The sequence below is a fragment of the Kitasatospora mediocidica KCTC 9733 genome (assembly GCF_000744225.1).
Classification (GTDB): Bacteria; Actinomycetota; Actinomycetes; order Streptomycetales; family Streptomycetaceae; genus Kitasatospora; species Kitasatospora mediocidica.
The window spans coordinates 1,749,904-1,805,463 of sequence record NZ_JQLN01000005.1 but is presented as its reverse complement, the minus strand read 5'-3'; the positions used below and the strand labels follow the sequence as shown (position 1 = coordinate 1,805,463).

The following is a 55,560-nucleotide window of genomic DNA, read 5'->3' as shown; positions in this document are numbered from 1 at the left end:
ACCGCCATGGGCCTGCTCAACCTCGCCGGCACCATCCCGGTGACGTGGACCCAGGCCACCCCCGCGCTCGGCGGCGCCGGCGGGCTCTACTCCAAAGTGGCCAACGCCATTCAGTTGATCAACACGAGCCGGTTCCAGACCCCGACCGCGATCGTCATGCACCCGCGGCGCTGGTGGTGGGCGGTGGCCCAGTCCGACGCCCAGGGCCGCCCGCTGGTCGTGCCCAACGCCGGCCACCCGATGAACAACCTCGGCACGATGGACAGCATCGACGCCGAGGGCCCGGTCGGCTCCATGCTCGGCCTGCCCGTCTACGTGGACGCCAACATGCCCACCAACCTGGGCACCGGCACCAACCAGGACGCGATCCTGATCGGCCGCTTCCGCGACTTCTACCTGTGGGAGGGCGACATCAAGGCCGAGGCGTTCCAGCAGACATACGCCCAGAACCTGAGCCTGTTCGTCCGGCTCTACAACTACGTCGCGTTCCAGGGCGCCCGCTACCTGTCCTCGACCGCGATCATCACCGGCACCGGCGCCGTCACCCCCGCGTTCTGACCCACCCCAACCCCCACCCCGCTAGCGGGCCCGGCCGACTACTCCACGGTCGGGCCCGCTCACAACTCCCGGAAGGTGTAACCCCGTTGAACCCGATCAACTACGCCAAGGGCCTGCTCGACGAGCTTGAGGGCGCGCTGCGCACCGGCTCGACGAAGCTCGCCGGCGAGATCAAGGCCGAGCTGGAGAAGATCGCCCCGCACGCCCGCCGGGCCATCGTCGATCTGCACGGCGTCGTCGAGGACAAGACCGTCAAGCTCGGCGACGGTACCGAGGTCGAGAACAAGCTCGTGACCGACATCAAGGCCGTCGGTGCCCGCCTCGACGAGGCGCTCGCCCCGAAGACCACGAAGACCGCAGCGAAGAACCCGACCGGGTTCACCACCCCGCCGGCCGGCCCGGCCGACACCCCGTCGGCGAAGTAGCCGCCGTGCCCGGCACGGACCCGCTTCGCCATCACCTGCGCCGGGTCCGCTCCCAGCACCGGGCCCGGCGCCCCCACTCCGGGCACCGCTCCCACGTCGGCAGCACCCACCGCCGCCGCGCCAGCGCCCACGGCCACCATCACAAGGCCGCCCATCACGCCAAGCACCACCATCCGCGCGGCCCGCGCGCCCGCCATCTCAAGCACCACGCCAAGGGCAAGCACCTGCGCCACGCGCGCCATGTCCGGCACACCGGCCGCCACCGGCACCACGCCGCCCCGCGGCACCGCACCCATGTGCAGCACCGGCGCCACGTGCGGCACACGAAGCGCCACGCCGCCCACCTACACCGCAAGCGCGGCAAGGCCCGGCACCGCCGCACCCTTCACCACCACCGGCTACAGGCCGCCCACCACCGCCACCAGCGCCGCCGGCACCTGGCCCACCACCACGCCGCCCACCACCGGCACGCCGCCGCCCACCACCGCGGCGCGCACCACCAGCACCGAAGCGGAGCACACCACCGCGCCCACCGCCGCTACCGCTGAAAGGGGTTGAGCCAGGTTGGCGCCGTTGATCTACTTCACCGGGCAGGACGTTGCGCTGTCGGTCACCGTCCTCGACGACACCGGCACCCCGGCCTACGGGTCGCCGACCGTCCTGACCGTCACCGCCCCCGACGGCACCGTGACCACGCCGCCCACCATCTCAACCGGCGTCGGCACCTACACCGCGATCGTGCCGGCCGTCGCCCACGCCGGCGTCTACGTCTACCGGTGGACCGCCACCAACGTGGGCGTGGCGTTCGCCAGCGAAGGTCAGTTCCAGGTCCGCCCGATGTCCATCGAGCAGATCGTCGATATCGCCTCCGTCCGCGCACACCTCAACATCCCCCAGAACACGAACAGTTCGGATGACGAGCTGCAAGGATTCATCCTCGCCGCGGGCGAGTTGGCGAGGGACGTGTGCGGGCCCTTCCTACCCGAGCAGCACGTGCAGTGGCTCGACGGCGGCGGCACCACCCTCGAACTCGACTGGCTTCCGCTCGCCTCGGTCCAGTCGGTCACCGAGTACTACGGCCTGTCGGCCTTCCCGATCACCGAGCAGGCTCTCGGCAGCCAAACGAACGCGTTCGCGTTCACCGCCGACTACAACGTCGGCACGCTAACGCGCCGCACCTTCGGCGGGCAGGCCGCGCTCTGGGCCATCGGCACGAAGAACGTCAAGGTGGTGTACACCGCCGGCCGCGCCGGGCAGGTCCCCTACACCGTCCGGCTCGGCGCGCTCGAACTGATCCGCCACCTGTGGCAGCTGAGCCAACAGGGCGGCCGGCCCCGCTTCGGCGGCGCCGGCGACGGCGGCGACACGCACGTGCCGATCGGCTTCGCGATGCCCGACCGGGTTCTCGAACTCTGGGGCCCCTACCGCCGGCCGCCGGGGATCGCATGACGACCCCGATCGGCGCCGTCCCCGCAAGCTCGATCACCGCCGCCCGCGCGTGGATCTTCACCCACCTGCAGACCACGCTCACCCCCGACCCGACCTCGCCCACGAGCGAGCTACTGGTCGCCGACGGCGACCCGGGCCCCTACCAGCCCGACGACATCGTGAGCGTTGGCGAGGTCCACCAGACCTACGCCCCCGAATCCGGCGTCGGCAGCGGCGGGCCCGGATGGCTGCGCGAGGAATACCAGCTGCACATCACGGTCGATGTGTACCGCGGCGGCGACAACCCCGCCGGCACCTTCGCCCGCGCCCGCGCCCTGGCCGACCTGGTCGTCGCCGTCGTCCGCTCCGACCCCTCCCTCGGCGGCGCCGTGGACCGCGCCCGCCCCGCCGGCGCCGCGCACACGACCGGTTGGGACGACGAGCACCGCGGGCGGCACGTCTCGATCGACCTCACCATCGACTGTCTCAAGATCATCTAGGACCGCCCTTGCCTGCCTTCCTCTACACCGGCCCGGACGACGGCCGGTACTACCCCACGCTCGGCATCACTCCGACCCCGGGCCAGAACTACGAACTCGCCGACGACCCCGGCGGCGGCGCATGGACACCCGCCCCGCCGGCGACCCGCGCGCGCACCGCTCCCAAGACCACCACCGCCGACCCGGCGGTCGAGCCCGAGGGGGTGATCGCCGGTGCCTAAGCCGACTCATCTCGCGGCGCTCGGCGTGGCCACCGAAGTGGCCGCCACCCCCGGCATCCCGGCCGCGCCGACGATGTGGGTGCCGTGGAAGACCTGCACCCCGAAGGACATCGTCAACAACAGCGAGGACAAGGGGATTCGGGGCGCCCCGGTCGAGGTGTACGGCATCGTGCAGGGGCAGAAGGGCAGCACCCTCGACCTGGGCGGCGACGTCTTCGCCGACAGCATCGGGCACGTGCTGGCCGGCATCCTCGGTGACATCGTCGTGACCGGCGCCGCCGCGCCGTACGCGACCGCGTTCTCGGTGCTGTGCACCGGCGACACCCAGGCCGTCAGCAAGACGTGGACGATCGTTGACCCCAACTTGGGGGCGTGGCAGTACCCGGGTGTGCGGCTCAACGAAGTCACGTTCAAGTGGAACGCCGATGGCTTGCTCGAATGGAGCGGCAAGGGCGACGGCTGGGCGTTCGTCACCCTCGCCTCACCGCCCGCACCGGCACAGGGCAGCCTGCGGCCGTTCGCCAACTGGTCGATCCTTACCAAGCTCGCCGGTGTGCAAATCGGCGTTCTGGACGGCGAGTTGAACATCAAGCGGAAGGTCGATGTCATCCGGGCGGCCAACGGCAGCCAGAACCCGGTGTCGGTGTGGGGCGGCGACATCAGCGTCGAGGGCAAGCTGACCACGATCATGGAGGACTCGACCCAGCGTGCTGCCTACCAGGCCAGCACTGTGCAGAGCCTCGACGTGTCGTGCACCCAGGGCGCCGGCGCCACCGCCAACGGGCTGGCGCTGCACTGCTCGCAGATCTACTACCCGGAGGCGACGCCGTCGCCGTCAAAGGAGTACTGGGAGTTGCCCATCACCTTTAAGGCCATCGCCAACGCGGCCGATGCCGGCGCGTCCGGCGGTTACTCCCCCATCAAGGCGACGCTCACCAACGCGCTGCCGAGCGGAACCTACAAGTAGGAGACACAGTGAAGCGCGTGAACCTCACCACCAGCCCCGGCGCGTGGGTCGATCTGCGGGAGCCGTCGGAGGTTCCGGAGCGGCTTCGCCGGCCCGCCCGGCGCCTGCAGATGAGCCTCGCCGCCAACCCGGCGTTCGCCGCCGTGATCAAGGAAGCATCGGCCACCGGCCCGCGGTCGGTCGAGGACATCGACGAGGCCGAAGCCCTGGCCATGGCCCAGCAGATGGGCGCCGACGCCTACGACGCCATCGACCAGCTCAACGACCTTGCCGTCGTCGGCCGGGTCATGGGCTGGTCGTTCGAGGGGCCGATCACCACCGACGCCCTACAGGACCTGCCCGGCGCGATCTACGACGAGCTTCGGGCGCTGTGCGCCGACGGCGCCCTCGACGCCGGGCTCGACCTACGCCCGACGATGGACGACGCGTCCCCTACCGTGCCCTCTACCGCCTCCGCGTAGCGCTAGAGGGGAAGTTCACGTACACCGCCGACCAGTTGCCGATGGAGCAATACCGGTTCTGGCGCCTGTGTCAGGTGGTCGGACCGCCCCACACCTGGGAAGACCTGCCGGCCGAGCAACTCGACTGGGTGCTCGCCATCGACGACGCGGTCGCCCAGGCCCGGCGCAACGCGCAACAGGACGGGGGCGGCGGTGAGTGACGACAGCGACGTCGGCGGCCGGGTGAGCGGCGTCCGCGAGATCGGCGAGGCGCTGACCCGGATGGAACGCCGGGTAGACGCCGCCACCATCAAGGCACTCAAGGCGTCCCAGCGCGTGACCCGGACCGCGATCCGGGGCCGGATGGGCGGGCGGCCCCGGTGGGGCCACCGCGGCGCGTCCTCGCGCACCGGCGAGAACATCACCGTCGATCGCACCCAGGGCCGCATCACCCGCGCCGGCGGCCCCGGCAAGCTCTCGGGCTCGCTGCGCGCCTCGATCAAGTCCTCGAAGCAGCCCCGCCGCAAGGGCCAATCCCTATCGGCGGCCGTGATGTCCGGCGGCGCCGGCGGCCCGCAGAACCTCTACAAGCGCCACGTCGAGGCCAAGTACCCGTACTTCAAGACCGGCGCCGAAGCCGCAGAGAAGAAGCTCCCGAAGATCTGGGAGGACCTCTGGCGCGACGCCGTGCACGGCCCCGACAGCAGCTAGACCGCGGACGGGGGGTGAGCCGCTGTGGGCGCCCTCCCTCCGGTGTTCATCGAGTTTCTCGGCAAGTCCACCGGCCTGATGGCCACCACAGCGGCGGTCAAGACCGAACTCGCCGAGGTCGAGGCCGAGGGCGGCGGGAAGCTCGCCGGCCTGGGGGCGGTCGGCACGGCCGCGCTCGCCGGGATCGGTGCCGCGGCGGCGGGTGCCGCTGTGCACGCCGTCCACATGGCGGCCGACTTCCAGACCGCCATGACCCGGGTGCGCACCGGGGCGGGCGAGAGCGCCGCCAACATGTCGTTGGTCTCCAACGGCGTGCTCGCTATGGCCGGCCAGGTCGGCCAGACCACCGAGCAGCTGACCTCGGGCCTGTACACCGTCGAGTCCGCGTCGTTCCACGGCGCGGACGCGCTGACGGTGCTTCGGGATTCCGCGATGGGCGCCAAGGTCGGGGCCGCGGACCTCTCGACCGTGACGGACGCGGTCACGACCGCGCTCAACGCCTACAAGATGGGCGCCGGGGACGCCGCGGCGGTCACGAACAGCTTGATCGCGACCGAAGCCGAGGGAAAGACCAACCTCGAAGACCTGGCCGGGTCGATGGCCAACGTGCTGCCGGCCGCGTCGGCCGCACACGTCGGCCTGCAGGAAGTCCTCGGCGCCATGGCGACGATGACGGCGCAGGGCACCCCGGCGGCCGTCGCGGCGACCTACCTGCGGCAGACGATCGGCGCGCTGTCCAATCCCAGCGGTAAAGCGGCGCAGGAAATGCAGTCGCTCGGACTCAAGGCCATTGACGTTTCCCAGAATCTTGGGAAAAACGGCTTGGCGTCCACGCTGGAAATGCTCACGAATGCCATTCAGTCCAAAATGGGGCCGTCCGGTACGGTCCTGGTCGAGCATCTCCAGAAAGCGGCGAAGAGCAGCACCGATTTTCAGAAGGTGCTCGCCCAGTTGCCGCCCGCGCAGCAGACCTATATCGGTGCGCTCGCCGACATGGTCGGCGGCACTAAATCCATGCAGGCCGCCCTCGAATTGACGGGCAGCCATATGGCCGACTTCAAGGCGAATACCGCCGGAATCGCCGAGCACGTCAAGGCGGGCGGGAATTCGATCGAGGGTTGGGCGGACGTACAGAAGACGTTCAACCAGCGGCTCGCCGAAGCAAAGGCGACCGCCGAGGCGCTCGGAATTCGGATCGGCCAGGTTCTCATGCCGGCGATATCCGCCGTGCTGGGCGGGGTCATGTCCACGGTGACGTGGTTCCAGAAGCACCACGACGCCGCGATCATGGTCGGCGGCGCGCTGGCCGGCGTGCTGGCGGTCGGCCTCTACATGGCCGCGGCTGCCGCGTGGACGTTCACGGCCGCGCTGCTCGCCAACCCGCTGACCTGGATCGTTGTCGCGGTCATGGCCGTCGGTGCCGCGATCGCGTGGCTGGTCGTCCACTGGTCGAGCGTCTGGGCCGAGGTCAAGAAAGTCGCCGAGCTGGTCGCCGCCGTCGTGGTCGGCGCGTTCGTTTTCTTGGCCGCAGAAACGTTTCGCCTCTGGCGGATGATCACCGGCGGAGTATCGGCAGCTTGGCGCTCGATCGCCGCGTTCTTCTCGGCGGCCTGGCATTTTGTGGCAGATCCGGCCGTCGCTGCCTGGCGCTGGATCGAGAACACTACGAAAGAGATCTTCGGCCGGGTGACCGCTTTTTTTCGCAAATGGTGGCCGCTTCTGCTGGTGATCTTTGCCCCGCCGATCGCGCTTTTGCTTGCAATCTGGAATCACTGGCACAAGCAGATCATCGGCACAGCGCTGGCGATCTGGGGCGCCGTGTCCGGGTTCTTTGTGAAAACCTGGCAGGAAATCTGCGCGGTCGCGTCGTTTTCCTGGCGAATTTTCAAGCAGGCCGTAATCACGCCGTCGCTCGAACTCTGGCAATGGCTGTCGGGACTGTGGACGGACGCGATCGGCTGGCTGTCCGCGAAGTGGCGGATCATCGAGCTGACGGCACAGATGATTTGGCGTCAGATCCGCTCGGCCGTGATCGAACCGCTTCTCGATGCCTGGCGGTCCGTGACCAGCACGGCCGACAAGATCGGCTCGGCGATCTCGGGTGCGTTCGACGACGCGAAGCGCGAAGTCATGGGCGTGGTACGGGACTTCGAGGATGTCGGCTCGAACATCGTCAACGGGATCGTGCGCGGGGTCACGGGTGCCGCCCACTTCCTGACGGACAAGATCAAGGGGCTGGCGAACGACGCGTTGAAGTCGGCGAAGTCGTTCCTTGGGATCGCCTCACCGTCGCGGGTCATGGCCGACGAGGTCGGGCAGTGGATTCCGCACGGCATCGCGGCCGGTGTCGCCGAGCACGCCCACGTGGCCGCCGGAGCCGTCGCCCAGCTGACCGCCGGCCTCTCCGCGCAGACCGTCACCCCGAACTTGGCGCTCGCCGCTCCCAACGGCGCCGACGGCATGGGGAGTTACGGCAGCTCGGGCTCGGTGGTCGAAGTGACGACGATCGTGCAGCTCGACGGCAATGAGCTTTTCCGCGCGGTGCAGCCGCACGCGCTGCGCAACGACCGCAGGAACCCCCGGGCCGGACTCGTCTACGTGCGGGCCGCCCACTGACGAGAGGAGGGATCGACCGATGCCCGCTGCCGGGATGCTGCCGGGCTGGCCCCGGATCAACCTGCAGATCGCGTTCAACACGGGCGGGACGCAGGGCGGTTCGCCGCTGTGGAACGACGTCACGGGCCGAATCCGGGGCAGTTGGACGGCGACCGGCTCGGGCCGGCAGTACGAACTCGACTCGGTGCAGTCCGGCACCGCCTCGTTCACCCTCGACAACACCGACGGGGCGTTCGACCCGGGCAACGCGGCAAGCCCGTTCCACGGCAGCATCAAGCCGTACCGGCTGCTGCGGGTCACCGCCACGTGGCCGCCGAGCGCCAACCAACTGCCGCGCGACTTCGCCACCGGCGCCGGGACCGGCAACGCGGTGGCGACGGTGGGCACCCTGTCCACCGCGACGGTGGCGGCGGCCCCGAGCGGCCAGACCCAGGCCATTGCCTGGGCGCTGCCGCCCTCGACCGCCGCCGCCGTCGGCCAGGGCCACAACGGCGCGTTCAGCCAGTGCGACCCGACCGGCATCCCGGTGATCGGCCAGCCCGGCCAGTCACCGGGACAGCCGTGGTCGCTGAGCGTCTACGTGTCCATGGCCACCGGCGGACAGGCCGGCCTGCAGATGTGGGCCCGCATCTCCTGGTACGGCCAGAACGGAACGCGGATCGCCACCACCGACGGCGCGCCGACCGCCATCCCGACGCAGCCCGGGTGGGTGCGGGTGCAGTCGAGCGGCACCGCCCCGGCCGGCGCGGTCTGGGCCCGCGCCGAGCTGACCACCTCCCAGACCACCACCGTGGCGAGCACCCTGTTCATGACCGGGTGGCAGTTCGAGCAGGCCACCGCGCCGAGCGCATGGGTGGACCCGGGCACCACCTACCCGGTGTGGTCCGGCTACGTCGAGCGGATGCGGCAGCAGTGGCCCAAGGGCGTGGCCTACGGCACGGTCGAAGTCGGGTGCGTGGACGCCCTCGCGGGTATCGCCCGGCTCACCCTTCAACCCAGCCTGCAGCAGCGGCTCGCCGCGCTCGGCCCCGACGCGATGTTCGCCTTCAACGAGCCCTCCGGAGCAACGCAGTTCGCCGACGCCACCGGCCGGCGCGCCGCCCGGCTGCCGCAGGTCGCCCCGTCCGGGGCGGGCAGCGCCACCATCACGAGCGGCAACTCGGTGCAGGGCGGCGGCTCGGTCGGGAACGCGGGTCCCGTCGTCACCCTCACCAACCCCGGCGCCGGGCAGTCCACCAACCAGCCCGGCATGTTCATCGGCCCCCCGCCGAGCGGGCCCTTCGGGCCGCCCGAAACCGGCGGATGGACGAGGATCGTGTGCTTCCGCACCACCACCACGCCCGCCGTCCGCCAGGCGCTGTGGACCTCGTTCGCCCCCGGCGCGGTCGGGGGCACCGGCTCGAAGTCGTACGTCGAGATGTTCATCGACAGCTCGGGCCACTTCGGCGCCGGGATCTCCAACGCCGACGGCAGCGCCGCCTCGACCGTCGGCGTGGCCGACATCGCATGCTGCGACGGGTCATGGCACATCGGGATCGTCCAACTGAGCGCCGACGGAACCGTGTTCACAGTCGCCTGCGACAACCACGGCTACATCGGCACCACCACGGGCGACTACCACACCACCGGGTGCACGACGGACTCGATCGGCGGACTGGTCATCGGCAGCTCGGCGTACCTGCTGTTCTCCGGTGACATCGCGTACGCGACCGAGATCCCGTACGAGATCGGCAACGACGACGCGTACGACATCGGCGTCGGCTTCTCGCTGGGCTGGTCCGGCGACACCTCGACCCAGCGAGCGCAGCGAATCCTCTCCATGGGCGGGTACCCCGGCCAACTCGCCTCCCTCAACGCCGCCGAGGTGATGGGCCCGGCCGACTTGGCAGGCCAGAACGCGGGCGCGACGCTGCAGGTGGTCGCCGACTCGGAAGCGGGGCAACTGTACGCGGACGCCTCCGGCGTCGTCACGCTGGCCGGCCGCCGCTGGCGCTACCTGCAGACCGCCCCGGCCGTCCTCCTGGGCGACGGCCCCGGGGAGGTGCCCTACCTGGGCGACCTGTCGGTCGATCTCGATCCCGATCACGTCTACAACACGATCCAGATCACCAACCAGACCGCCGCCGGTCAACCGCAGCAGCCCGACACGTTCGCCTCGAACGCCGTCTCGGCCGGCGAGTACTTCCCTTCCAGCCTGGCCCGCACGATCAACGTCCAGGACCAGACCGAACCCCTGTACGCCGCCAACTACCTGGCCGGCCAGTACGCCGAGCCGCAGCCGCGGGTGTCCCGTGTGACGCTCGACCCGTCGAGCAACCCGGCGCTCTGGCCCGCCCTGCTGGGCCTCGGCTTCGGGACCCGGGCACGCCTCATGCGCCGCCCCAACGCCTCGCCCTCGACGATCCAACTCGACACCTATGTCGAACAGTTGGAGTGGCGCGGCGACGATCAGGGGCAGTTGCAGCTGTCTTTGCAGCAGTCCGCCGCCGCCCCGTACAGCGGGTGGCTGATCGCCGCCGCACTGCACACCACCCTCGCCACCCCGGCCGCCGCCGGCGCCTCCACCGTCACGCTGTCCGCTCTGAACGGCTCGGCCGCCAACCCGGCTGCCTCCGTCCTGCCGGGCGGCACCACGCTGACGATCGGCTACGGCACGCCGGTGGCCGAGACGGTGACCGTCGCCCCCGGCGGCGTCGCCACGACCAGCCCCGGCTACACCAGCGTCGCCGTCACGCTCACCGCCCCGCTGGCCAACGCCCACGTCTCGAACGAAGTCGTCTGCCAGCCCCTGCCGGCGGGCGTAACGCTGCCCACCCCGGCCGCCTACCCGGCGAGCCTCGACGCCGCCGCCACCCTGACCGCCACCGGCGGCCCCCGCGCCGCCTACTGAACGGAGGTCCCGTTCCTTGGCCGGACTCCCGGTCCCCGTCCCCTACTCCTGGTCCGTGGCGGATGTGTTCACCGCCACCATCGGCAACAACACCCGCGACAGTCTGAACTTCCTTCTCGGGCCGCCGGTTTGCATCGCCACACAGGCAACCGTCCAATCCATCCCCTACCAGGTATGGACACCCCTTTCCCTCGACACCACCCAGCTCGACCCGTACGGAACCCACAGCAACACCGTCAACAACAGCCGCTTCACCGCGCCGGTGCGCGGCTGGTACACCGCGTGCGGCGTCGCGTCCATCAACGCCAACGGCACCGGGGCCCGCGGGGCCCGCCTACAGGTCAACGGCCAACCGGTCGCGGGCGGGTGCAGCTTCGGCCTACCGCCCTCGTCGAACGCCTCGGGGATCGCCACGCCGACCCGCGACATCCTCATGAACCCGGGCGACTACCTCGAAGTCGCGTCCTGGCAGTCGTCCAGCGGCGGCGCCGCCCCGACCGGCATCTACACCGACATCTGCACCGCTCTGTGGGTGCGCTGGTCCCACTCCTGAGCCCCGCCAACGACGAAGGGAGCGCCCTTGAGCGGGCTGCCGCTCACCACCCCGTACAGCTGGAACGTCGCCGACTCCTTCACCGCCAGCATCGGCAACGGCATCCGCGACCAACTGACCTTTCTCCAAAAGCCTCCGGTGTTCGTCGGCTACCAGGGCACCTCTCAGAGCCTCGGCAACCAGACGTGGACCCCGCTCGGGATCGACGTCGCCGCGATCGACTCCTACGGCGGCCACTCCACCACCACGAACCCGAGCCGCTACACCTGCCAGCCCGGGGCCGGCGGGTGGTACACCGTGTGCGGCGTCTACGCCCCTACCGCCAACTCCACCGGTTTCCGGGCGGTCAAGATCCAGGTCAACGGCGTGGCCGTCTACGGCGCGAGCATCTACGCGCCATCCATGGGGCCTGAGGTCGGCCTCGCCACCCCGACCCGCGACTTCCTGCTCAACCCCGGCGACTACGTCGAGGTCTGCGGCTGGCAGTCGTCCGGCGGCAGCCTCGGCACCGTGCTCGACAGCGACATGCGGTCCGGTCTGTGGGTCCGGTGGTCACATGCCTGAGAAGCTCAACTTCGCTTCGGTGTGCGCGAGTTGTGGCGCACCGCCGGTGGTGCAGTGGCAACGCCGCTCCGCCGACAACCCCGGGCACACGGTAGCCGTGTTCGCTTGTGCCGCCCACGGCATCACCCGGGACCTGGCCGCGCACATCCACGCCGCCACCTGCACCGCCCCCGCCGCCGCGCACCTTCCCGGGTGCGACTGCACCCCCGAGCCGCTCGCGGCCGGCCCGGCGTTCGCCACCCCGACACCCACCGCTCTGCCACCGGGCTGGTGAACAGCACCCGCCCCTCGATCACTCGCCCCCGCGCCGTCCGGCCGGGGGCTTCCTCATGTCCGGAGGTTCCTTGACCACCCGCCCGCACCGCTACGTCGCCGCCCACGAGCAGCACGTCGCCCACCGCTATACCGTCCACTACCCGCCGCATCCGCCGCGCGAGGGCGATCCGCACTACCGCGACTTCGAGCACTTCCGCCGCCGGACCCGCGACAACGCGGTGTGTCACTTCGCCGAGCGCCGGCACGGCGACACCAGCGAATGCGACGGCACCCTCGAACTCCACCATGCGCACGTTGAGTTCGCGCTGACGAACGCCGTCGATCTCGCGCTGCTCGAAGCCGACTACCCGGGCATCGGCGACCCCGAGACGGTCGGCGCCTGGGTCGAGTCCGCTGACAACCTCGTCTGGTACTGCGCCCGCCACCACCGCGGCCCCGGCGGCGTCCACACCGCCACCGCCTCCGACTTCGAGGCCGAGGTGTACGTGCGGGGGCTGATCACGTGAGCCGGCTGTCCGTCCTCGACGACACGCTCGCCGCCCGCGCCACCCGCGCGTTCGGCAGCATGCCCGCCTTCTACCTGCTGACCCTCTACGGCCTGCTCCCGCTCGCTCTGCCGAGCGCACAGACCACGCTTCTGTACTGGTCCAACTGCGTGCAGCTGATCGCGCTCCCGTTGCTGATGGTTGGTCAGAACGTGCTCGGCCGCGCCGCCGAGCAGCGCGCCAACGAGACCCACGACGCCGTGCTCGACGAACTCGCGCTGCTGCGCGCCCTCGTCGCCGGCCAGACCGCCCCGCCGCCGGCGGCACCATCCCCACGCCCCGGGAGGAACCCACCATGCCTAGCCGTCCCACCGACCCCAACCTCGACCAGGCCGCACAGGCCGCCCTCCTGACCGAGAGCCACAACGGCCCCACCGAGCCCGACGAGCAGCAGCTGCTCGCCGCCCAGTTCGGCGCCCCGAACGCTGCTGGCGTCTACGGCGCCCCGACCCCCGAGGGGACCCCCGCATGAGCATCGACACCATGATCGCCGCCGCCGAGCGCACCCTCGGGCTGACCGGCCGGCCGAACTACATCACCCAGGACTACGCCGCCCGCGACGGCGCCGAGTTCCTGTCCGCCGCGTGGTGCGACGAGGGCGTGACCTACTGGGCCCGCCAGTCCGGCGAGTTCACCGCGGCCTGCTTCGGCGCCGACTACGCGTACACCGTCGCCCATGCCCAGCGGTTCGCCGACGCCGGCCAGTGGCACGCCGGCGCCGGCGGCATCGCGCGCGGCGACGTCGTGTTCTTCTCCTGGTCCGGCGGCACCACCATCGACACCATCGAGCACGTCGGGATCGTCACCGGCACCTCGGGCAGCTACGTCTACACCGTCGAGGCCAACACCGGCGACCAGGTCGCCCGACGCGTGCGCACCGCCGGCGTGATCGTCGGCTACGGCCGCCCGGCCTACAGCGGCGCCCAGCCCAGCCCGGCCGCCCCGGCGTGGCCCGGCCGCACCTTCAAGCTGACCAGCCCCATGATCCACGGCGACGACGTGCGCACCTGGCAGCAGCGCATGCACGACCGCGGTTGGAACATCGTCGCCGACGGCTGGTACGGCTCCGCCTCCGCCAGCATCTGCACCCAGTTCCAGCGCGAAAAGGGCTTGACCGCCGACTCGGAGGTCGGGCCGATCACGTGGGCCGCCGCCTGGACTACCCCCATCACCTGAGCCGAGAGGACAAACCCGTGACCGACTCCACCCGCCGCACCGTCCGAACCGCCCTGCAGACCCTGCTCGGCCTGCTCGCCGCGCTGCCGCTGCTCGTCTCCACCAGCGGTCTGCCCGCCACCCTGCCCGGCCTCGGCGTCGCCCTCGCGGTCGCCGCCGCGGTCACCCGGGTCATGGCGCTCCCGACCGTCGAGCAGCTGCTGCCCGCATGGCTGCGCACCCCGGCCCCGGCGCCGACCACTGCGGGGGTCACCGCCGAGTGAGTGCCCCGACAGACGGCGGTCAGCTCGACACGCTCGCGCTCTGGTGCGGCGCCCTCGTCGCCGTCGCCAGCGCCGCCGGCCTGCTCTGGCGGATCACCCGCTCGATTCACCGTCTGGTGCGCCACGTCGAGGACGCCGTCGCCGACTGGGCCGGGACCGACGAACACCCCGGCGTCATGGCCAGGCTCGACCGGATCGAGCACCGTATCGGCGCCATCGTGCACGAGCTGCACCCCAACTCGGGCACGTCGCTGCGCGACGCCGTAGACCGCGTGGACCAGCGAACCGCTCGCCACCTCGACCCACCGTAGACAGCACTGCGCCCCCGTACCGGCTGCCTGCCGGTACGGGGGCGCCTTTGTCGTTGCTGGTCAGATGAGAGGCCGAACGAGCGAGTCGTACCGGGGCGCGTCCGGGTAGGGCTGCATCGTCCCCATCCACCGGTACCCCCACCGCTCGTACACTGCCCGGACCTTCGGGTGTTCCTCCTCGACCAGGAGGTGCGAGCGCTCTTCGATCCGGTGAGACATCAACTCTTCGTGCAGAGTGTGGGCGATCCCGGTGCCGCGCCAGGGCTCGCGCACCATCACCTCGCACAAGGCGAACGTCCGGGTGTCCGTCTCCGTCAGTTCCGCGTCAGGAACCGGTGTCAGCAACCCCGACCAGCGGTAGGCAGCGGTCCGGGCGAAGCCGTACGCGTAGCCCACCGGCTCGCCGCCGATCTCGCCGAACGCACAACCCCAACGGGATCCACGAGCGTGGGCGTGCAACCGCTCGGTAAACCTCTCGATCGAAAAGAACGGATCCGTGGCAGCCTCATCGCGGTACACCTCGGCGTAGACCGCGAGCAGCTGGTGCTCGACCGCGGCGAAGTCCTCGGCGGCGTAGTACGTGACTGTCAGCGTTGCGGCGTCCAACGGTCCGACACCCCTCTCAGGCGGTGGTGGTAGTCACGTCGTACCGTTCCACGAACTCGTTCGTCTCGGGAAGTGCCCTCTTGGCCACATCGTCCCGAAACGTGTGCAGCTTGGCAGCCCATCGCGGGCAGTTCACTGAGCCGTACAGGTCGAGTGCCTGCCCAGCGGTCGCAACGGCCTTCTCCGGTTCCTGGGCTGCTAGGTGGCACTCCGACAGATGAACCAGCTTGGCGAAGCGGTTGCGCTGGAAGGCGGACCCGAGCAGGCGCATCCCCTCCTCCTCCTGCCGCACCGCTTCCTCCGGCTGGCCGAGTCCCATGTGCGCCATCGCAGCCGCGCCGAGCAGTTCCCCAGGGCCGACGAACCTCAACCACGCCGGTGCACTGTCACTGGCCTGGTCCAGAAGTGCGTCAGCGCGGGCGAGCGACGCCCCGCACCGGGCGCTCTCCCCTGCTGCGCCGTACCCCAACGCCAGGCGGCCATGGAGCAGGGCGCCGAGACGGGGGTCGCGCCCGCCGCGGGTGGCGTCGAGCGCGGCCCGCGCGATCGTCACTGTTTCCGTCGCTCGACCGAGTTCCCAGGACTGGCGTGCCATGTAGGCCCAGATCCGTGCCTGCAACAGGCGGTCGCCGGCCAGCAGGGCGCCACGTAGTCCGGCGTCGAAGTTGCGGGCGGCGCGGGTGTGGTCACCGCTGTCGAATGCGAACCATCCGGCCGAAGCGCTCAGCTCGCCCTGGACCTGGTACAAAGCCTTCTCGACATTCGGTCCGTACAGACAACGTCCCATGGCGTTGGCGATCTGTCCGGCGTAGTTCTCGGCGACCTCGGCGAGTTGCTCACCACCGTAGGCGTCATCGACGGCGTGTAGCTGGTCGATGCTCTCGCGAATCCGGGCAACATCGCTCATCCCTATGCGCCCGGCGGCAGGCAGCGGGGCAAAGGCGAAGCTCAGCAGGTTGCCGGTCGCGGCGATCATGAACTCGCGGCGGAGCACGGGGGCGTTCTCCTGACGGTCGATCGGATGTCCTGTCAGCAGCGTAGACGGATCATCCAATCGGGCAAGTTGGTGCACTCGGGTGCCGGTGAGAGCGAAGCCGAGCCTGTCCGCCGGCACTTTGAACACGCTCATCAGTGCCGCGATGTAGTGCAGGTGAGGCGTCCTCGCCTCGCCCGAGAGCCACCGGCGCACCTGTCGGTCGGTGGCGTTTCCGGGAGCGCCGAACAACTTCTGTTCAGCGGAGTTGACCGCGGCGGCAAGCTCGCTCGCCTTGAGGCCGTGCTCCGTCATCAGAGCGCGTAACGGAAGGTTCGGGGTTGGGTCCGCCATCGTCAGCTCCCTCCATACCGGTACCGGAGGTTACCCCCTGACGCCGGGTCATCACAGCGTGAAAACGTCCGGGTCGCTGAATCGGGCGAGCCTGAAACGTCCTATCCCGCTTGGCACCCAGAGTCGTTGACTAGGTATCAGCAGATCGGCACGGGAATCACAAAGCCCGCTACCTGCGGGAATGAGCCGAACCTGCCCAGCTCGAACACGTCGTCGGCAGCCGCTGGCGACCAGCCACCATTCATCCCTCGCGGGTCTCACCAGCGGGGCGCAACGGAAGGATCGGCACATGATCATCACCATCGCGGCCACGGGCGACGAGGACGAGAAGACCGGCGGCAACCAGGACCACGCCGACGGCAACGAGAGCCACGGCCAGTAGTACGAGAGTTCGCTTCCCGGGCCCTGCGAGCGCGCCGGGCCCGGGGGGCGGATTCCCAGGCCAGTGACCACCACCACCGAGCTCGCCCCGGCCGAAGCCCCGCCAGCCGTCGTCGCTCACCTCCCCTACGACCTCCGGTCCGCAGGAAGTGCGCGACGAATGGTCCGCCAAGCGCTCACCGAGTGGCGAATTCCTGAGCTGGTCGAGGACGCTGTGCTGATCACAACCGAGTTGGTCAGCAACGCGGCCAAGACCGGGTGCAAGCGCCACATGACCGTCAGCATCACGCGGATCACCCAGCAGACTGTGCGCATCTCGGTCCGCGACGGCTCCCGCGCGCTGCCATGCCTGATCCTCGACGCCGGCAAAAGCGAGGGTGGTCGAGGGCTCGCCCTAGTTCACAGGCTCACAGGTGGTCAGTGGGGCGCCCAACTCGAACCGCTCGGCAAGATCGTGCATGCCGACCTGCGGACCCACCGCAAGATCAGCTGACACCCCCCATTCTCCGCCCGCTGCCGTGTGCAACCACCACGGCCGAGCGGACCGGTGCCGGTTGCGCACGCCCCCCGTCGTCGCAGCCGGCACCACCCCAACTGCCGCCGCCCGACCCCCCATGCCGGACGGCGGCCGTCAACCCTCCAGGAGGAGCAGATGAGCACCACCACAGCGACCGGCGTCGAGCTGGCCGAGCTCGGGAAGTTCTTCAAGATCACCGCCCGCCGGTTCGACGCCGGCGAGGCCGCGCCGGAGATGTTCAGCACCGCGATCGACGCGGCGTGGCACCAACTCGCCGAGGACGCCGAGGCGCACAGCGCGTTCACCGCGGAGCACGCCGGCCGCGCGATCGTTCACGCCGAGACGGGGGGCCGCGGGTTCATCGCGTGGGTCGCCGCCTACGAGGAGGCGTACGGTCCGCTCCCGGAGATCTGGTTCACCGACGCCAGCGGCGTCGTGGACACGACGGCGCTCGCCGCCTACCGGAAGACCGGCCAGGTGGTCGCCGAGTGGAACTGTTCGCCGGCCCCCGGCGACGGCGACGGCCACACCCCGGCCGAGATCGCCCGGTGACGGGTTGATCGCCATGCACTACGACGGAGCGTCCCGGCCCACGGCCGGGGCGCTCCGCCTCGTTTCTCCCCGGGCGACGAGCCCGGCCATCGTGGACGTGACCGGCTACGCCACCGCCATGTTCGAGCACTGCCCGTTCCTCGAACGGTCCGTCCTGCACGAGATGACCGGGTGGACGGTGTACGAGATCGCGCCCGGTGCCCACCGGTACGCCGTCGAGGCTGAGTTGTTCCACGCCGCCGTTCAGGCGGCGGAGTGGATCCGACCGCTGATGGGCCGGACGGACGGCGCGTTCGTCTGCGAGAACATCGTCATCACGGGTACCGTCCCTGACACCGACCACCATGAGTTGATGGCCTGGCCGCACTGGGCGTTGAAGCACCTCTATGGGCCCGTGGGTGTGATGTTCGGCAAGTTCACTCAAGGCGCGCACGAGCTGGACAAGTTCGGCCGGAGCATACCGACACCACCGTTCTCGTTCATGCCGGTTCGCGCGGCCGTGCGCCCCCGCGATCCCCAGTTCTTGAAGGACACGCCCGATCTTGCGCGGGCCGTGGCCGTGGCGAACGACGATGGCCGAGACGTGTTCGAACACATCCCTTGCGATTGGAAGGCGGTGCGGGCATGGGCGACTTCACTCCCTGTCCCCCCGAGGCAGTGACGGCGGCAGAAATCATTTGTGGGCCCGTGGAGTTGAGAGCGATCACGGATCGGCGAGGGTCGGCCGTGTGGAAGGCGACCGGGCCGCTCGGTGCGGTGGCGGTCAAGCTGGGGTACAGCGCCGACGGCGTGACCGCAGAGATCACCACGCGGGAGGCCGCCGTACTCGACGCCCTGCCGGACTACACCGTGATCGCCGGGCGTTCTGGTCCCGACGTTTGGTACGTCACCACCTGGCTCGACGGCCCGTCCACCTGGGACCTGTTCGAGCCGGTTCGCAAGGGCCCCGACGGTCGTGTGACTGCCCTTGCCGGTGCGGTGGCGCTGTGCCGGGCTGTCGCTGAGTTCCATGCCGCTGGCTGGGCTCACGGCGACCTGCAACCGGCCCATGGGATCCACACTCCGGCTGGCGCGAAGTTGATCGACTTTGCGCTGTCGTTGCGTCAAGGAACTTTGCCGTGGCGGAAGTTCGAGGGAGGCATGACCCACCTGGTGTCACCGGAACTCGCCGCGTGGATCAACAGCGGTCTACAGCCGGTGGAACCGTCGCCCACCGCCGACGTGTACGCACTCGCCGGGACGTTGTGGACCTGCGCAACCGGCCGGTGGCCGTTGGACTACGACGCCGCCAGCATCGACGTGCAGCTCACCAGCCCGGCCGACCTCCGGAAGGCCATCGCCGCCGGCATCCCACTGACCACAGAGCGCCCGTGGCCGCAGCTGCAATCGGCACTCGGCACCGTCCTTACCGTCCCCGCCGCTGACCGGCCCACCGCTGCGGAACTCGGAGACCTCCTCATGGATGTGCAGCTGTGAATGTGCGCCCGGCATCCCCCGACGACGCCGCCGAGCTCGCCCGGATCCACGCCGCGATGGTGGGCGTTGATCTCACCGGGCCGTGGCGCGACCGACTCGCCCAGTACCTGCGCGGGCAGCTGGGCGGCGACCGACTCGGCGCCTTCGTGATCGACGCCCCGGCCGGCGGGCTCGCGGCGTGCGCGATCGGTGTCGTACACCAGGGGCTGCCGGGCCCCGACCACGCTGGCGTCTTCGGACAGGTGCAGACCGTCGTCACCGAGCAGCCGTTCCGCCGACGCGGCTACGGTCGAGCGGTCACCCGGGCGCTGGTCGAGTGGCTGACTCGCCAGGGCTGCACCCTGGTGACGCTCAGTGCCAGCGACGACGGCGCACCGCTATACGCGTCGCTGGGCTTCACCCCGAACCGGCGCGCCATGCGTCTGGTCGGCACGCCCTACCACCGGGCGTGACTGTGGCGGCAGGGCTGGGGCTACTGCTCTCCTCGCTCGCTCGGGTCCGTCACGAACGAGCCCATCCCGAACTCGGTCCGAACCAGTTTCAGACGGCGCAACTCGGCGAACACCTTCCCCGCGGTCACCTTCGCCACCGAGAACTCGTCCTCGATCATCCGACTGGAGATGAGACAACCAGGCGTGTAGCCGTCGGCCCCTTGCCCGATTCTGGCGCCGAGCACGGCAACAATCTGCGGCCACTTCGGGCGGGTGGGGTCAAGGTCGGTCACGGGGGCAACCGTATCCGGCTGCACGCCACCACGCCTGGCTACTGCCAACAGTAGGGAGCTATGGACAGGTATAGGGAGGTCCGTTATTTTCATGAGAAAGCAGAACCCCCGGAAGCCGATTAGGGCCGGCGACCGGGGGTGACACATCGACAGCTTTAGGGAGCTGCCAACATGTCCGACCTTACATTCTGGGTTTGGCTCTACACATGCCTCGGGGCCTTGGTGCTCGCGTTCGCCTCGGCGCTGTACCTCAGCAGCACAACGGAGACCCCGACCGGCCGCCACCGCGCCGGGGCGCCTCGCCCGGTGCGGGTCGAGCTGGAGGGACTCCGCGCACCCGCCTACTACCGCCGCACCCCCGAGCCATTCCCGGTGACCACGCCCAAGCCGAGCCCGGCACCCGTCCACCTGCCCGCGCCCGAGCCCGAGCCCGAGCGAATCGCACCCGCCGACCCGACCCGGCAGCAGATCGAGGCCGAGTACCGTCCGATCACCGGCCGCGTGGTGCCGTTGTGGGACAAGACGGAGGAACGGCGGCGTCAGGTCCGACTCCGGGCCCTCGCGGCAGTGGCCGAAGGACTGCCCGACCTTGAGTACACCTTCGAGGGTGCACACAGCCTCGGGGCGGTGGCGTGATGACTCTCGCCGCCACCAGGATGCCCACATGCGGCGCCCCGCGCCCCGGACAGTCCACCGGCGCCCCGTGCAGCCGTGAGCCGTTCCACCGAGACGACCACGCGAACACCGCCGGCGAGACGTGGCCCCGCCTCGCTCCGGTGCGCTGCGCCCGGTGCGGCGGTCCGGCCCCCAAGCCGGTCCCGATAGGGCACCGGGAAGCCCCGAGCGGCCCCGGGGTCACCCTCTGGGCGTGTTCGTCGAGCTGCCTCTCGTAGCCCGCCAACCCCACCGGCACAGCCCCGCCCAGCACCCGCCGGGCGGGGCTTCGTGCATCCTGTGCAGGGCAAGCCGCAGTCCGCCATACGCCTACAGTGTGTGACGAGAGCCCCGGGCGGCGAGCGCCCAACTCGGCCGACGATTTCATGATCATCTGTGCTGTCATGTCAGCACGCGGGGGCATCAGGCGGCACCCGCCAGCATCGAGCGGCATGGATCCTGTGCCGGTTTGTCCTGATTCCGAGCATCGCCGCAGGTCAAATCTCGGCAAAAGACGAGTTCGAATCTCGTATCCTCCGCCCTTCGCCCGCCAGGGCTGACAGAGGGCCCCGACCAGATTGGTTGGGGCCCTCTGCCGTTTCATAGTCCTCAATGACGCGGTTGCTACGTCTCAGACCGAGCCGCCGAGAGAGCGCTCGGCGTTGTCGATGAGCTCCTTGTACGTGATGACCTCAACCCGGTTCACGTGTGTGTTGAACGTCCGAAGGGCTTCGTTGATCTCCTGCTCCGGCACGTCCGGCTGGAGAGCCGGGTGGCCGATCAGAACGATGGCGCTTGCTCGACGCGTCTCGATGCTGAAATCCTCGAAGATCCGCCGACGGTCCTCGTCCAGCCCGACCAGATAGTTGACCGCTTGGCCAACGGCATCGTGCACGTGCGCAGTTGGCACCCACGCTCCGCGGTGTCGCTTCACCAAGGCACCCGTCATGCTCATAGCCCGCTTCAGCTCGACGATGTGAAGACTTCCGTCGCCGCGAATCAGCGGAATGTCGATCTCATCACCGGGTACCAACCGGCGCTGAGCGGCTTCTCCGACGAAGCGCCCACCGAAGATCCAGTACTGCCCTTCCAGAGCCCGCTGCAGGTCCAGCTCTGTGGCCGCTTCGTCCTCCGCCACCTTGCGTAGAGCGGCCAGCCGGGCGGACCTCTTCTGGAGTTGGGCCGCCCGGAGAATCATCTGACCTTCTGGATCCGCGGCCAGGAGAGCCCACGCCTCTGGTGACGCAGCAATCCGCTGAGCGGCTTCCTCCGGATCATCAATGTCGATCCGCTCCTGAAGTACCCTCTCCAACCAGATCATCTTCTCCGCCCGACCACGGATGAGTGAGTACCGTCCCGGTCGTTCGCCTGGGGCTACGAGATACCGTGCGTCATGGCTGAGCGAGTCGATGTGGGCAAGCAGCCCCTCCGCTCCCGCGTCCGGATGCTCCTCCAGGTATCGCCTCCCCGCATCGGCTGCGAAGTTGAACTTGATCTCAAGCATGCCTGCGACGAACCCCAGCAGCCCCTCGTTACGCGCGCCATCCTGAAACAGGCGGTAGCGCTCATCGAAGTCCGGCTGCAGGATACGCCCCTCGGCGTAGTCGATGGAGTCCTGCAGGAGTCGCACAACTCCCCACTCACCTAGCTCAGCGGCCTGCCCGCGCGCTGCGCCTAGGAGTTGAACGAGTACTCTGCCGCCCTTGCGGTGTCCTCCCCGTCCACTTCTCATGTGCTCGAGCGCAGAGGTGATCACACGCTTCACGTCGTCGTTCGCTACCTGCTCGTGGACGTACTTGAGCTGTAGGTCCAGCGAGAAATCTGATCGGACACCCATGCAAGTGAAGTATGAATGATGGGTCCGACAATCCTCTCAGCATCGCGCGACGCGAGCAGGTCTCCCAAAGAGGTCGGTTGGACCGTGACTGCCATGGCCCGTGCCAACTCCCATAGTCCCCACTTCCACGCAGGACCGAGATCACGGGTGAGCACAACGCCGCCCGCCTCGACCGTAAGGGGCCTGCGTCAGGTGGGCCTTGCGCCTCAGCCGGATGCGCCTGCGCTCGTCCTGTCCGTTCTGTTCCTGCGGTCTGCCCCTTTTTGCCGGGCCTTCTCCTTCTCGCGAGCGGCCTCCTCCAGGGCCTGCATGATCTCCTCGTCGACCAGCGTCCCGGCGGCGTCGTGGTGGGCACGGGCGGTCGTGGAGTCCACGCTGACCAGCGACAGGTCGGTCTTCCCGCCTCTGGGGGCCTCGGCGATGAGGCTTCGAGCAGGGTGCTGAACACTCCGGCGTCCCGCCAGACCCGGCCCACCGGTCCTACCTGGTTCTGCCCCAGGACGGGGGCAGAACCAGAAGGCTAACCACAACCTCACCCGATCCCCCGAACTCAAGCCACCACGGCAGTCGGGGCCTTCGGCTTTCCCTGGCCCTGGAGTCGCCAGTGCAAATCGGCGTGAGAGGATCCGCCTGCGCTGCCCGGCAGCGCACGGCATCCGCCATAAGCGGACCTCACAGGGGGACACCATCAGAACTCGGATAGGCGCCGTCAGTGGCGCCCTCGTACTCGGCGCGCTCGCTCTGCCGGCCCTCGGCCAGGCGAGTGTCTCCGCCGCTGTCACCGACCTCTACGTCAGCAACACCGCCGGCGCCAACTGCTCCGACTCCGGTGCGGGCAGCCAGGCGCAGCCGTACTGCACCATTTCGGCCGCCGCAGCGGTCGTGCAGCCCGGCCAGACCGTGCATGTCGCGGCCGGCACCTACCCGGAGCAGGTCAACATCACCCACTCCGGCACCGCCGCCGCGCCGATCACCTTCACCGGCAAGGGCGTGGAGTACAGCAACGCGACCTTCGTCGGCAGCAGTCCCGGCAGCAAGGCGCCGACCGCGTACGCCTTCTCGCTCTCGGGCGTTCAGCACGTCCGGATCAAGGACTTCTGGACGAACGGCAGCTCCGGCAACGTGCTGGTCGACGGCTCCTCGGACATCGCTCTCTCGGGCGACCAGGTCCAGGGCTGGTACCAGGCTCCGGCGATCCACGTCACCGGCTCCTCGAGCGCGGTGACCATCGCGCAGAACCGCTCGCTCGGAGGCACCGGCTCCTTCGGCCAGGTGGACCCGGGGGCCCAGGGCGTGGTCATCGCCACGAACGTGATCCGGAACGGCCTCAGCTTGGACGGCCGGGCCGCCCTCACCGTCAACGGTGCTCCGGGCACCGTCGTGGTGAACAACACCATGTCCGGCGGCTGCTCCGACGCCCTGGACGTCACCGGTGCGGCCACCGGCACCGTGATCGAGAACAACGTGATCTCGACCGGCGACGCCGACAACCACATGAACAAGCTCTGCGACACCGCGGCGAACTTCGTCGGCCTGAAGGTGGACCAGGCGGCCACGGCCGGCACCAAGGTCGCGTACAACGTCTACGACGACAAGGACGGCAGCCCCGCCTACAACTGGGCCGGCACGAAGTACAACACCGTCGCGGACTACGCCACTGCCAGCGGCCAGGGCTCGCACGACATCATCGGCAACAGCGAGTTGCGCTGGACGGAGGAGCCCAGCCAGCCGGCCTCCCCGCTGGTCGACTCCGCCGACGAGAACGCGCCGGGCATGACCGCCGGCGACGAAACCGGCAACCAGCCGGTGGACGACCCGTACACGCCCAACACCGGTACCGGCAAGGGCATCCGCGACCGCGGCGCGTACGAGCTGCAGAACTTCGGTACGTACTACAACCCGCTCGGCCCGGTCCGCCTGCTCGACACCCGCAACGGCACCGGCGTCACGGTCGGCGCGGTCGCACCCGGCGCCACCGTCGAGCTGCCGGTCACCGGTATCGCGGGCGTCCCGGCCACCGGCGTCACCGCCGTCACCATGAACGTGACCGTCACCGACCCGACCCAGGCCGGCTTCCTCACGGTCTACCCGCACGGCGATGAGCTGCCGGTGGCGTCCAACCTCAACTGGACCTCCGGCGAAACGATTCCGAACCTGGTGACCGTACAGGTCAAGGACGGCAAGGTCTCGTTCCACAACAGCAGCGCCGGCACGGTGAACCTGGTCGCCGATCTGTTCGGCTACTACTCCACCTCGGGCAGCAGCTACAAGTCCACCGCCCCGGTACGCCTGCTGGACACCCGCAACGGCCTGGGCGCGCTGCAGCAGGGCAACCAGATCGACCTGCAGGTCGCGGGCGTCGACGGCGTCCCGGCCAGCGGCGTCTCGGCGGTGACCCTCAACGTCACCGTCACCGGGCCGACCGACTACGGCTACCTGACCGCCTACCCGCACGGCACCAACCGTCCGACCGCCTCCAACCTCAACTGGGCCCCGGGACAGACCATTCCGAACCTGGTCACCGTCCCGGTGGTCGACGGCAAGGTCTCGCTCTACGCCGGGGGCGGCATCGGTTCGGTCCACGTCGTCGCCGACCTGGCCGGCTACTTCGTCAACGGCGGTGGCACCTACCACGCCCAGGCCCCACAGCGTGTGGCCGACACCCGGACCGGCTATGTCGCCGGCGGCTCGGGCGAGTGGGTCGCGCCGCAGCAGATCGGCCCCGGCCAGACCCTGGACCTGTGTGTGACCTGCGGCCTGGAGAACAGCACGGCCGTCACCCTGAATGTCACGGTGACCGACACGGCGGCCCCGGGCTTCCTGACCGTGTACCCGCAGGGCACCAACCGCCCGGTGGCCTCCAACCTCAACTGGGTGGCCGGCGAGACCATCCCCAACCAGGTGGTGGTCCAGCCGAACAGCAACGGCGAGGTCTCCATCTACAACGGCGGCTGGAGCCCGATCGACCTGGTGGTCGACGAGAGCGGCTACCAGATCGGCTGACCCACCACGCACCACCCGAGAGCGCCGGCCGCCAACGAGGAGCTGTCCGCCCGATCATGTGACGATCACCCGCCTTGGTCGTTGGACCGGGCATGGGGCGGGGCGGTTTGACGGATGCCGAGTGGGAACGGTTGCGGCCGTTCCCACCGGTCGGCAACAGGCGTTGTGGCCGGCGGCGGGACCACCGTCAGGTCCCTCGGCGCCGCCCTCTACGGTATCGCCCTGCTCCCGCTCGCACGGTCCACCAGTCTGGCTGCGACGTGACTGCCAGTCATTTCCCTTTGCTGACAATGGAGAAGGGCGGACGGTAATCTCTGGCTGTCTGTCAGATCTATTGGGGGGTCTCGATGACCGGCATTGAGGTCGCGGTCGCCTGCATGGTCGCGTGGGCGGCCCGCAAGGCAAAGCGGGTGGCGGGGCGGGTAGACGCGGAAGTGGACCACGGGCTGGATGCCGCGATGGACCACCTGCACGACGTGGTCAGCCGCAAGCTCGGCGAGGACCGCGCGCTGGCGCGGCTGACCGAGGATGCCGAGGCGGGGCAGTCGGAGCCCACGAACGACACGCGCCAGTGGCTGCAGTTCAGCTTGCAGGACGCGGTCCAGCGCGATCCCGGCTTCGCCGAGGCCCTGCAGCAGGCGGTGACCCGGTATCAGGCCGCCGCCGAGCAGGGGGGCGGCCAGGCCGGCGGAACCACGCTGACCGGTAACACCTTCTCCGGGCCCACGGCCCTGCAGTTCGGCAGCAACAACCGGCAGGAGAACCACTTCGGGCCGCGGGCATGAACGATCCGACGCCCCACTCCCCGGGTGGGGACGGAGTGTCGGGGAGCACCTTCGGCGGGCCCACCGGTGCCCAGGCCGGGAGCCACAACACCCAGCACAACACCTTCATCCTGGCGCCCGCCCCGCCGGAGAGCACCGGACGCCGCTGGCGGACCACCGTGGGCATCGCCGCCGCCCTGGTGCTGATCGGCACGACCGTGGTGGTCGCGGTCGAACTCTCCGGCAACGGGCGCACCCGTGACACCGGGCAGGTAACGGGCACCTCCGCCGCCGGCGCTCCCGCGGCGGACACGTCCGCGCCGGCCGCGTCACCGACGCCGGCCAGGTCGCCCAGCCGGCCCGCCGTCCCGGCGCCAGTGGCGTCACTGAGCCCCGACTCGGACACGATCCAGTTCCAGGGGCAGGTGCGCATCGCCGAGTCGGGACCGCGGCTCGACCTGGTTCCGCCGGGCAGGGACAACTCCTATCTGCGCGACCTCACCCTGAGTTTCGCCGACCCGCCACGCATCACGGGCGACGACTACACGGGCTACAACCCGACACCGCTCGCCATGTGGACCGACACGACCAGGATGCCCACCAGGCAGGAGTGCGCCGACCTGATCGCCACCAAGGGCATCGGGACCATCGCGGTGAAGAAGGGGACGGTGTTCTGCGACCACACGCACGAGGGACGGATCGCCGTGCTGACGATCACGGACACAAGCAACGACTACAACACCGGGGAGATGGCCGAGGCCGTCGTCTGGGCAAAGGTCTCCGGTTAGGGCCGTCTGGTCGATCGTTCGGATCAGCGCCCGGTGTTGGGCTCCCGGCTGGGCGTGCGGCTGGGCGTGCGGGCGAAGCATCCTCGTACTGGGTCGACTTGGGCTGCCGAACTGCCCCTCCCTGTCACAGCATCAGGTGCACCACAGTGGTCAGCAGGTAGGCCACCACGAAGACAACCGCGGTGCGGCGCAGGCTCATTGCCCAGAGCAGGACGGCGGCACTGCCGAACCAGACCAGGTCCAGCGCCGCCCGGGCCACGCCGTGCAGCGGCACTGTCGCACCCGGCGCGCCGAACACTGCCCAGACCACGACGTACCCGACCAGCAGGACGAGGGCGAGTGCCCAGCGACCCGGCCGAGCCACCCGCCGGGTGAGCCCGAACCGCACGGCGACGGCGTAGACGGCGAGTTCGAGCAGAAAGGCGAGCAAGTCGTCCGCCAAACGCAGCGCCTCGGTCACCGCGCACCCCCGGCAACCCGCCGCGCCGTCTCCAGGTGCAGCAGCGCCAGCGCGCCGGCTCCGAGCGCCATCCCCGGATTGCGGGTGCGCACCCCGATCGCGGCATCCCCCGCCTGAACCGCACCCGCGAGCAGCAGCACCGCCGACAGCGCCGATCCACCACGCCCGCGCGCCAGTTGGCGCAACAGCACCGCCCCCAACGGCAGCGCCCGGGCGGCGTACGCCTCAGCGTAGAACCGCACGCCCCCGGTCACCGGCTCCTCCTTCGGCAGCCCGATCCCCGGGTTGATCAACCCGGCCGCACAGGAGGCCATCGAGAGCACCGCCGCAGCGGCATTAGCGATCACCAGCGGCTTCGACAGCGCGCCCGTTCCAGTCCCACCCATATCAAACACACCTCAAACGATTCGAACTATGAATGATTCAATAGAGATAGTATCGGTGCCATGAGCGCTGTCAACCCTCTTTCGCTGACCTCCTCGTTGTCCTTCCGCCTCGGCACCCTGGGCACCATCGCCACCACCCGCTTCACGGCCGCGATCGAGGACCACGGACTCAAGCCGAAGCACGTCGCCCTGCTGGCCGCCCTCGACGCGGGCGCGGCCTCCTCGCAGCTGGAGCTGGCGCAGGCGATGGGCGTGGCGCCGAGTCTGGTGGTGAGCATGGCCGACCAGCTGGAGGCGCTGGGCGCGGTGGTGCGCGAGCGCGACCCCGCCGACCGCCGCCGCCAGATGCTCGCCCTCACCGAGGACGGCCGCGCCCTGTTGCACGAGTGCGCCGCCCAGGCGCACGCCATCGACGCCGAGTTGGCCGCCGCTCTCTCCCTCGCCGAGCGCGAGTCGCTGCGCCGGGCCCTGGGCGTACTCGCCCGCGAGGCCGGCCTGCCGGTCGAGGAGTAGCCCCAAAGTTCTGCGGCGACCCTGGTCACCTGGGCAGCGGGCCCTCGTTGTCCAGGCGCTTGACGAAGACCCGGGCCGCGCGCATTAGGCCGACTGTGGGTGAACTCTTCGGGCCCATACCGGAATGCCGACCTCCCGGGGGATCAACCAGGGGAGGTCGGCATTGGCGTCCTTGCCGCGCCGTGCAGTGCCCAGCACCGCCGCTTTTGCTGCGGCGACCGGCGGCCCTGCTCGGTCTGCTCGGTCCTACTCGGCCCTACTCGGTCCTACTCGGTCCTGCTCGGCCCTACTCGGCCCGCAGCGCGGTGGCGGTCCGTGAGCGTGCCGCCCAGCCGGCTGGCAGCAGTGCCCCGAGCAGGGCGATCACGACCCCGGCGGCCAGCAGCGGAAGGAGCAGCCCGGCGGTGTAGACGTGAGTCACGCTCGGTGGCAGGTGCCGGCCGATCGCGTGCCCCATCGGAGCCTGGGTCGCCTTCTCCACCACGACCCCGAGCGGTACCCCGACGAGTCCGGCGATCAGGCCGGTGAGTGCCACCGAGGTCAGCACCATCGCGACGGTCTGTCTGGGCGTCATCCCGAGGGCCTTGAAGATCCCCAGGTCGTGGACCCGCTCCCGGGTGTCCTGCACAACCATGCTCAGCACCCCGAGCGCGGCGACCACGGTCAACATCAGCGTGAACATCGCCACCAGGGTGCCCATGATGATCACCAGGAGGTTCGTGTCGGACGAGTTCGACTGGACCGAGGCGTTCAGCGGGGTCAGCGCGGCGGTGGCTGCGGTGGACCAGTCCGTTCCGTTGGCGTTCGAGGCCAGCTCGACGTTGAACTGGTCGATGCGCGGGGTCAGTCCTGCGGCGGTGAAGGTGGCCGCATCCGTCATGGCCGTGTAGTCGGATCCATGGGTGTCGAAGTTGATGCCGACGACCTTCAGTGACACTTGCTTGTTCTGCTGCACCACGGTGACGTCGTCACCGACACGGATCCCCACCGCCGAGGCCAGCTTGTCACCGACCACGGCCTCTCCGGGCGCCGAGTACCAACGGCCGGACAGCAGCTGCATGTTCGTCCAGGAGAAGTCGCCGCTGACCGTGTACAGGACCGGCGGTTCGCCGCCGATCGGCGCGCCGACCAAGGTCGCGCCGCTGTCGCCCCAGCCGAACGCGGCCTTCGTGCCCGGGACCTTGGCGAGCGCGGCGGCCACCTTGGTGGCATCCAGGTACGCGTGGCGCGGGTCGTTGGGGCCGTAGAGACCCCACGGCGCGCCCACGTCGGCTGTGGGTATCACGATGTCCGACGCGACGTTGAAGCCCGAACTCATCGTAGTGGCCTGGTACTTGCTGAACGCGGTCCCCAACCCCACCGCGAAGGTGACGCTGACCGTGCCGAGCAGCACCGCCGCGCCGACCAGTACGGCCCGGGCCGGGCGGGCGAAGGGCTGGGCCAGCCCCAGCGACATGGCCCGGGGCAGCGGCAGCCGCGAGGCCAGACGCTGCGCAGTCTGACCGCGCCCGGCCTTCGGGGCGCGGCTGACCACCAGAGCCTGCACCGCCGGCATCCGGCCGGCCCGCAACGCCGGGATCGAAGCCGTGACGCCGACGATCAGCAGGGTGCCCAGCGACACCACGGCGCTGACCCAGAACGGAATCGTGGCACTGGCCGCGCCGAGCTGCTCGGATGCCCCGTTCAGGATCGGCCCGGCCGCGAGATTGCCGAAGACCGTGCCGAGCACCACGCCGAGTGTCGCCGGGATCATGGCCTGCGCGGTGTAGGCGCGGGCCACCTGCGAAGGCGTGAAGCCCAACGACTTCAGAATCCCGATACGCCGGATTCCCGAGGCCACCGCGCCGCTGACCACGATCGCGATGATCAGCACGGACAGGACCAGCCCGAGGATCCCGAAGGCGATCAGGAACGGCACGAAGGCCTTGGCGTTGCCGGTCGCCTGCTGTTCCGCGGTCAGATACGACTGTCCGTCCTCGACCGCGCCGGCCGGCACGGCGGCGGCCACCGCCTGCTTGTCGGTGGCGATGTCGGCGTCGGTCCCGGCCCTGGCGAACCGGTAGAGCATCTGCTCGTCGGTTGTGGCCCCGGCAGTGGTCAGCCGCGCGAAACCGTCGGCGGTGGCGAAGCCGGTCGCGCTGTTGGTCACCGAGTCGGCGAAGCCGACGACCTTGAACGACGGCTTGCCCGGCAGGGAGGAGAACACCACCGAAGAGCCGAAGCAGGCGTCGGCATAGTTGTTGGCCGGGAGGGCGATCTCGCCCGGACTGGTCGGCCAGCGCCCCTGGGTCAGCACCAGCTGGTCCATCCCGGAGGTGCTACCCAGGTCGGGGCGGGTGGTGACGGTGATCGGATGGTTGTCGTGACCGGCCCAGTCGGTCTTGGGGCAGTCGGTGCCGACGGTCGTGTCCAGGGCGGCGGCGATCGGGTACGGCCCGGCCGCCTCGGTGACACCGGCGACGTGCGCGGTGGCGGTGGTCTGCACGGCCGTGACCTTCGAACCGTCGAACTGGACCGCCAGGTGCGCTCCGTCCCGGGTGGTGAAAGCGTGCTCGAACGGGGCCTGCACGGCGGTCAGCAGGCCGAGGGAGAGTACGGATGACAGCACCGCGGTGAACGTCGTCAAAGCCATGACGAGGGTCTGGACCCGACGTCGGCCCACGCCGGAGCGTACGACCTTGCCGAGCGCGCTCACCGGCGCGCCTGGGCGGCGGCCAGGCCGGCACCGCTGCCACTGTTGACGACGTCCCGCGCGACCGCACCGTCCACCAACTCGATGGTGCGGTGCGCGGTGGTGGCGGCCAACTGCACGTCGTGGGTCACCAGCACGATGGTCTGGCCCTCGGCGTTCAGGTCCAGCAGCAGCCGGCGCACGTCCTCGACCGAGCTCGAGTCCAGCGCGCCGGTGGGCTCGTCAGCCAGCAACAACGCCGGCTTGTTCATCAGGGCCCTGGCCACTGCCACCCGCTGCCGCTCACCTCCGGACAGCCGCTGCGGATAGGCCTTGACGTGCCGCTCGATACCCAGCGAGCCGAGCAGCTCGACGGCCCGGCGCTTCGCCTCGCCCTTGCCCATCCCGGCCAGCTGCGCCGGAACCATGACGTTGTCCAACACCGTCAGATCGTCGAGCAGATTGAAGAACTGGAAGATCATGCCGATCGAGGCCCGGCGGTACTTCGCCGATCCGGCCTCACCCAGCTGATCGACGCGCGTGCCGTCGACGGTGACACTGCCGCTGGAGGGCTTGTCCAAACCGGCGATCAGGTTCAGCAGCGTGGACTTCCCACTGCCGGAATGGCCGAGGATCGCCACACAATCACCGGACGCCACAGACAAGTTCACACCGGCCAGCGCGGGCGGGCCGTCATCGTATTTCTTCGTCGCCTCGCGGACGTCGATCATCGGCGCATTCGTCATGTCCACGAACCTACGAACAGAGCGTGATCCGTCGCGTCGGCCGGTGGATGTCACCGTTCCCCAGGCCGTCGCCCCGTGGGGGTACAGGCGCGTACACCCCTGGGGTGACGCGCGGAGCCGACGCCGCTGAATACGATCTCCGCATGGAAGAGCTTCTCCAGCGCCTCTCGACATCGGAGCGCATGACCTGGCTGACGGACCGGGCCGTGGTGCTGGCCACCGCCTGCTTCTACGCGCTGATGCTCTGCTGGTCGATCGCTCAGGTTCAGGACCACGAGGGCCTGTTCCGGTTGCCCGGCCTCGGGACCTACCCGCTGATCGCTCTGTGCGTCGTGCTCGCCCTTCCGGTTCTGCTGATGCGCCGTCTGCCGGCGGCGGTCTTCGCGGCGATCCTGGGCGAATCGGTTCTCGGCGACCTCTTCGGCGTGCGGCCCTGGATCGTGTTCGTCCTGCTCGTCGTCCTGGGCGGGCACCTCGCCGTCCGGCGGCCGACGGCTGCCGCCGTCGGCTCCGTCGCGGCCGTCGCGGCCGCGTTCGTCGAGAACATCCACGTCTACCCCGGGGAGACCCTCGGCGACGCGGCCCAGTGGGCCGGGCAGTTCGCGTTGTGGTTCGCGGTCGCGTGGGTCTTCGGCGGGGTGTACCGCAAACGCCGTGAATACCTCGGAGCCTTGCACGAACAGAGGGCGGCCCGCGCCGTCATGGCCGAGCGGCTGCGGATCGCCCGCGAACTCCACGACAGCGTCGCGCACAGCATCGGGATCATCACGGTGCTGTCGGGAGCGGCGGCGCGGGTCGTGGAGACCAAGCCCGAGCAGACCCGGCAGGCGCTGACCGGCATCGAGACCACCAGCCGGGAGACGCTGCTCGAGCTTCAGCGCATGCTCGGGGCGCTACGCCGCGCCGAACCGGACGACGCCGTGCCGCAGGCCGCTCCGCTGGCGCCGGCCAGCAGCCTGGCCGACGTCCCGCGGCTCGCCGAACGCACGGCCGACGCCGGGGTGCGGGTCCAGGTGACCTGGCGGGGCGAACGGCGTCCGCTGCCACCGGAGATCGAACTGTCGGCGTTCCGGATCATCCAGGAGTCGGTGACGAACGTGGTGCGGCATTCCGGGGCGCGAACGTGCCGGGTCGCGGTCGGCTACGAGCCGGGGGAGGTGACGGTCGAGGTGGTGGACGACGGGGACGACGGTCCCGGCGGGCCCGGCCGTCCCAGGCACTCGGCGACGGCCGGCGGGAGCGGCTTCGGCCTGCTCGGCATGCGCGAGCGGGTGACGTTGCTGTCCGGCCAGTTCAGCGCGGGCCGGCGTCCGGAGGGCGGATTCCGAGTGGCAGCGAGGCTCCCGGCATGAGCGTGCGGGTACTGCTGGTCGACGACCAGCCACTGATGCTGGTCGGGCTCGGGATCCTGATCGGCGACACCGATGACCTGGAGGTGGTCGGCGAGGCAGGCGACGGCCACGAGGCGGTGCGCCTGGTACGTGAGCTGCGGCCGGACGTCGTGGTGATGGACATCCGGATGCCGGGCATGGACGGGATCGAGGCGACCCGGCAGGCGACCGCCGAGCCGGACCCGCCCAAGGTGCTGGTGCTGACGACCTTCGACGACGACGAGTACGTCTACGGCGCTCTGCGCGCCGGCGCCAGCGGATTCCTGCTCAAGAGCATGGCCCTGGACGCGATCCTGGGCGCGATCCGCGTGGTGGCGGCCGGCGACGCGTTGATCGCGCCGAGCGTCACCCGACGGCTGATCGCCGACTTCGCCGGAAGCTCCGTCACCCCCGCGGCCCCCACACCGGACACCGAACCTGCCGCAGACTCACATCTCATCGCGGGGATCACCGGCCGGGAGCGCGAGGTGCTGGCACTGGTCGGACAGGGACTGTCGAACGGTGAGATAGCCGAGCGCTTGGTGATCAGCGCGGCGACGGCGAAGACCCATGTCGCGCGCCTGTTCGCCAAGCTCGAGGCCCGGGACCGCGTCCACCTGGCGATCATCGCCTACGAGAACGGACTCACGCCGGGTAGACGATAGGGCAGGGTGAGAAGATCGCGCGCCGTCGTCGTACACGCTCGCAGTCGTTCAGCTCAGTTGACCGGGCGGGCCCTGCTGCGGCTGGTCGGCGGAGCTAGTGCCGCGTCAGGCAACCTTTGCCCGTCAAGGAGCGGCTCCCCCAGCCTTCGGCCGGGAGGTGCCCCCCTGGTGCGTGCTATCGGCGTGCCGGCCGGAAGTCCTCGTACTGGACGTAGTTGGGCTTTCGGCCGGTGCGGCGAGAGTGCGTGCCGGGCGTCACGACGGGGCGAAGGTTGCCTGACGCGGAACTACGGACGGGTGAAGGTCATGTGGGTGATGCCGCTGGGCGTCGTCACCGACTCCACCTGGAAGCGCTGTTCCAGCCCCTCCAGACCGTCCCACAGCCGCTCACCGCGGCCCAGGACGATCGGGACGACGGCGATGTGGAGGTGGTCGACCAGATCCTCCGCGAGGAACTGCCTGACCGTCGTCGGGCCTCCGCCGATCCGCACATCGAGGCCGCCCGCCGCCTCGCGGGCCTGCCGCAGCACCTCCTGCGGCGAGGCATCGACGAAGTGGAAGACCGTGCCGCCTTCCATTTCCAGGGACGGGCGCGGGTGGTGCGTCAGCACGAAGACCGGGGTGTGGAACGGCGGGTTGTCCCCCCACCAGCCCTTCCACTCCTCGTCGGTCCACGGGCCGCGCTGCGGGCCGAACTTGTTGCGGCCCATGATCTCCGCCCCGATCCCGGCCCCCCAGGTCCAGGCAAGGGCATCGTCGACACCGCTGCCGCCACCTGCCTGGCCGATCATTGCCTGGAAAGCGCGGGTCTGAAAGAACCAGTCGACCAGCCGAGTCCCGGCATGCCCGAACGGGGCGTCCAGGCTCTGCCCCTCCCCGGCGGAGAACCCGTCCAGCGACACGCTGAAGTTGTGCACTCGAACACGCGACATGACACTCACGTCCCTCACTCGGACTCCCTCGTCAAACGGAGCCTAGACGCGCCCACTGACATCAGCCGGACCACTCGCCGAACGGGAATGCGTGTTGGGGCAACGCCTCACGGGTTCCACTCTCGTATCCGCCGCCGGCCGATGGCCCGGACCACCCGGTGGTCGCCTCTCGGCAGGCGCCGACCGGGTCAGTGCCCGGTCGGCCGACCGCGATGTGGCGCCGCCTGGATGAGGCGGCATTCGTAGGCGAAAATCACGGCCTGTATCCGGTCGCGGAGTTCGAGCTTCTGCAGGATTCGCCCCAGATGGGACTTCACGGTCGCCTCGGCGAGGTACAGGGTGGCGGCGATCTCGGTGTTGGACAGGCCGCGGCCCACCTGCACGAGGACCTCGCGTTCACGGGCGCTGAGGCGGCCGAGCCGGCTCAGTCGGCTCAGTCGCTCGTCGTGGTCGGTGCCGGGGCCGGTGCCGGTGCCGGTGCCGTCGGGGATGTGCGGACGGAAGTGCTCCAGCAGGCGGCGGGTGATCCGTGGGGAGACCACCGCGTCGCCTGCGGCGACACTGCGTATCGCGGTGAGGAGTTCCTCGGGCCTGGTGTTCTTCAACAGGAACCCCGAGGCTCCGGCGGTGAGTCCGGCAAAGGCGTACTCGTCCAGGTCGAAGGTGGTGAGGATCAGCACTCTGCTCTGCGGGGAGACCTCGACGACCTGTCGGGTCGCCTCGATCCCGTCGGTCCCGGGCATCCGGACGTCCATGAGGACCACGTCGGGACGCAGTTGCCGGGCGAGGCGTACGGCCTGGGTGCCGTCCGCGGCCTCGCCGACCGGTGCCATATCGGGTTGGGCCTCCAGGACCGTGCTGAAGGCCATCCGGAGCAGCGCTTCGTCGTCGGCGATCAGGATGCGGATCGTCATGCGGACGCCGCTCCGCCGCTGCTGAGGAAGAGGCGGGTACGGACTCCCCAGCCCCCGCCCGGCAGTGGTCCGGCCCGCAACGTCCCCCCGTAGGCGGCCGAACGCTCGCGCATGCCCGGGATGCCGTGGCCGGACGGTGTGGCGGCCGGAAGCGGCGGGCAGGGGCCGCTGTCGGTGACGTCCACGGTGACGGTCTCGGCCGAGCACTGGATCCGGACCTTCGCGTGGGTGCCGGGGGGTGTGTGCTTGAGGGTGTTGGTCAAGGCTTCCTGCACCAGGCGGTAGACGGTGAGTTGTGCGGTGGCGGGTATGTGGCTGTGGCCGCCGTCGACCTCGAGGCGGGTGGGCAGCCCGGCGCCGCACATCTGGTCGGCAAGGGTTTCCAACTGGGCGATGCCGGGCGGCGGGTGGCGCTCCGCGTCCGGTTCGTCGGTCCGCAGGATGCCCAACGAGCGTCGCATGTCGGTCAGGGCCTGTCGGCCTGTCTCGGAGATCTGGAGCATCGCGGTGGTGGCCCTCTCGGGCGACCGGTGCTGCGCGTAGACGGCGGCATCGGTCAGCGCGACCATGACGGACAGGTTGTGGGTGACGATGTCGTGCATCTCCCGGGTGATGCGTGTCCTTTCCTCGGCGACGGCCAGTCGCGCCTGCTGGTCGTGTTGTTGCTCCAGGCGTACGGCCCGTTCCTCCAGAGCCGCGAGGTAGGCGCGCGTGGTCCGCGCGTTCACACCGAGGACAGCGGCGGCAACGGCCATCGCGGTGAGCGCGACGAAGGGCGTCAGGAACGCGCCGTCCGCCGCCCAGCGCAGGCAGGCCAGCAGGGCGCCTGCCTCCACGACGGCACCGGCGACCAGCGTGCGGCGCCGGCCCGAGTTCGCGGCGACCGCGTGGAGAGCCACCAGCAGGGCGATGTCCGCCGGCAGTTGGACGTCCAGGAGCCACTGGACGAAGGCCGCGACTGCCACGGCGCCGAACACCGTGAGCGGGGCCCGGCGCCGCCACACCAGGGGCAGTGCGAGGGCGGTGGTGAGGACCGCGGCCACCGGCAGCTCCTGCGGCGTGCGCGTGGTCACGACGTTGAGGAGGAGAAGCACCGGCAGCAGGGAGTCCCAACGTCCCGTAGTTGTCACCAGCCGCGTCGCTCGTGCGGAGGCCAGGTCGGCGTACCTCGCCAGCCGTAAGGTCGTGCCGGTTACCGCGGCCTCCTCGGTCATCACATGTCCTGTCGATTCAGCGTCATGGCGGCTCCGGCGGGGCCGGCACCGCGGACGGCCGGAGCCGGGCAGTCCGGGGCAGTTGGGGTGGGGTCGGACAGCAGAAGCTGCGGCCCTGTCACGGTAGGCCGCCGGCCCGCGAAGCACATGAGCCCACCGTCTGACCGCACCGCGCCGAGATACGACCGCAGGAGGAGCCCCGCTACCTCCCGTGGTCGTACGGCGGGCGCCGATCCGACGTGCTCGACTGCCACTCCGGTCGCACCGGGACCTGCCACGGATTGCGACCCCGGTCGCTCCCGACGGCGACCCGGGATCGATGTGGCACCCCACACCCGGCGCCGACGATGGCCTGGTGACCGAGATCATCGCGGGACTGTCCATGTCCCCTCCGGAACTTCTTGCCGTGCTGGGTGCGCTCGCGCTGGTGGTGGCGCGCTGGCTTCCCCCCTCCACCCGCCCACGCGTCACGATCGCGGCGGGGGCGGTGTTCGCGGTGTCCGCGATCGTGCTGAGTGTGGTGGGGATCCGCTGGCAGCTGCTGCCGGTCCTGGCGGGCGCTGCCCTCGCGTTCCCGTTCGCCTGCGTCCCCCTGTTGCGACGCCGCACCGGCCGGCCGGCGTGGCGGGCCCGCTGGTGGTTGGCGTTGCCGGGATCGGTGGCGTGCGTCGGCCTGATCGCCACGGGCCCGGTGGCCGCCTGGGCCTTTCCGGTACCCGTGTTCCCCGAGCCGACCGGCCACTTCGCCGTCGGCACCCGCGTGGTGCAGTGGACCGACCCGCTGCGCCCCGAGACCTTCACCGCCGATCCGAACGACCGGCGCACAGTCGTGGTCCAGCTCTGGTACCCCGCGCAGAAGAGCCCCGCAGGCGCGCAGCGGGCGCAGTACCTCGGGCGCACGGAGCACGAGGCGCGCACCGTCTCCGACGCCCTCGCCCGCGGAGTCGGCCTGCCGGGTTTCCTGGTCGACGGCGTCACGCGTGCCCGCACCCGTTCGGTCTTCGACGCCCCGGTGGCCACTGGGGGCGAACGGTTCCCGGTCGTGCTGTTCTCTCCCGGGTCGGGCGGAGTGCGCACCCAGAACACCGCCTGGGCCGAGGAACTGGCCAGCCACGGCTACCTGGTCGCCGCCCTCGACCACCCGTACGACTCCGCCGCCGTCGTCCTCGCCGACGGCCGGACGATCACCAACGAGACCTTCTCCAGCGGCGACCCGGCCAAGGACGACGAGCTGGCGGCCGGCTGGACGGCGATTCGAGCCGCCGACCTCAGCTTCGTCGTCACCCAACTGGGCCGTGTGGACCACGGTGAGATCACCGACCCGCTGACCGGACGCCTGGACACCAGCCGGGTCGCGGTGACCGGCCATTCCATGGGTGGTGCTGCCGCCCTGCAAGCAGCTCGGCAGGACCGCCGGTTCGACGCCGTCATCGATCTGGACGGCTACCCCCACGGCCCCACCTCGCCCTCCCTCGACCAGCCGACGCTCGCGCTCACCGCGGCCATCACCCCGGCAACCGACCCGCGCTACCTCCCTCGCCTCACCGACGCGCTCAAGTCCAACACCGCGACGAGCTACCGGCTCACCATCCCCGGCGCCGCACATCTCACCTTCATGGACGCCCCCCTGTACCTGCCTCCCGTGCCCTCGATCGTCGGCTCCCTGGGCCGCGCCGAAAGCCCGCGCATCGTCGCCGCAGCCACCCTCGCCTTCCTGGACGCCACCCTGCAGGGCGAACCCGGCGCCCTGACGGGCGTTCTGCCGGCGTACGGCAACCTCAGCGTCTACCCCCCGGACCACAACCGCTGATCAGTCGGTGCGTTGGCCTCGTCCAGGGTCGAGGGCACAGGGCGTGTCGGCAACGGAGACTTCTCGGATGCGGCCGGGTGTGATCACGACGTCGGGGCCGTCTGGTGGCATGCCTGGCGGCCTGACCGCATCACAACCTGCGCGGCACCATCTACAGGCCGCGATAGACGTCACGGCGGTTGCCAACGGCCATGACCCACACGATCAGTTGACCGTCTTCGAGGGTGTACACGATGCGATGGTCCCCGACCCTGAGGCGCCACCGCGCAGCGTGCCCCTGGAGGGCCTTGATGTCGAACGCGGCCGTGTCCCCGCCGTCCAACCCCTTCTGAAGTTCAGTGAGGCGGCGGAGGATCCGCAGAGCATCAGGGCGGGAGATCTTGAGCATGTCGCGCTGGGCATGCGGGGTGAACCGCGTGACGTAGCCCACGAGATCAGGCGTGATGGGCGCGAAGGAGGGCGGCCATCTCTTCGAGCGAGACCGATCCAGCGGTCCCTTCGGATTCAGCCTCGTCGGCCAGCCCGTTCAGCCAGGACTCCTCGGCCTGCTCCGCGAGCCGGCTCAGCCGCTGGTACTCGTGGATGTCGATCACCACGGCTTCCTGCTTGCCGCGTCGAGTGATGATCGTCGGGGTGTCATCCCTACGCGCGCGATCGAGGACGTCCGCCAAGTGGCTGCGGACCTCAGCCATGGATGCAATCACAGGCTCGCTCATGCAATGAATGTAGCAGATGTACATCTGAGTCGCCCCGACGATTCGGCGAGACAACGTTGGACGGGTGACGGGCCGGCCCCGCCCGCGGTCAGTCGTCGGCGCCCAGTCGGCGGGCCAACACCCGGCCGCGTTCGGTCTGCACCGCTGCGGCCTTCCCGGCCGCGTAGCGGAGCAGGCCGAACGGCGCGTGCAGCCGCAGGGTGTCGGCGACCAGGGAGCCGCCGTCGCCCCGGGCGGTGACGGCGAAGCGGTAGTCCATCCGCACGCCGCCCGGGCTGACCACCTCGCCGCTGACCGTCGCCTCGGCCGGCAGCCGGGCGCCGTCGGTGCGCAGGGTGACCCGGATGACGTTGTCGTGCCGGACCAGTCCGAGGAACCGGAAGCGCTCGACGGCCACGTAGTGCGTGACCCCGCCCTCGCGCCGTACGTCCCGCACGTCCACGAGCAGCGGGGAGAGTCCGATGTAGTTCGCGGGCTCCGCAAGATGCGCCAGCACGGCCGCGGGCGTTGCCGCGACGTCGTAGCTGTGGCTCAGTTCGGTGCTGGGCACGTCCAACTCCCCTGTCCTGTCCGGCTCCGGCCCCCGCCGCGAACCGGGAACCCGGTACCGGGGACCGGGAGCGATCAGTGGATGATCGCACCATCCTGCCGCCTCCGCCAGGCTGCCAGGATGCCGGGAGCTCCTTCGCAGCAGCACGAAACCCGCCCCGGCGCGTCATCCTGAGGGGACATCAACTCCCTTCCCGCCCGACGGCCGGGGTGCCGGCCTGGGCGAGGAGGTGCAGTGCGGCCGCCGAGCCCGAACCGGCCTCGGCGGTCGCCACGACGATGCGCTGCCCGCTCTCCTGCGGGATCGTCAGGGTCTGCAGGTTGAGGTGCATCCGGCCGACCAGGGGGTGGTGCATCCGGTAGGCCGCGAGCTCCCAGTTCCGGACCTGGTTCTCGGACCACATGGTGGCGAATTCCGGGCTCTTCATGGTCAGTTCGCCGATCAGCACGGCCAGCATCGGATCGTCCGGATACTGCCCGGCGGCAAGCCGCAGCTTCCCCACCACAGCCCTGGCCTTCCTCGGCCAGTCCACGAACAGATCCCGGGTGTGAGCGTCCAGGAAGACCAGCCGCGCCATGTTGGGGCGCCGGTCCGGCTGATCGGGGATGCGCGGGTCCAGGTGTCCGGCGAACAGGGCGTGTCCCGTACGGTTCCAGGCCAGCACGTCGCTGCGGCGCCCCAGGACCACCGCAGGTGCGGCACCGAGCGCTCCGAGCAGCTGCCTGGTCGCGTCGTCCGCATGCTCGGGCGCCAGCCTGCGGCGCTTACCGCCGCGACGCGTGGCCTGGGCCAGATCGTGCAGGTGGGCCTGCTCCACCTCGTCCAGGCCGAGAGCCCCGGCGAGAGCGTCCAGCACCTCCGGCGAGGCGTTGAGCGACACGCCCTGCTCCAACCGCGTGTAGTAGGACAGGCCCACCCCCGCCAACCGGGCCAGCTCATCGCGTCGCAGCCCGGGCACGCGCCGTCGTTCCCCGAAGTCCGGCAGTCCCACATCCGCCGGCTGCAGCAGCGACCGGCGCATCTGCAAGAACTCGCCCAACCGCACCGTCCTGTTCATGCGGTCGAGTATGGACGCCCCGGTGCCGCGCAGCCTGCCCCTGCCGGGGTCAGCCACCCGTGGGCGCCGTGCCGGTGGCGACGGGCGGGTGGGACATTCCCGCCACGGTGTGACGAGGCGCGATGTTTTGCGGGGGCTCCCCGGGCTACCCCTGGCAGGGGCAGGCTGTGCGGCGCCCGGATCCACATACTTGGCGACATGGACGAGGGGCCGCCACCGGGGCGGTTCCGCCGGCCGCGCCAGGCGCGCCGATCGCAGCAGCAGCCGCAGCCGGCAGACGTCGACACCACCAGCACCACCAACTGACCGCCTACGCAGGTGCGCCCATCCGGCGTGCCCCCATCCGGCGCGTCTTCACCGAAGGAACTGGACATGAGCGACACCATCTACACCACCACCGCCACCTCCTGGGGCGGACGCGACGGCAAGGTCGCCACCGAGGACGGCCGTCTGACCGCGTCTCTGTCCATGCCCAAGGAGCTGGGCGGCGACAACGGCCCCGGCACCAACCCGGAGCAGCTGTTCGCCGCCGGCTACGCGGCCTGCTTCCACAGCGGCCTGCGCCTGGTCGCGGGCGCCAAGAAGCTGGACGTCCGGGAGTCGGCGATCTCGGCGACCGTCTCCATGGTCGGATCGCTCGCCGAGGGCAGGCTGGGCCTGGCGGTCCGGATCGAGGCCCAGCTGCCCGGCGTGGACCCCGAGGCCGCACGCGAGTTGCTCGCGGCCACCCACCAGGTGTGCCCCTACTCGAACGCCACGCGGGGCAACGTCCCGGTCGAACTGGTGCTGGTCGGAGAGAACTGACGCGCACTCGGTCGCGCACCGGGACGGTCGGTCGACTTCCGCCCGCAGCGGGCTCGGGTGCTCACCGGAAGCGGCAGCGCGGAACAGCAACGCCGTGCCGGTGAGCACCCCGCACCCGAAATCCGTGGAGAAACCATGAAAAAGCTACCTACAGCAGTGGCGCCCTCGCCCTGGCCGCCGGAATAGCGACGTTCGGCTCCGGGTGGCGGCGACCAGCTGCCACCCGCCCCAGCAGACGGCGACAACTCCCAGCACCAGACCTGGCCCCCACGTCAGCCGATTGGCGCTCCGTTTCTCCCGGATGACCTGCGGCTCGATGGCTACGCTCGCCCCGTGCGAAGGGTTGAGCAACACGCGGAAGGCGCCGGACCGTTCGTCACCCGGCGCACCTGGATTCTCCCCGAGGGGAGAACGACGGTGTGGGAATCGCGGTTGGCGCGCAGACGCGGCGTGCTCGCCGTTGGCGCCGGACCCGGGCCGGCAAGTGCCGATGCCGTGGGGCTCGGACGGCTGCGCAGACTCAACCTCATCGCCTCGGTCGCCTTCGTCATCGGCGGTGCCCTGTTCGCCGTCGGCGCCGCCGTCGCCCAGTTCGGCTCCGGCACTGCGACCCTGAGCGCCTACATCTACTTCACGGGGGGCCTCTTCTTCAGCACGGGCGGCTACTGCGCGCTGCTCCAGGTCGTCAACGCACCTCGCCACTCAGGGGAACCAGGTCCGCTGATCACACCCCGCTGGACATGGTGGAGATACGAGCCGATGAACGTCGGCTGGCTCAGCACGGCGGTGCTCTTCGCGGGGACGCTGGTGTTCGCGGTCAATCTGCTGGACTCCTTCCTCCAGGGGCTCACCGTTCAGCAGGTCAACCGGCTGATCTGGTCGCCCGACGTCGTCGGCTGCGTGCTGTTCCTGGTGTCCGGGCATCTCGCCTTCGTCGAGATCTGTCATCGCTCGCGGCCCTGCGTCCGCTCGCGGAGCCTGGGATGGTGGATCACCGCGGTGAACCAGCTCGGTTCCGTGCTCTTCATGGTCTCGGCGCTGGCCGCCTTCACCCGGCCGAGCACCGGAAGCCTGGTCAACGCCACGATCGCCAACTGGGGAACCCTCACCGGCGCGCTGTGCTTCTCCGTCGGTGGCGCGCTCCAGGCCCTTGAACACCCCTGAGGAGCACGGTCCATCCCAACGGCCCGCCGGGGCCACGCGGCCCACGGCCGGCTCCCAACGTCAACTCGCCTCACCGAGGAGCGAGTCGGTGAGCCGGTCGGCCGCCGCTCCGTCCAGCGGTGCGTGGCCCAGCAGGAAGCGGTACCAGAAGACGCCGTAGACCTGGTCCACCATGAGGTCGAGGTCGCGGTCGGCCGCGAGGTCGCCGCGCTCCTGGCCGCGGGCCAGCACCTCGCGCAGGACTGCCCGCCGGGCTTGAGTGAATTCCCTCAGCAGATCCGCGAGTTGGGGGTCCCTGGCGGCCTCGCGGACCAGCGTGCGCAGGGCGGGGGCGGTCGGTGGGGTCCGGGCGCTCTCGAAGACGGCGCCGACGACCGCACGGAGGTCGCCGTGCAGGCTGCCGGTGTCGGGGGCCGGCACTTCGCGTTCGGCGTGGTCGGTGAGCGCGTCCAGGAGAACCGTCCCCTTCGAGGGCCACCAGCGGTAGAGGGTCTGCTTTCCGACGCCGGCCTCGCGCGCGATGGTGTCCACGGTGACGGGGGCGCCGTCGGCGTCCGCGATCAGGCGCAGTGCCGCGTCGAGGATCGCGCGGCGGGTGGCCTCGTTGCGCTGTCGCCCGGTGTGGGGGCGGGGGCCCTGCGGGCTCGCAGGGGGGCCGGCGGGGTCTGCCATGCCGCACTTCCGATCTTTGGCTTTCGAATCCTTCAGTTGACGAGACCGTCAGTCTCGATGATACTCACTCTATCGAGACTTACGGTCTCGTCAACTCTACGGCCTTCGGGCCACGGAAACGGGGAGCGGATCCGCCATGACCTCTGACACCTCAACCACTGCCGCCAACGCCACACTCAGCGCCTCGGCCGGCCGGCAGGTCGTCGTGATGGGCGGCAGCTCCGGCATCGGCGAGGCCACCGCGACGCTGTTCGCCGCGGACGGCGCCGAGGTGGTCATCACCGGCCGCAGCCAGGACAAGCTGGACCAGGCCGTCGGACGGATCGGCGGCAAGACCGGGTCGTACCGCATGGACGCCACCGACCAGGCGGACATCTCCGCCTTCTTCGAGCACTCCGGCCCCATCGACCACCTGGTGATCGCGGTCAGCGGCGCCGCGGGCGGCGGACCGTTCGCCACCCTGGACCTGGCGGAACTGGCGGCCGGGTTCGACGGCAAGTTCTGGCCGCAGGTACGCATCCTGCAGGCCGCGCTCCCGCGGCTGAGCCGGGACGGATCCGTCACCCTGATCACCGCGGCGAGCGCACGGGCCGCCTTCCCGGGCACCGCCGGACTCGCCGCGATCAACGGCGCCCTGGAGGCGATGGTTCCGCCGCTGGCGACAGAGCTGGCGCCGCTGCGGATCAACGCGGTGTCGCCCGGCGTCATCGACACCCCGTGGTGGGACCGCGTCCCGGCCGAGCAGCGCCAGGCCCTCTTCGACGGGCTGGCCGCCTCCAGTCCGGTGGGCCGCGTCGGCCGACCGCAGGACGTGGCCCGTGCCATCCACGCGCTGGCCACCAACGGGTTCATCACCGGCGTCGTCCTGGACTGCACGGGCGGGGCGAACCTTCCGACCGGCCGCTGAGGTCGTGGCAGGGCACCGGGCCTGCCGCCAACCGAGTGTTCTGAAGCCGCCGGGCACAGGCGCGCGCGGTGTGGCGGGGCAGGTCCGCTGACTCGGCGGCCACACTCGTGCTCGGGACCGGCGCGACCGGCGGCACCGCAGGCGGGCGGGTGACGTCACCCGCCCGGACTTCGGGCGCCCTCGTTCCGTCGACGTCGCCACCGGCCGCCCGCCGACCAACGTTGAGGATGCGGAGACCCCTGATGCGCGATTCGACAGCCGACAGCCTCCACCGGGAGAACGACGCCCGCACAACCGCACGACGCCGCTTCCTCGTCGGCGGCGCCACCGCACTGGCTTCCGTTCCGCTGCTCGGAAGCGCCCGCGCGTTCGCGCAGCCCCGCAGCATCGCCGATCCGGCCCAACCGCCCGTTCCTGACGACTACCTGCCGGGCCCCGACGAGGCGTTGCAGTGGCTGGTCGAAGGCAACGAGCGCTGGGTTTCGGGCCAGCTGCTGCATCCGCATCAGACCGTGGCCCGCCGGATGGCCGTGGCCGCGGGGCAGCACCCGCTCGCGACCGTCTTCTCGTGCATCGACTCCCGGGTGCCGCCCGAGATCGTCTTCGATCGTGGCGTCGGGGATCTGTTCGTCGTACGGACCGCGGCCCAGACCAACGACGGGCTGATCCAGGGCGCGGTCGAGTACGGCGCCGAGGAGTCCGTGACCCCGCTGGTCGTGGTGATGGGCCACCAGCGCTGCGGCGCCGTCACCCTCGCGGTGGAGGCGCTCAACAACGGCACGGACGTGCCGGCGCACCTCGTGGACGTCGTCGAGGCGCTGACGCCCGCCTACGACGCGGCGAAGCCGCTGCCGGGCGACCAGGTCGACAACACGGTACGCGCCCAGATCCGGCTCACCGCGGATCAGTTGCGGGAGGACCCGTTGCTCGCACCGCTCGTCGGCGAGCAACGGGTCCGGGTCGTGGGTGCCTACTACTCCCTGGACACCGGGTGCGTGGAGTTCATGCTGCCCTGACGACGACGCCAGGCCTGGACATCGGGAGAGGGTCCGGCCGGCCGTGCCCGGCCGGGGCGCTCAGCCGCCGGCGATGCGGCGGTCCCGGCGGCGGCGCTTGACGGAGGCGAGGTAGGTCCCCAGCGACAGGACGATGACCATCAGACTGCCGACGAAGATCACCAGGTCGAGGTTCGAGATACGCATCACCGCAAGAATGATGATTCCGGTGAGCAGGGCCACTCCCAGCCCCTTGAAAGGGTTCACTGCTTTCCTCTGCTCATTTCCATGCGGACACCCGGGTGAAATAGGACTTCAGTACCGACGAGAAAAGCCAGTAGGTCCGCACCACGGTGTAGACCAACTCCGGGAGCAGCAGGGCCTCGACCAGCATCGCCTTCCAGCCGAGACTGTGGACCCGTAGCGCCGGGTAGACCACCCAGAAGGCGATGAGCACCAGGAAGACGGGATCGACGGCGAACCCGTGCGCCACCGCCATCGCGATCTGCATCGACCCGAATCCCAGCACGTAGGCGGAACACAGCAGCACCATGACGATGGTGGCTATGGAGTGCCAGGTGAACCGCGTCAGGCCGCGCCCGCGCAGCGTGTCCACGGTGCCCCTGCTCCACCGCTCCCGCTGCTGGATCAATTCCCGCAGGGTGGGCATCAGATCGGTGTAGGCGATGCACATCTGATTGGCGGTCACCTTCCACCCGGATTCCTTCAGCGCCAACGTGGTCTCGTAGTCCTCGACCAGATTGCTGTGGTCTTCCCAGAACACCTCGCCGCGCCAGTCCAGCAGGCTCTGCAGCGCCTCGCCCCGGTAGAAGGATCCGGCCCCCGACATGGTGTGGACGTCCTGGCGGTAGCGCGAATTGGCGGCCCGGCCGTATTCGATGATCTGCATGCCGGTCAGGTAGCGCTGCCACGGGCTGCGCCACTGGTTGGTGCGGCCGAGGCAGGCGGCGCTGACGCCACCGAGCTGCGGGTCGGAGGCGATGACGTTGCACGCCCGCTCGATGAACCGTGTGTGCAGTTCGGTGTCGGCGTCCATGACCAGAACATGGCGAACCCTGCCGGTCAGCGACCCGCCGATGTTCTCCCTGAGCCAGCGGATCCCGTAGTTGAGGGCCCCCGCCTTCTTGTGCGGGTTGTTCGGCAGGTTGAGGACCACCGTGTGCGGGACGCCCGGTTCCGCCGCGAACTCCCGGGCGAACTGCTCGGTCCGGTCGGTCGAGTTGTTCACCACCACGACGATGAGGTCGGGAGGCCGGGTCTGACCTGCCAGGGAGCGAAGTGCGGTGAATACGCCGATTTCCTCGTTCCGCGCCGGGACAATGGCAACGGTGTCGCAGAAATCGTTTGTCGCGGCTTCACTCAGGGCGACGCGGCCCCGGCGGTGGCGATTGCGCGATACGCGCGGCTCGTCAGAGTCCGCACGTCGTGCAGTCGTGGTGGACAACCTTCCCCCTGTGGTCAAACGTACCGGCCCGCACGTTGTGCCACATGGCATGCAAAACGGTAGAAAAGGACAGACCGGTGGCTTCGTGTTGCCTTCGCCCACGCACGGGGTACGGCTCGGGAAGTATGGTCGCACACACTTCCATCACGAGCAGCATGGATCGCGTGATCATTAGGTCACACTCGCGCAGCCGACTTGCATCCACCGGCCAGCCCGTCAAATCAGCCTGAACTGCGCCGAAACGGCAGATGTCCGGATAGCGGAGCCACGGCGGAGCCGTACCCGGTTTCAGCTGTCCGACTATCCGGCTATGCCGGATTTGTAAGGACTTTACCTCCACGGCCATCTCATGCCGACGGAGAGCGAGGCCCGCGAGCACGTCGATCACCGGCAGCCGAAGGGTGCGGGGATCCTCAGGGTTAGGATGACCGCCACATATCAGCATTCATTTCTGATGCGACGTGGGCCGCCAGTAGCCTCCGCATCTCCCTGAGGAGTTTCCGTGAGGTCCGACCGCCCCAAGAAGTCACGCCATCCCGCATGGAACGCCATCGGGTTCGTGGCTGTGGTGGTCGCGGTGGTCGCCGGTGGCAACGAGCTCCTCCCGAAGGGGCAGGCCGCGACCCCCACCGCCGCACGGAGCACGCCCGGGGTCACGGCGCCGGCCCAGCCCAGTGCGTCGTCCGCACCGGCGGCGGTCCCGGTGCCGGCCGCGGGCCCCTCGACGACGGCTGCGAGCGTCCCGGCGGGGACCCTGTTCGACGACTTCAGCTACAGCGGCCCCGACGACCCCTCGCTCGGCGCCCACGGGTGGCAGGCCCGCACCCAGGCGGGCGGCCCCGGGATCCAGGACACCTGGTCGACCGCCGGCGTCAGCTTCCCGGCGGTGGCGGATGCCCAGGGCGGCCGCGCACTGCAGTTGCAGGTCGTCACGGACGGGACCACGGCGGGCACCAAGCAGGCCGAACTGGTCAGCAGCGGCGCCGACTTCTTCACCGGAACCTACGCCGCTCGGATCTACTTCAACGACCAGCCCACCAGTGGCCAGGGCGGCGACCACATCGTCCAGGCCTTCTACGCGAACTCGACCAGCGAGAAGTCCTCGCTCTACAGCGAGCTCGACAACGAGTACATGCCCGACGGAGGTTGGGGTGCGCCCGGCCCCGCGCTCGACACCACCAGCTGGTACGACGCCTCGAAGCCCGACCGGGTCACCCATCGGTCGCACTCCAGCCTCCAGGGCTGGCACACGGTGATGATCACCGCCGTGAACGGGACGGTCGTCTACTCCATCGACGGCCAGAAGGTGTTCACCAGCCAGGGCCGGTACTTCCCCCGCGAGAGCATGGGCATCCACTTCAACGCCTGGCTCATCGACCTCCCCTTCACCGGTGCTCCGCGGACGTGGGACATGCGGGTCAACTGGGTCTACTACCAGACCGGCCAGGCCAAGTCCCTGACGGAGGTCCAGAAGACCGTTCAGGGCTATTACGCCAAGGGCACGCACTACGTGAACACCCCGGCCAAGCCCTGAAGGCGCGGGCGGTCGCGTCAGGTGCTGATGGTGGCGAAGGGTTCGAGGCCGTAGGTGCGGGCGTAGCCGTTCTCGGTGCCGACGAGGAGCTCGACGACCTGACCATCGGCATGGCCTGGCACCCCCGCAACGCAGCCGACAGGGCCCACCACTGGCTCCGCGACGCCATCCGCCGGACGCTTCGCACCCCCGACGGCCCAGCCACCCAACCCGCCTGACGCACCCCGGTTGCCGCACCCCGGTTGCCGGACGTCCGGGACCGGGCCACCGACCTGGCCCGACCGTCGGCGCGTGCCGGATGATGGGACCAGCAGACGTGAGGGGCAGAGAGTGACAGACAGCGAATCCATCGGGTCGGAGTCGGACCGTCGGCCGGAGTCCGGGGGGCCGGAGACCGTCATGGCCCTCGCCCGGCCCGAGAGCGGGACGGCACCGGGGCCGAGTGCCGAGACCCCGGACGGGAACGCGCGGCGCAGGCGCTCCCTGCCCCGACGGCTGGCCGTGATCGTCCTCGTCCTCCTGGTGCTGTGCCTCCCGCCCTGGTGGACGCTGTTCGCCTCGGGCGCCGACTGGCCGTTGCCGGTCTTCCTGACCGGCACGGCGGTCTTCGCCGGCTGGCTGGTCTCCTTCCCGTTCCTGATGGTCGCGGGGCACGGGTCGCGCCGGGTCGACCGGGCCGCCCGCGTCGCGGACACCAGCCTCGGGATGATCTGGGTGCTGTTCACCTGGTCGGTGCTGGGCGGCCTGCTGAACCTCGTGCTGACCGGGCTCGACGTCGGCGGCGCCGGCCGGGCCAGGACCGTCGCCGTGGCCGTCGCCGCGATCTCGGCCGGGCTGCTCGCCTGGGGACACCACGAGGCCATGCGGGTGCCGCGGGTGAAGCGGCTGGACGTCCATCTCCCGCGGCTCGGCAGCGGGTTGGACGGGACCCGGGTCGTCGTGCTGGCCGACACCCACTACGGGCCGATCGACCGGGCGGCCTGGTCGGCACGGGTGACCGAGGCGGTCAACGCGCTCGACGCGGACGTCGTGGTCCACGCCGGCGACATCGCCGACGGCACCCCCGGCCAGCGCCGGGAGCAGTCCGCGCCGCTCGGAACGGTCCGCGCACGGCTGGCCAAGGTCTACGTCACGGGGAACCACGAGTACGGCGGGGAGGCCCAGGGCTGGCTGGACCGCATGGCCGAACTGGGCTGGGAGCCGCTGCACAACCGCCATGTCGTGGTGGAGCGCGGCGGCGACGCCCTCGTCCTCGCGGGTGTGGACGACGTGACCGCGGAGTCCTCCGGCCTGGCCGGACACCGCGCGAACCTGCTCGGCGCACTGGCGGGCGCGGACCAGGACCACCCGGTCCTGCTGGTCGCCCACCAGCCCAAGTTCGTCCCCCAGGCCGCTGCCGCCGGCATCGACCTCCAGGTCTCCGGACACACCCACGGCGGCCAGATCTGGCCGTTCAACTTCCTCGTGCGGATCGACCAGCCGGTGGTGCACGGCCTGAGCCGGCACGGGGAGCGGACCCAGCTCTACACCAGCCGGGGCACCGGCTTCTGGGGGCCGCCCTTCCGGGTCTTCGCACCGAGCGAGATCACGCTGCTCACACTCCGGTCGGGCGACCGGTAGGGGGGGCTGTCGGCGGGCTGACCCCGTAGAGGCCTAGGCCGGGATGCCCGGCGTCGCGGGCCCGGCGGGAATCGTCAGACACGGCCTGGCCCGCCGGGTATCCGCGCGGGCTGGCCAGACCGGCATCGTAGGCGGCGATGGCGAGTTGGACGCGGTTGTGCAGGCCGAGCTTGGCGAGGATCTTCTGGATGTGGGACTTCACGGTGGACGCGGCGAGGTTCAGCGCCTCGCCGATCTGCCCGTTCGACAGGCCGTCCGCGACCAGCAGCAGCACGTCCGCCTCCCGGGTCGAGAGCAGGGCGCGCAGCGCAGCGCCGTCGGAGTCGGCGGGCGCGGCGGGCGTGTCCGCGAAGCGCTCCAGCAGGCGGCGGGTGACGCTCGGCGCGAGGATCGCCTCGCCGTCGGCCAGGGCCCGGATCGCGTCGATCAGCCGGTCCGCCGGGGCGTCCTTGAGCAGGTAGCCGGACGCCCCGGCGCGCAGGGCCTGGACGACGTAGGCGTCCACGTCGTAGGTGGTCAGGATCAGTACGCGGGGCGCGCCGGGGCGGGCGGCCGGTCCGGCGAGCAACGCCCTGGTGGCCGCCACGCCGTCCAGTCGCGGCATCCGGACGTCCATCAGCACCACGTCGGGGGCCAGCCGGCGGACCAGTTCCACGGCGGCGGCGCCGTCCGCCGCCTCGCCGACGACCTCCAGGTCGGGTTCGGAGTCCACGATGGCGCGCAGCGCACTGCGGACCAGCTGCTGGTCGTCGGCGATCACCACACGGACGGGCGGGCGTACCGGCACGGTGTCTCAGTCCCTTCCCTCGAAGTCCTGGTCGGGCAGCGGGATCTCGGCCCGGATCTCGAAGCCGCCGTCGACCGGGCCCGTGTGCAGTGTCCCGCCGTACACCGCCACGCGCTCGCGCATCCCCAGGATCCCGAGGGCCGTCCCGTCGGCGACCGTCGAGACCCCGGCGCCGTCGTCGGTGATCCGCAGCCGCAGCAGCCGCGGTTCGCAGCAGACGGCCACCCGCGCGTGCGCGCCCGCCCCGGCGTGCCGCACGACGTTGGTCAGCGCCTCCTGCACGATCCGGTAGCCCGCCGTGCCCGGACCCATCGGCACACTGGCCGGCTCGCCCTCGGTCTCCAGCCGGACCGGCACGCCCGCGGCCTCGATGCGGGCCACCAGATCGGCCAGCCCGGCCAGCCCGGGCGCGGTGTCCCACTCGGCCGCCGTCCCCTCCTCGGGACGCAGCACCCGCAGCATCTGGCGCAGCTCCGTCATCGCGGCCCGGCTGGTCCGTCCGATGACCCGCAGGTAGCCGGCGGCGGCCTCGGGGTCGGTGGCCAGGGTGCGCAGGGCCGCGTCCGACTGGATGGCGATCACACTCACCGCGTGGCCCAGCGCGTCGTGCAACTCCCGGGCGATCCGCAGCCGTTCCTCGGCGATGGCCTGCGCGGCCCGGGCGTCCGCCTCGCGTTCCAGGCGTTCGGCCCGCTCGATGAGCCCGGCGACGTACGAGCGGCGGGTCCGTTGGGCGTAGCCGAGCACCCAGGCGAGAGCGACCGCCAGGGTGACGGCCGTCGCGGACACCAGGCGGTCGCCCCCGCCCGACCTGGCGAACAGCAGGTAGCCGGGCGCCGCGAGCAACCCGAGCGTCGGCGCGAGCACGGTACGCGGCGGACGGCCGAAGGCCGCGGCGGCGTAGCAGGCGGCCAGCAGGCCGGGCAGGCAGGCGCCCGTCGGCACCCCGGCCGCCGCCGAACAGAACCCGGCGACGGCGGTGGCCGCCACGACCGCGAGCGGACGGCGCCGGCGTGCCGGCAGCGGCAGCGCCTGCCCGGCCGCGCCCGGCCACATCACCCAGCCGGGCAGCACGGCGTGCGGGTGGACGGTCCCGCTGACGGCGAAGAGCGCGACGCCCGCCACCACCAGCGCGTCCACCGACCAGGGACGCTTCCAGAGCGTCATCCCTGCTCCCCTCGCCCGTCAGGCGTCGCTTCGCCGCAGCCGCAGCGTCGCCATGGCTGTCACCGCCGCCACGAAGAGGACCAGCACGCCGCAGCCGGCTCCCGGGGAGAGCATTCCCTGCGCGCCGACGACATGCCACATCGACTCTCCGGCACTGCTCGGCAGGTACTGCCCGATGTCAAGCGCCAGGCTGTGCGGCAGCCCGCCGACCAGGATCGGCAGGATCAGCAGCAGCCCGAACAACGCCCCGACGGCGGCCGCCGTGCTGCGCACGATCACGGCGAGGCCCATCCCCAGCAGCGCGGCCAGCATGAGGTACGTGCCGCCGCCGAGCACCGCCCGCAGCGCGCCCGGGTCACCCAGGCTCACATGCGGCGCGGGCCCGGACAGCATGGCCTGACCGAGGAGGAAGGAGACGAAGCAGATGGCCGTCCCCGCCACCCAGCTGAGGACGGCGAGCGGTACGGCCTTGGCGGCGAGCAGCAGTCCGCGCTGCGGGGTGGCGGCCAGCGTCGTCCGGATCAGTCCGCTGCTGTACTCGTTGCCGACGACCAGGACGCCGGTGACGCCGCAGAAGATCTGCGTCAGCAGGATGCCCTGCAGGCTGCGGGCGGCGGGGTCGAAGTCCAGCTGGGCGGCCGAACCCAGCGAGGCCCAGCGGGCGTTGATGCTCGCGCAGACCACGGTGGAGTCCAGCAGCATCAACGCGGCGGCGGTGAGCAGCGCGTACCAGGTGCCGCGCACCGAACGGAGTTTGATCCACTCGCTGTCGACCGCCGCCCGAACCCTTCGCACCGGTCCGGGCCGCCGCAGCTGCCCCGCACTCGCCGTCAGCCCGCCCATGAGGTGTCCTCGCTGCCCTGCTCGATCGGCGCCGCGGTGCGATAGGTCACGGCCTCGGCGGTCATCCGGAAGTACGCCTCCTCCAGAGAGGCCTGAACATCGGCCAGTTGGCGGACGACCAGCCGGCGCGCGGCGGCGATCTCGCCGATCCTCCGGGACGGCAGGCCCCGGACCCGCAGCGTGCCGTCCGTCTCCCACAGGGGAGTTGCCCCGATCGCGTCCAACTCCCGTGCGAGCAGAGCCGGATCGTCGACCCGGACCCGCACCTCGTCCGCCGAGTGGGCGGCGATGAACTCGCTCAGCGGTGCGTCGGCCAGCAGCCGGCCCCGGCCGATCACCAGCAAGTGGTCGGCGGTCAGCGCCATTTCGCTCATCAGATGGCTGGACACCAGCACGGTCCGGCCCTCCCCGGCCAGCGAGCGCATCAGGGTGCGGATCCACAGGATGCCGTCCGGGTCCAGGCCGTTCACCGGCTCGTCGAACAGCAGCACCCGAGGATCGCCCAGCAGGGCTGCGGCGATGCCCAGGCGCTGGCGCATGCCGAGCGAGAAGCCGCCGACCCGCTGACGGGCCACCGACTCCAGGCCCACCGCCCCGATCACCTCCAGTACCCGGCGCCGGCCGATGCCGTTGGCCACCGCCAGGGCGAGCAGATGGTGGTACGCGCTGCGCCCGGGGTGCACGGCCCCGGCGTCGATCAGCGCGCCGACCTCGTGCAGCGGCCAGACCAGCCCGCCGAACGGGCGGCCGCCGACGGTCACCGTGCCGGAGGTCGGCAGGTCCAGGCCGAGGACCATGCGCATCGTGGTGGACTTGCCCGCGCCGTTCGGCCCGAGGAATCCGGTGACCCGCCCCGGTTCCACCCGGAAGCTCAGCCCGTCCACGGCGGTGGCCTCGCCGTACCGCTTGGTCAGCCCGTCCGCCTCGATCACCGCCGCCGCCCCGGCACCCGGGGACTCACCCTGCGTTGTCGTCATGCTCCCGACGCTACGAACGCCACCACGGCGCGTGCCTCGTCCGGCAGGACGAAGCCGCCCGGCCCCGGCCCGCAAACCCCCTCCCCAGGGAGGAGTCCGGGCCGGGCCCCGGCTCGGCCGCGGCCACGGTGCTGTCGCAAATCCGCCGGACAGGACCCGTCACCAGGTGCTGAACTGGCGTCATGACCACGTTGCACGACAAAGCCCTGATCTTCCGCTCCCTCCACCGGGGCGGCACGCCGCTGGCCCTCGCGAACGCCTGGGACGCGATGAGCGCCCGTCTCGTCGAGGACGCCGGGGCCCCCGCGATCGCCACCACCAGCGCCGGTGTGGCCTGGGGGCTGGGCGCCGCCGACGGCGACCGGCTGGACCGCGACCGCGCCCTCGACCTGATCGCCCGCGTGGTGGCCGCCGTCGGCGTGCCCGTCACGGCCGACATCGAGAGCGGCTTCGCGAAGGACCCGGACGGCGTCGCCGAGACGGTGCGCGGTGTGCTGGCGGCCGGCGCGGTGGGCGTCAACCTGGAGGACGCGCTCCGCGACGGCACCGCCCCGCTGCGCGCCGTCGCCGAGCAGGCCGAGCGCCTCGCCGCCGCCCGGGCCGCCGCCGACGCGGCGCAGGTCCCGCTGTTCGTCAACGCCCGGGTCGACACGTATCTGCGCGCCGTCGGTGACCCCGCCACCCGGCTGCAGGCGACGCTGGACCGTGCGTCCGCCTACATCGCGGCCGGCGCCGACGGCATCTTCGTCCCCGGCGTCACCGACCTGGAGACCGTCTCCGCGCTCGCCGACGGCCTGCCGGTCCCGCTGAACATCCTGGCCGGCCCGGGCGCCCCCACCCTCGCCGACCTCGCCGCCCACGGCGTCGCCCGTGTCAGCCTCGGCTCCGCCGTCGCCGAGGCCGCCTACGCCGTGGTCCGCAACGCGGCCCGCGAGCTCCTCACCACGGGCACCTACACGAGCCTCGCCGACCCGATCGCGTACGGGGAGCTGAACACGATCCTGCGCGACTGACGCGGCCCAGGGCGGACGGCTGCTCGGCGCATCCCTGGGTAGCGCCGAGCAGCCGTCCGTCCCGGGAGCCTCACTCGCTGCGCAGCACCTCCGCGATGGTGAGCCGGGCCGCCGAGCGGGCCGGCAGCAGCGCGCCGAGGACCGCGATCGCCACACCCGCCAGGAGCAGCAGGGCGAGGGCCGGGGCGTGCCAGACGTTCATCATGCTGGGCGGGAGGGCATTGCCCACCGCGGCGACCATGGCCGGAACGACCAGCCGGTGGGCCGCGAGCCCGATCGGGACGCCGAGCAGGCCGCCGAGCACGCCCAGGGCGGCCATCGAGGTCACCATCATCAGCGTCACCTGCCGTGGGGTCATCCCGATGGACTTGAGCATGCCCAGATCGCGGCGTCGCTCGCGGGCGTTGAGCACGACGGTGTTGAAGACGCCGAGCGCCGCGACCGCGGCCAGCAGCAGGGTGAGCACCGTGGTCGAGCCGACGATGGTCACGGTGAGGGAGTCGGTGCCGCCGCCGTGCGCCGTCGGGTAGAGGCC

At 70.6% G+C, this 55,560-nt stretch carries 65 protein-coding genes and 1 pseudogene (2 of these 66 cut by a window edge); 41 read left to right on the top strand and 25 right to left on the bottom strand.

Features of this window, described 5'->3' with window-relative positions; genetic code table 11:
* The 21 genes from BS80_RS42970 to BS80_RS21855 form a co-directional block, all read left to right on the top strand.
* Positions 1–558, top strand: partial view of a phage major capsid protein gene (locus BS80_RS42970; RefSeq protein ID WP_232246562.1) — the 3' portion only. It extends 324 nt beyond the left edge of the window; only the last 558 of its 882 coding nucleotides appear in the window; its start codon lies off the left edge, out of view; the stop codon is at positions 556–558.
* Between the two features lie 86 nt (positions 559–644).
* The gene (locus tag BS80_RS21945; RefSeq protein ID WP_035799870.1) at positions 645–983 is read left to right on the top strand and encodes a hypothetical protein; all 339 of its coding nucleotides are present in this window, start codon (positions 645–647) and stop codon (positions 981–983) included.
* Between the two features lie 5 nt (positions 984–988).
* Positions 989–1,531: a hypothetical protein gene (locus BS80_RS21940; RefSeq protein ID WP_035799869.1), complete on the top strand. Its 543-nt coding sequence runs from the start codon at positions 989–991 to the stop codon at positions 1,529–1,531.
* 25 nt (positions 1,532–1,556) lie between these two features.
* A complete protein-coding gene (locus tag BS80_RS21935; RefSeq protein ID WP_232246561.1) occupies positions 1,557–2,432 on the top strand; it encodes a hypothetical protein in 876 nt (291 codons plus the stop codon).
* Positions 2,429–2,911 carry a hypothetical protein gene (locus BS80_RS21930; protein WP_035799867.1) on the top strand — a complete coding sequence of 161 codons (483 nt, stop codon included), beginning with the start codon at positions 2,429–2,431 and terminating at the stop codon, positions 2,909–2,911. The genes BS80_RS21935 and BS80_RS21930 overlap by 4 nt, the downstream gene beginning before the upstream one ends.
* 8 nt (positions 2,912–2,919) lie before the next feature.
* On the top strand, positions 2,920–3,132 hold the full coding sequence (locus BS80_RS21925) for a hypothetical protein (protein WP_035799862.1): 213 nt from the start codon (positions 2,920–2,922) through the stop codon (positions 3,130–3,132).
* Entirely contained in the window at positions 3,125–4,099 is a 975-nt protein-coding gene (locus BS80_RS21920) for a phage tail tube protein (RefSeq protein WP_035799859.1), read from the top strand. The genes BS80_RS21925 and BS80_RS21920 overlap by 8 nt, the downstream gene beginning before the upstream one ends.
* 17 nt (positions 4,100–4,116) lie before the next feature.
* Complete coding sequence (locus BS80_RS21915) at positions 4,117–4,560, top strand: hypothetical protein (RefSeq protein WP_198045577.1); 444 nt, start codon at positions 4,117–4,119, stop codon at positions 4,558–4,560.
* 74 nt (positions 4,561–4,634) lie between these two features.
* The gene (locus BS80_RS43590) at positions 4,635–4,760 is read left to right on the top strand and encodes a hypothetical protein (protein ID WP_269676111.1); all 126 of its coding nucleotides are present in this window, start codon (positions 4,635–4,637) and stop codon (positions 4,758–4,760) included.
* Positions 4,753–5,250 (top strand): hypothetical protein, encoded by a 498-nt coding sequence (locus BS80_RS21910; protein ID WP_035799854.1) that lies wholly within the window; start codon positions 4,753–4,755, stop codon positions 5,248–5,250. The genes BS80_RS43590 and BS80_RS21910 overlap by 8 nt, the downstream gene beginning before the upstream one ends.
* A 42-nt stretch (positions 5,251–5,292) precedes the next feature.
* Positions 5,293–7,866 carry a phage tail tape measure protein gene (locus BS80_RS21905; protein ID WP_232246559.1) on the top strand — a complete coding sequence of 858 codons (2,574 nt, stop codon included), beginning with the start codon at positions 5,293–5,295 and terminating at the stop codon, positions 7,864–7,866.
* A 19-nt stretch (positions 7,867–7,885) separates the two neighbouring features.
* A complete protein-coding gene (locus BS80_RS21900) occupies positions 7,886–10,756 on the top strand; it encodes a hypothetical protein (protein WP_035799849.1) in 2,871 nt (956 codons plus the stop codon).
* Positions 10,757–10,772: 16 nt separating this feature from the next.
* The gene (locus BS80_RS21895; RefSeq protein WP_035799843.1) at positions 10,773–11,309 is read left to right on the top strand and encodes a hypothetical protein; all 537 of its coding nucleotides are present in this window, start codon (positions 10,773–10,775) and stop codon (positions 11,307–11,309) included.
* Positions 11,310–11,336: 27 nt separating this feature from the next.
* A complete protein-coding gene (locus BS80_RS21890; RefSeq protein WP_051966892.1) occupies positions 11,337–11,873 on the top strand; it encodes a hypothetical protein in 537 nt (178 codons plus the stop codon).
* On the top strand, positions 11,866–12,147 hold the full coding sequence (locus BS80_RS21885) for a hypothetical protein (RefSeq protein ID WP_083975040.1): 282 nt from the start codon (positions 11,866–11,868) through the stop codon (positions 12,145–12,147). The genes BS80_RS21890 and BS80_RS21885 overlap by 8 nt, the downstream gene beginning before the upstream one ends.
* A gap of 70 nt (positions 12,148–12,217) precedes the next feature.
* The gene (locus tag BS80_RS39550; protein WP_051966891.1) at positions 12,218–12,655 is read left to right on the top strand and encodes a hypothetical protein; all 438 of its coding nucleotides are present in this window, start codon (positions 12,218–12,220) and stop codon (positions 12,653–12,655) included.
* Entirely contained in the window at positions 12,652–13,047 is a 396-nt protein-coding gene (locus BS80_RS21875; protein ID WP_051966890.1) for a hypothetical protein, read from the top strand. Before BS80_RS39550 ends, BS80_RS21875 begins: the two co-directional genes overlap by 4 nt.
* Positions 12,990–13,166 (top strand): hypothetical protein, encoded by a 177-nt coding sequence (locus BS80_RS40970; protein ID WP_157536458.1) that lies wholly within the window; start codon positions 12,990–12,992, stop codon positions 13,164–13,166. The genes BS80_RS21875 and BS80_RS40970 overlap by 58 nt, the downstream gene beginning before the upstream one ends.
* The gene (locus tag BS80_RS37930) at positions 13,163–13,870 is read left to right on the top strand and encodes a peptidoglycan-binding protein (RefSeq protein ID WP_051966889.1); all 708 of its coding nucleotides are present in this window, start codon (positions 13,163–13,165) and stop codon (positions 13,868–13,870) included. Before BS80_RS40970 ends, BS80_RS37930 begins: the two co-directional genes overlap by 4 nt.
* 17 nt (positions 13,871–13,887) lie before the next feature.
* Entirely contained in the window at positions 13,888–14,133 is a 246-nt protein-coding gene (locus BS80_RS21860; protein WP_035799839.1) for a hypothetical protein, read from the top strand.
* On the top strand, positions 14,130–14,444 hold the full coding sequence (locus BS80_RS21855; protein ID WP_035799837.1) for a hypothetical protein: 315 nt from the start codon (positions 14,130–14,132) through the stop codon (positions 14,442–14,444). The genes BS80_RS21860 and BS80_RS21855 overlap by 4 nt, the downstream gene beginning before the upstream one ends.
* Positions 14,445–14,504: 60 nt before the next feature.
* On the opposite strand, the gene BS80_RS21850 is transcribed toward BS80_RS21855, so the two are convergent.
* Positions 14,505–15,050, bottom strand: a complete 546-nt coding sequence (locus BS80_RS21850) for a GNAT family N-acetyltransferase (protein WP_051966888.1) — start codon at positions 15,048–15,050, stop codon at positions 14,505–14,507.
* A 16-nt stretch (positions 15,051–15,066) separates the two neighbouring features.
* Positions 15,067–16,377 (bottom strand): tetratricopeptide repeat protein, encoded by a 1,311-nt coding sequence (locus tag BS80_RS21845; protein ID WP_035799835.1) that lies wholly within the window; start codon positions 16,375–16,377, stop codon positions 15,067–15,069.
* Positions 16,378–16,822: 445 nt separating this feature from the next.
* Here BS80_RS21845 and BS80_RS21840 point away from each other — a divergent pair, with 445 nt between their 5' ends.
* The 5 genes from BS80_RS21840 to BS80_RS21820 all read left to right on the top strand — a co-directional run bounded on the left by BS80_RS21840 (position 16,823) and on the right by BS80_RS21820 (position 19,755).
* Entirely contained in the window at positions 16,823–17,251 is a 429-nt protein-coding gene (locus BS80_RS21840; protein ID WP_063772029.1) for an ATP-binding protein, read from the top strand.
* 159 nt (positions 17,252–17,410) lie between these two features.
* Positions 17,411–17,827: a hypothetical protein gene (locus tag BS80_RS21835; protein WP_035799833.1), complete on the top strand. Its 417-nt coding sequence runs from the start codon at positions 17,411–17,413 to the stop codon at positions 17,825–17,827.
* A gap of 13 nt (positions 17,828–17,840) precedes the next feature.
* Positions 17,841–18,488 (top strand): hypothetical protein, encoded by a 648-nt coding sequence (locus BS80_RS21830; protein ID WP_035799832.1) that lies wholly within the window; start codon positions 17,841–17,843, stop codon positions 18,486–18,488.
* A 65-nt stretch (positions 18,489–18,553) separates the two neighbouring features.
* On the top strand, positions 18,554–19,303 hold the full coding sequence (locus BS80_RS21825) for a serine/threonine-protein kinase (protein WP_232246558.1): 750 nt from the start codon (positions 18,554–18,556) through the stop codon (positions 19,301–19,303).
* Positions 19,300–19,755, top strand: a complete 456-nt coding sequence (locus BS80_RS21820) for a GNAT family N-acetyltransferase (protein ID WP_035799830.1) — start codon at positions 19,300–19,302, stop codon at positions 19,753–19,755. The genes BS80_RS21825 and BS80_RS21820 overlap by 4 nt, the downstream gene beginning before the upstream one ends.
* Before the next feature lie 20 nt (positions 19,756–19,775).
* Here the strand turns inward: BS80_RS21820 and BS80_RS21815 are convergent, their stop codons facing one another.
* The gene (locus tag BS80_RS21815) at positions 19,776–20,027 is read right to left on the bottom strand and encodes a GntR family transcriptional regulator (RefSeq protein WP_035799829.1); all 252 of its coding nucleotides are present in this window, start codon (positions 20,025–20,027) and stop codon (positions 19,776–19,778) included.
* A 171-nt stretch (positions 20,028–20,198) separates the two neighbouring features.
* Here BS80_RS21815 and BS80_RS21810 point away from each other — a divergent pair, with 171 nt between their 5' ends.
* Positions 20,199–20,663, top strand: a complete 465-nt coding sequence (locus tag BS80_RS21810; protein ID WP_035799828.1) for a hypothetical protein — start codon at positions 20,199–20,201, stop codon at positions 20,661–20,663.
* A 649-nt stretch (positions 20,664–21,312) separates the two neighbouring features.
* On the opposite strand, the gene BS80_RS21805 is transcribed toward BS80_RS21810, so the two are convergent.
* Positions 21,313–22,518: a Shedu anti-phage system protein SduA domain-containing protein gene (locus tag BS80_RS21805; RefSeq protein ID WP_035799826.1), complete on the bottom strand. Its 1,206-nt coding sequence runs from the start codon at positions 22,516–22,518 to the stop codon at positions 21,313–21,315.
* A gap of 168 nt (positions 22,519–22,686) precedes the next feature.
* A pseudogene (locus BS80_RS42965) lies at positions 22,687–22,987 on the bottom strand (hypothetical protein); the annotation flags it as partial.
* Between the two features lie 413 nt (positions 22,988–23,400).
* On the opposite strand from BS80_RS42965, the gene BS80_RS42960 reads away from it, so the two are divergent.
* The 3 genes from BS80_RS42960 to BS80_RS21785 all read left to right on the top strand — a co-directional run bounded on the left by BS80_RS42960 (position 23,401) and on the right by BS80_RS21785 (position 27,073).
* Positions 23,401–25,521, top strand: a complete 2,121-nt coding sequence (locus tag BS80_RS42960; RefSeq protein ID WP_083975037.1) for a right-handed parallel beta-helix repeat-containing protein — start codon at positions 23,401–23,403, stop codon at positions 25,519–25,521.
* A 347-nt stretch (positions 25,522–25,868) separates the two neighbouring features.
* Positions 25,869–26,306, top strand: coding sequence for a hypothetical protein (locus BS80_RS21790; RefSeq protein WP_035799824.1), 438 nt, complete (start codon positions 25,869–25,871; stop codon positions 26,304–26,306).
* Between the two features lie 35 nt (positions 26,307–26,341).
* Positions 26,342–27,073 (top strand): hypothetical protein, encoded by a 732-nt coding sequence (locus tag BS80_RS21785; RefSeq protein ID WP_035799822.1) that lies wholly within the window; start codon positions 26,342–26,344, stop codon positions 27,071–27,073.
* A gap of 124 nt (positions 27,074–27,197) precedes the next feature.
* Here BS80_RS21785 and BS80_RS41970 read toward each other — a convergent pair whose 3' ends face one another.
* Together BS80_RS41970 and BS80_RS41965 are read right to left on the bottom strand one after the other, a co-directional pair.
* A complete protein-coding gene (locus BS80_RS41970) occupies positions 27,198–27,515 on the bottom strand; it encodes a YrdB family protein (RefSeq protein WP_198045576.1) in 318 nt (105 codons plus the stop codon).
* Positions 27,516–27,529: 14 nt separating this feature from the next.
* Positions 27,530–27,919, bottom strand: a complete 390-nt coding sequence (locus BS80_RS41965) for a hypothetical protein (protein ID WP_051966884.1) — start codon at positions 27,917–27,919, stop codon at positions 27,530–27,532.
* 60 nt (positions 27,920–27,979) lie between these two features.
* Between BS80_RS41965 and BS80_RS21770 the strand changes: the two genes are divergently transcribed.
* On the top strand, positions 27,980–28,432 hold the full coding sequence (locus BS80_RS21770; RefSeq protein ID WP_035799820.1) for a MarR family winged helix-turn-helix transcriptional regulator: 453 nt from the start codon (positions 27,980–27,982) through the stop codon (positions 28,430–28,432).
* 286 nt (positions 28,433–28,718) lie between these two features.
* On the opposite strand, the gene BS80_RS21765 is transcribed toward BS80_RS21770, so the two are convergent.
* Together BS80_RS21765 and BS80_RS21760 are read right to left on the bottom strand one after the other, a co-directional pair.
* Positions 28,719–31,064, bottom strand: a complete 2,346-nt coding sequence (locus BS80_RS21765; protein WP_198045575.1) for an ABC transporter permease — start codon at positions 31,062–31,064, stop codon at positions 28,719–28,721.
* Between the two features lie 59 nt (positions 31,065–31,123).
* On the bottom strand, positions 31,124–31,849 hold the full coding sequence (locus BS80_RS21760) for an ABC transporter ATP-binding protein (protein ID WP_035799817.1): 726 nt from the start codon (positions 31,847–31,849) through the stop codon (positions 31,124–31,126).
* 143 nt (positions 31,850–31,992) lie between these two features.
* Between BS80_RS21760 and BS80_RS21755 the strand changes: the two genes are divergently transcribed.
* Both BS80_RS21755 and BS80_RS21750 read left to right on the top strand, forming a co-directional pair.
* A complete protein-coding gene (locus BS80_RS21755; protein WP_198045574.1) occupies positions 31,993–33,201 on the top strand; it encodes a sensor histidine kinase in 1,209 nt (402 codons plus the stop codon).
* Positions 33,198–33,884, top strand: a complete 687-nt coding sequence (locus BS80_RS21750) for a response regulator (protein ID WP_035799811.1) — start codon at positions 33,198–33,200, stop codon at positions 33,882–33,884. Before BS80_RS21755 ends, BS80_RS21750 begins: the two co-directional genes overlap by 4 nt.
* 287 nt (positions 33,885–34,171) lie before the next feature.
* Here the strand turns inward: BS80_RS21750 and BS80_RS21745 are convergent, their stop codons facing one another.
* The 3 genes from BS80_RS21745 to BS80_RS21735 all read right to left on the bottom strand — a co-directional run bounded on the left by BS80_RS21745 (position 34,172) and on the right by BS80_RS21735 (position 36,944).
* A complete protein-coding gene (locus BS80_RS21745; protein WP_035802305.1) occupies positions 34,172–34,816 on the bottom strand; it encodes a dihydrofolate reductase family protein in 645 nt (214 codons plus the stop codon).
* Positions 34,817–35,004: 188 nt separating this feature from the next.
* Entirely contained in the window at positions 35,005–35,730 is a 726-nt protein-coding gene (locus BS80_RS21740) for a response regulator transcription factor (RefSeq protein WP_035799808.1), read from the bottom strand.
* A complete protein-coding gene (locus tag BS80_RS21735; protein WP_083975033.1) occupies positions 35,727–36,944 on the bottom strand; it encodes a DUF7134 domain-containing protein in 1,218 nt (405 codons plus the stop codon). The genes BS80_RS21740 and BS80_RS21735 overlap by 4 nt, the downstream gene beginning before the upstream one ends.
* 355 nt (positions 36,945–37,299) lie before the next feature.
* Between BS80_RS21735 and BS80_RS21730 the strand changes: the two genes are divergently transcribed.
* On the top strand, positions 37,300–38,754 hold the full coding sequence (locus BS80_RS21730; protein WP_408607419.1) for an alpha/beta hydrolase family protein: 1,455 nt from the start codon (positions 37,300–37,302) through the stop codon (positions 38,752–38,754).
* A 151-nt stretch (positions 38,755–38,905) separates the two neighbouring features.
* Here the strand turns inward: BS80_RS21730 and BS80_RS21725 are convergent, their stop codons facing one another.
* The 4 genes from BS80_RS21725 to BS80_RS21710 all read right to left on the bottom strand — a co-directional run bounded on the left by BS80_RS21725 (position 38,906) and on the right by BS80_RS21710 (position 41,077).
* A complete protein-coding gene (locus BS80_RS21725) occupies positions 38,906–39,184 on the bottom strand; it encodes a type II toxin-antitoxin system RelE family toxin (RefSeq protein ID WP_035799803.1) in 279 nt (92 codons plus the stop codon).
* A gap of 4 nt (positions 39,185–39,188) precedes the next feature.
* A complete protein-coding gene (locus tag BS80_RS21720; protein ID WP_232246556.1) occupies positions 39,189–39,470 on the bottom strand; it encodes a type II toxin-antitoxin system Phd/YefM family antitoxin in 282 nt (93 codons plus the stop codon).
* Positions 39,471–39,558: 88 nt separating this feature from the next.
* Complete coding sequence (locus BS80_RS21715) at positions 39,559–40,020, bottom strand: SRPBCC family protein (RefSeq protein ID WP_035802297.1); 462 nt, start codon at positions 40,018–40,020, stop codon at positions 39,559–39,561.
* 181 nt (positions 40,021–40,201) lie between these two features.
* Complete coding sequence (locus tag BS80_RS21710) at positions 40,202–41,077, bottom strand: helix-turn-helix domain-containing protein (protein ID WP_035799801.1); 876 nt, start codon at positions 41,075–41,077, stop codon at positions 40,202–40,204.
* 372 nt (positions 41,078–41,449) lie between these two features.
* Here BS80_RS21710 and BS80_RS21705 point away from each other — a divergent pair, with 372 nt between their 5' ends.
* Together BS80_RS21705 and BS80_RS21700 are read left to right on the top strand one after the other, a co-directional pair.
* Entirely contained in the window at positions 41,450–41,881 is a 432-nt protein-coding gene (locus BS80_RS21705; protein WP_035799798.1) for an organic hydroperoxide resistance protein, read from the top strand.
* Positions 41,882–42,214: 333 nt separating this feature from the next.
* Positions 42,215–43,045: a hypothetical protein gene (locus BS80_RS21700; RefSeq protein ID WP_035799796.1), complete on the top strand. Its 831-nt coding sequence runs from the start codon at positions 42,215–42,217 to the stop codon at positions 43,043–43,045.
* 60 nt (positions 43,046–43,105) lie between these two features.
* Here the strand turns inward: BS80_RS21700 and BS80_RS21695 are convergent, their stop codons facing one another.
* The gene (locus BS80_RS21695) at positions 43,106–43,717 is read right to left on the bottom strand and encodes a TetR/AcrR family transcriptional regulator (RefSeq protein WP_035799794.1); all 612 of its coding nucleotides are present in this window, start codon (positions 43,715–43,717) and stop codon (positions 43,106–43,108) included.
* Between the two features lie 136 nt (positions 43,718–43,853).
* On the opposite strand from BS80_RS21695, the gene BS80_RS21690 reads away from it, so the two are divergent.
* Both BS80_RS21690 and BS80_RS21685 read left to right on the top strand, forming a co-directional pair.
* Positions 43,854–44,624 (top strand): SDR family oxidoreductase, encoded by a 771-nt coding sequence (locus BS80_RS21690; RefSeq protein ID WP_083975031.1) that lies wholly within the window; start codon positions 43,854–43,856, stop codon positions 44,622–44,624.
* 242 nt (positions 44,625–44,866) lie between these two features.
* Positions 44,867–45,640, top strand: a complete 774-nt coding sequence (locus BS80_RS21685; RefSeq protein ID WP_051966883.1) for a carbonic anhydrase — start codon at positions 44,867–44,869, stop codon at positions 45,638–45,640.
* A 60-nt stretch (positions 45,641–45,700) separates the two neighbouring features.
* Here the strand turns inward: BS80_RS21685 and BS80_RS40955 are convergent, their stop codons facing one another.
* Positions 45,701–45,862 carry a hypothetical protein gene (locus tag BS80_RS40955; protein ID WP_157536449.1) on the bottom strand — a complete coding sequence of 54 codons (162 nt, stop codon included), beginning with the start codon at positions 45,860–45,862 and terminating at the stop codon, positions 45,701–45,703.
* Between the two features lie 37 nt (positions 45,863–45,899).
* A complete protein-coding gene (locus BS80_RS21680) occupies positions 45,900–47,084 on the bottom strand; it encodes a glycosyltransferase family 2 protein (RefSeq protein ID WP_198045573.1) in 1,185 nt (394 codons plus the stop codon).
* Between the two features lie 502 nt (positions 47,085–47,586).
* Here BS80_RS21680 and BS80_RS21675 point away from each other — a divergent pair.
* The gene (locus BS80_RS21675; RefSeq protein ID WP_157536445.1) at positions 47,587–48,618 is read left to right on the top strand and encodes a glycoside hydrolase family 16 protein; all 1,032 of its coding nucleotides are present in this window, start codon (positions 47,587–47,589) and stop codon (positions 48,616–48,618) included.
* Positions 48,619–48,635: 17 nt separating this feature from the next.
* Here the strand turns inward: BS80_RS21675 and BS80_RS43880 are convergent, their stop codons facing one another.
* Entirely contained in the window at positions 48,636–48,740 is a 105-nt protein-coding gene (locus BS80_RS43880; RefSeq protein WP_332262186.1) for a darcynin family protein, read from the bottom strand.
* A gap of 277 nt (positions 48,741–49,017) precedes the next feature.
* Between BS80_RS43880 and BS80_RS21670 the strand changes: the two genes are divergently transcribed.
* Complete coding sequence (locus tag BS80_RS21670) at positions 49,018–50,238, top strand: metallophosphoesterase (RefSeq protein WP_083975027.1); 1,221 nt, start codon at positions 49,018–49,020, stop codon at positions 50,236–50,238.
* Here BS80_RS21670 and BS80_RS21665 read toward each other — a convergent pair.
* The 4 genes from BS80_RS21665 to BS80_RS21650 are packed head-to-tail and all read right to left on the bottom strand — an operon-like array spanning position 50,213 to position 54,012.
* Positions 50,213–51,025: a response regulator transcription factor gene (locus tag BS80_RS21665; protein ID WP_332262185.1), complete on the bottom strand. Its 813-nt coding sequence runs from the start codon at positions 51,023–51,025 to the stop codon at positions 50,213–50,215. The two genes, BS80_RS21670 and BS80_RS21665, sit on opposite strands and share 26 nt — an antisense overlap.
* 6 nt (positions 51,026–51,031) lie before the next feature.
* On the bottom strand, positions 51,032–52,192 hold the full coding sequence (locus tag BS80_RS21660; RefSeq protein ID WP_035799789.1) for a sensor histidine kinase: 1,161 nt from the start codon (positions 52,190–52,192) through the stop codon (positions 51,032–51,034).
* Positions 52,193–52,210: 18 nt separating this feature from the next.
* Complete coding sequence (locus tag BS80_RS21655; RefSeq protein WP_035799786.1) at positions 52,211–53,035, bottom strand: ABC transporter permease subunit; 825 nt, start codon at positions 53,033–53,035, stop codon at positions 52,211–52,213.
* Positions 53,023–54,012, bottom strand: coding sequence for an ATP-binding cassette domain-containing protein (locus BS80_RS21650; protein ID WP_332262184.1), 990 nt, complete (start codon positions 54,010–54,012; stop codon positions 53,023–53,025). The genes BS80_RS21655 and BS80_RS21650 overlap by 13 nt, the downstream gene beginning before the upstream one ends.
* Positions 54,013–54,194: 182 nt before the next feature.
* Here BS80_RS21650 and BS80_RS21645 point away from each other — a divergent pair, with 182 nt between their 5' ends.
* Positions 54,195–55,025: an isocitrate lyase/PEP mutase family protein gene (locus BS80_RS21645; protein WP_035799784.1), complete on the top strand. Its 831-nt coding sequence runs from the start codon at positions 54,195–54,197 to the stop codon at positions 55,023–55,025.
* Between the two features lie 70 nt (positions 55,026–55,095).
* On the opposite strand, the gene BS80_RS21640 is transcribed toward BS80_RS21645, so the two are convergent.
* Positions 55,096–55,560: the end of an FtsX-like permease family protein gene (locus BS80_RS21640; protein WP_035799781.1), read on the bottom strand. The gene runs 1,884 nt beyond the window's last position; the window shows 465 of its 2,349 coding nt (coding positions 1,885–2,349); its start codon lies off the right edge, out of view; the stop codon is at positions 55,096–55,098.

Excerpts from the sequence above, each read along its gene's own strand:
- BS80_RS21930 (WP_035799867.1), top strand. The coding sequence starts at position 2,429 with ATGACGACCCCGATCGGCGCCGTCCCCGCAAGCTCGATCACCGCCGCC.
- BS80_RS21900 (WP_035799849.1), top strand. The coding sequence starts at position 7,886 with ATGCCCGCTGCCGGGATGCTGCCGGGCTGGCCCCGGATCAACCTGCAG.
- BS80_RS21885 (WP_083975040.1), top strand. The coding sequence starts at position 11,866 with ATGCCTGAGAAGCTCAACTTCGCTTCGGTGTGCGCGAGTTGTGGCGCA.
- BS80_RS40970 (WP_157536458.1), top strand. The coding sequence starts at position 12,990 with ATGCCTAGCCGTCCCACCGACCCCAACCTCGACCAGGCCGCACAGGCC.
- BS80_RS37930 (WP_051966889.1), top strand. The coding sequence starts at position 13,163 with ATGAGCATCGACACCATGATCGCCGCCGCCGAGCGCACCCTCGGGCTG.
- BS80_RS21845 (WP_035799835.1), bottom strand. The coding sequence starts at position 16,377 with ATGGCGGACCCAACCCCGAACCTTCCGTTACGCGCTCTGATGACGGAG.
- BS80_RS21835 (WP_035799833.1), top strand. The coding sequence starts at position 17,411 with ATGAGCACCACCACAGCGACCGGCGTCGAGCTGGCCGAGCTCGGGAAG.
- BS80_RS21830 (WP_035799832.1), top strand. The coding sequence starts at position 17,841 with ATGCACTACGACGGAGCGTCCCGGCCCACGGCCGGGGCGCTCCGCCTC.
- BS80_RS21810 (WP_035799828.1), top strand. The coding sequence starts at position 20,199 with ATGTCCGACCTTACATTCTGGGTTTGGCTCTACACATGCCTCGGGGCC.
- BS80_RS21805 (WP_035799826.1), bottom strand. The coding sequence starts at position 22,518 with ATGGGTGTCCGATCAGATTTCTCGCTGGACCTACAGCTCAAGTACGTC.
- BS80_RS21790 (WP_035799824.1), top strand. The coding sequence starts at position 25,869 with ATGACCGGCATTGAGGTCGCGGTCGCCTGCATGGTCGCGTGGGCGGCC.
- BS80_RS41965 (WP_051966884.1), bottom strand. The coding sequence starts at position 27,919 with ATGGGTGGGACTGGAACGGGCGCGCTGTCGAAGCCGCTGGTGATCGCT.
- BS80_RS21770 (WP_035799820.1), top strand. The coding sequence starts at position 27,980 with ATGAGCGCTGTCAACCCTCTTTCGCTGACCTCCTCGTTGTCCTTCCGC.
- BS80_RS21765 (WP_198045575.1), bottom strand. The coding sequence starts at position 31,064 with ATGGCTTTGACGACGTTCACCGCGGTGCTGTCATCCGTACTCTCCCTC.
- BS80_RS21760 (WP_035799817.1), bottom strand. The coding sequence starts at position 31,849 with ATGACGAATGCGCCGATGATCGACGTCCGCGAGGCGACGAAGAAATAC.
- BS80_RS21755 (WP_198045574.1), top strand. The coding sequence starts at position 31,993 with ATGGAAGAGCTTCTCCAGCGCCTCTCGACATCGGAGCGCATGACCTGG.
- BS80_RS21750 (WP_035799811.1), top strand. The coding sequence starts at position 33,198 with ATGAGCGTGCGGGTACTGCTGGTCGACGACCAGCCACTGATGCTGGTC.
- BS80_RS21745 (WP_035802305.1), bottom strand. The coding sequence starts at position 34,816 with ATGTCGCGTGTTCGAGTGCACAACTTCAGCGTGTCGCTGGACGGGTTC.
- BS80_RS21740 (WP_035799808.1), bottom strand. The coding sequence starts at position 35,730 with ATGACGATCCGCATCCTGATCGCCGACGACGAAGCGCTGCTCCGGATG.
- BS80_RS21735 (WP_083975033.1), bottom strand. The coding sequence starts at position 36,944 with ATGACCGAGGAGGCCGCGGTAACCGGCACGACCTTACGGCTGGCGAGG.
- BS80_RS21720 (WP_232246556.1), bottom strand. The coding sequence starts at position 39,470 with ATGAGCGAGCCTGTGATTGCATCCATGGCTGAGGTCCGCAGCCACTTG.
- BS80_RS21710 (WP_035799801.1), bottom strand. The coding sequence starts at position 41,077 with ATGAACAGGACGGTGCGGTTGGGCGAGTTCTTGCAGATGCGCCGGTCG.
- BS80_RS21705 (WP_035799798.1), top strand. The coding sequence starts at position 41,450 with ATGAGCGACACCATCTACACCACCACCGCCACCTCCTGGGGCGGACGC.
- BS80_RS21695 (WP_035799794.1), bottom strand. The coding sequence starts at position 43,717 with ATGGCAGACCCCGCCGGCCCCCCTGCGAGCCCGCAGGGCCCCCGCCCC.
- BS80_RS21690 (WP_083975031.1), top strand. The coding sequence starts at position 43,854 with ATGACCTCTGACACCTCAACCACTGCCGCCAACGCCACACTCAGCGCC.
- BS80_RS21685 (WP_051966883.1), top strand. The coding sequence starts at position 44,867 with ATGCGCGATTCGACAGCCGACAGCCTCCACCGGGAGAACGACGCCCGC.
- BS80_RS21670 (WP_083975027.1), top strand. The coding sequence starts at position 49,018 with ATGGCCCTCGCCCGGCCCGAGAGCGGGACGGCACCGGGGCCGAGTGCC.
- BS80_RS21660 (WP_035799789.1), bottom strand. The coding sequence starts at position 52,192 with ATGACGCTCTGGAAGCGTCCCTGGTCGGTGGACGCGCTGGTGGTGGCG.
- BS80_RS21655 (WP_035799786.1), bottom strand. The coding sequence starts at position 53,035 with ATGGGCGGGCTGACGGCGAGTGCGGGGCAGCTGCGGCGGCCCGGACCG.
- BS80_RS21650 (WP_332262184.1), bottom strand. The coding sequence starts at position 54,012 with ATGACGACAACGCAGGGTGAGTCCCCGGGTGCCGGGGCGGCGGCGGTG.
- BS80_RS21645 (WP_035799784.1), top strand. The coding sequence starts at position 54,195 with ATGACCACGTTGCACGACAAAGCCCTGATCTTCCGCTCCCTCCACCGG.